This window comes from Streptomyces sp. NPDC096311, from assembly GCF_044763085.1.
Lineage (GTDB): Bacteria > Actinomycetota > Actinomycetes > Streptomycetales > Streptomycetaceae > Streptomyces.
In genome coordinates, this window is the sequence record NZ_JBIWFN010000001.1 from 1 (window position 1) to 57671 (window position 57671).

Annotated in this window: 54 protein-coding genes and 4 pseudogenes; 51 read left to right on the forward strand and 7 right to left on the reverse strand. The window is 66.6% G+C overall.

The window, feature by feature from the left end:
• Positions 1-93 precede the first annotated feature (93 nt).
• Positions 94-1067 (reverse strand): annotated as a pseudogene (locus ACIRA5_RS00005) (IS5 family transposase).
• A gap of 539 nt (positions 1068-1606) precedes the next feature.
• On the opposite strand from ACIRA5_RS00005, the gene ACIRA5_RS00010 reads away from it, so the two are divergent.
• From ACIRA5_RS00010 to ACIRA5_RS00105, 20 genes are all read left to right on the forward strand, one after another.
• A complete protein-coding gene (locus tag ACIRA5_RS00010) occupies positions 1607-3448 on the forward strand; it encodes a phage/plasmid primase, P4 family (RefSeq protein WP_403685802.1) in 1842 nt (613 codons plus the stop codon).
• A 7-nt stretch (positions 3449-3455) separates the two neighbouring features.
• Positions 3456-3689 carry a hypothetical protein gene (locus ACIRA5_RS00015; protein WP_261685349.1) on the forward strand — a complete coding sequence of 78 codons (234 nt, stop codon included), beginning with the start codon at positions 3456-3458 and terminating at the stop codon, positions 3687-3689.
• A gap of 66 nt (positions 3690-3755) precedes the next feature.
• The gene (locus ACIRA5_RS00020) at positions 3756-6929 is read left to right on the forward strand and encodes a hypothetical protein (protein ID WP_403685804.1); all 3174 of its coding nucleotides are present in this window, start codon (positions 3756-3758) and stop codon (positions 6927-6929) included.
• Between the two features lie 178 nt (positions 6930-7107).
• Positions 7108-7518 (forward strand): hypothetical protein, encoded by a 411-nt coding sequence (locus tag ACIRA5_RS00025; RefSeq protein WP_403685805.1) that lies wholly within the window; start codon positions 7108-7110, stop codon positions 7516-7518.
• Entirely contained in the window at positions 7515-7859 is a 345-nt protein-coding gene (locus ACIRA5_RS00030; protein ID WP_403685806.1) for a VRR-NUC domain-containing protein, read from the forward strand. Before ACIRA5_RS00025 ends, ACIRA5_RS00030 begins: the two co-directional genes overlap by 4 nt.
• 597 nt (positions 7860-8456) lie before the next feature.
• On the forward strand, positions 8457-10523 hold the full coding sequence (locus ACIRA5_RS00035; protein ID WP_403685807.1) for an SNF2-related protein: 2067 nt from the start codon (positions 8457-8459) through the stop codon (positions 10521-10523).
• 133 nt (positions 10524-10656) lie between these two features.
• Complete coding sequence (locus ACIRA5_RS00040; RefSeq protein ID WP_403685809.1) at positions 10657-11148, forward strand: hypothetical protein; 492 nt, start codon at positions 10657-10659, stop codon at positions 11146-11148.
• A gap of 190 nt (positions 11149-11338) precedes the next feature.
• Positions 11339-11584, forward strand: a complete 246-nt coding sequence (locus tag ACIRA5_RS00045) for a hypothetical protein (RefSeq protein ID WP_403685811.1) — start codon at positions 11339-11341, stop codon at positions 11582-11584.
• Positions 11581-11988, forward strand: coding sequence for a hypothetical protein (locus ACIRA5_RS00050; RefSeq protein WP_403685812.1), 408 nt, complete (start codon positions 11581-11583; stop codon positions 11986-11988). The genes ACIRA5_RS00045 and ACIRA5_RS00050 overlap by 4 nt, the downstream gene beginning before the upstream one ends.
• A 99-nt stretch (positions 11989-12087) precedes the next feature.
• On the forward strand, positions 12088-12300 hold the full coding sequence (locus tag ACIRA5_RS00055) for a hypothetical protein (protein ID WP_403685813.1): 213 nt from the start codon (positions 12088-12090) through the stop codon (positions 12298-12300).
• Positions 12301-12841: 541 nt separating this feature from the next.
• Positions 12842-13339 carry a hypothetical protein gene (locus ACIRA5_RS00060; RefSeq protein ID WP_403685815.1) on the forward strand — a complete coding sequence of 166 codons (498 nt, stop codon included), beginning with the start codon at positions 12842-12844 and terminating at the stop codon, positions 13337-13339.
• Between the two features lie 240 nt (positions 13340-13579).
• Positions 13580-13813: a hypothetical protein gene (locus ACIRA5_RS00065; RefSeq protein WP_403685816.1), complete on the forward strand. Its 234-nt coding sequence runs from the start codon at positions 13580-13582 to the stop codon at positions 13811-13813.
• A gap of 357 nt (positions 13814-14170) precedes the next feature.
• On the forward strand, positions 14171-14377 hold the full coding sequence (locus tag ACIRA5_RS00070) for a hypothetical protein (RefSeq protein WP_403685817.1): 207 nt from the start codon (positions 14171-14173) through the stop codon (positions 14375-14377).
• Positions 14378-14533: 156 nt separating this feature from the next.
• A complete protein-coding gene (locus tag ACIRA5_RS00075) occupies positions 14534-15130 on the forward strand; it encodes a hypothetical protein (protein WP_403685819.1) in 597 nt (198 codons plus the stop codon).
• A gap of 217 nt (positions 15131-15347) precedes the next feature.
• Positions 15348-15629, forward strand: coding sequence for a hypothetical protein (locus tag ACIRA5_RS00080; RefSeq protein WP_403685821.1), 282 nt, complete (start codon positions 15348-15350; stop codon positions 15627-15629).
• 199 nt (positions 15630-15828) lie between these two features.
• Complete coding sequence (locus ACIRA5_RS00085; protein ID WP_403685823.1) at positions 15829-16026, forward strand: hypothetical protein; 198 nt, start codon at positions 15829-15831, stop codon at positions 16024-16026.
• Positions 16027-16089: 63 nt separating this feature from the next.
• A complete protein-coding gene (locus tag ACIRA5_RS00090) occupies positions 16090-16398 on the forward strand; it encodes a hypothetical protein (RefSeq protein ID WP_403685824.1) in 309 nt (102 codons plus the stop codon).
• 241 nt (positions 16399-16639) lie between these two features.
• A complete protein-coding gene (locus ACIRA5_RS00095) occupies positions 16640-18895 on the forward strand; it encodes a Helicase associated domain protein (protein ID WP_403687163.1) in 2256 nt (751 codons plus the stop codon).
• A gap of 1167 nt (positions 18896-20062) precedes the next feature.
• Complete coding sequence (locus ACIRA5_RS00100; RefSeq protein ID WP_403685826.1) at positions 20063-20581, forward strand: hypothetical protein; 519 nt, start codon at positions 20063-20065, stop codon at positions 20579-20581.
• A 574-nt stretch (positions 20582-21155) separates the two neighbouring features.
• A complete protein-coding gene (locus ACIRA5_RS00105; protein WP_403685828.1) occupies positions 21156-21368 on the forward strand; it encodes a hypothetical protein in 213 nt (70 codons plus the stop codon).
• An 84-nt stretch (positions 21369-21452) separates the two neighbouring features.
• Here ACIRA5_RS00105 and ACIRA5_RS00110 read toward each other — a convergent pair whose 3' ends face one another.
• Complete coding sequence (locus ACIRA5_RS00110) at positions 21453-21923, reverse strand: LysM peptidoglycan-binding domain-containing protein (RefSeq protein ID WP_403685829.1); 471 nt, start codon at positions 21921-21923, stop codon at positions 21453-21455.
• 270 nt (positions 21924-22193) lie between these two features.
• Between ACIRA5_RS00110 and ACIRA5_RS00115 the strand changes: the two genes are divergently transcribed.
• The 23 genes and pseudogenes from ACIRA5_RS00115 to ACIRA5_RS00225 all read left to right on the forward strand — a co-directional run.
• Positions 22194-23126, forward strand: a complete 933-nt coding sequence (locus ACIRA5_RS00115; RefSeq protein WP_403685830.1) for a hypothetical protein — start codon at positions 22194-22196, stop codon at positions 23124-23126.
• 95 nt (positions 23127-23221) lie between these two features.
• Positions 23222-24280 (forward strand): hypothetical protein, encoded by a 1059-nt coding sequence (locus ACIRA5_RS00120; protein ID WP_403685832.1) that lies wholly within the window; start codon positions 23222-23224, stop codon positions 24278-24280.
• Between the two features lie 339 nt (positions 24281-24619).
• Positions 24620-25861 carry an AAA family ATPase gene (locus ACIRA5_RS00125; protein WP_403685833.1) on the forward strand — a complete coding sequence of 414 codons (1242 nt, stop codon included), beginning with the start codon at positions 24620-24622 and terminating at the stop codon, positions 25859-25861.
• A 109-nt stretch (positions 25862-25970) separates the two neighbouring features.
• Positions 25971-27656, forward strand: a complete 1686-nt coding sequence (locus ACIRA5_RS00130) for a hypothetical protein (RefSeq protein WP_403685835.1) — start codon at positions 25971-25973, stop codon at positions 27654-27656.
• A 176-nt stretch (positions 27657-27832) separates the two neighbouring features.
• Positions 27833-29740, forward strand: coding sequence for an AAA family ATPase (locus ACIRA5_RS00135; protein WP_403685836.1), 1908 nt, complete (start codon positions 27833-27835; stop codon positions 29738-29740).
• Between the two features lie 106 nt (positions 29741-29846).
• Positions 29847-30254 carry a hypothetical protein gene (locus ACIRA5_RS00140; protein ID WP_403685837.1) on the forward strand — a complete coding sequence of 136 codons (408 nt, stop codon included), beginning with the start codon at positions 29847-29849 and terminating at the stop codon, positions 30252-30254.
• Positions 30251-30460 carry a hypothetical protein gene (locus ACIRA5_RS00145; RefSeq protein ID WP_403685838.1) on the forward strand — a complete coding sequence of 70 codons (210 nt, stop codon included), beginning with the start codon at positions 30251-30253 and terminating at the stop codon, positions 30458-30460. The genes ACIRA5_RS00140 and ACIRA5_RS00145 overlap by 4 nt, the downstream gene beginning before the upstream one ends.
• Positions 30457-31200, forward strand: a complete 744-nt coding sequence (locus tag ACIRA5_RS00150) for a hypothetical protein (protein ID WP_403685839.1) — start codon at positions 30457-30459, stop codon at positions 31198-31200. Before ACIRA5_RS00145 ends, ACIRA5_RS00150 begins: the two co-directional genes overlap by 4 nt.
• A 625-nt stretch (positions 31201-31825) precedes the next feature.
• The gene (locus ACIRA5_RS00155; RefSeq protein WP_403685840.1) at positions 31826-34624 is read left to right on the forward strand and encodes a UvrD-helicase domain-containing protein; all 2799 of its coding nucleotides are present in this window, start codon (positions 31826-31828) and stop codon (positions 34622-34624) included.
• Positions 34625-34746: 122 nt separating this feature from the next.
• The gene (locus ACIRA5_RS00160; RefSeq protein ID WP_403685841.1) at positions 34747-34932 is read left to right on the forward strand and encodes a hypothetical protein; all 186 of its coding nucleotides are present in this window, start codon (positions 34747-34749) and stop codon (positions 34930-34932) included.
• An 82-nt stretch (positions 34933-35014) separates the two neighbouring features.
• Positions 35015-35428, forward strand: a complete 414-nt coding sequence (locus tag ACIRA5_RS00165; RefSeq protein WP_403685842.1) for an SsgA family sporulation/cell division regulator — start codon at positions 35015-35017, stop codon at positions 35426-35428.
• A gap of 102 nt (positions 35429-35530) precedes the next feature.
• Positions 35531-35647 (forward strand): annotated as a pseudogene (locus tag ACIRA5_RS00170) (VWA domain-containing protein); the annotation flags it as partial.
• Positions 35648-35861: 214 nt separating this feature from the next.
• Complete coding sequence (locus ACIRA5_RS00175) at positions 35862-36107, forward strand: hypothetical protein (protein WP_403685843.1); 246 nt, start codon at positions 35862-35864, stop codon at positions 36105-36107.
• A 4-nt stretch (positions 36108-36111) separates the two neighbouring features.
• A complete protein-coding gene (locus tag ACIRA5_RS00180) occupies positions 36112-36495 on the forward strand; it encodes a hypothetical protein (protein WP_403685844.1) in 384 nt (127 codons plus the stop codon).
• A gap of 353 nt (positions 36496-36848) precedes the next feature.
• A complete protein-coding gene (locus ACIRA5_RS00185; RefSeq protein ID WP_403685846.1) occupies positions 36849-37088 on the forward strand; it encodes a hypothetical protein in 240 nt (79 codons plus the stop codon).
• Positions 37089-37144: 56 nt separating this feature from the next.
• Positions 37145-37663 (forward strand): PH domain-containing protein, encoded by a 519-nt coding sequence (locus ACIRA5_RS00190; protein ID WP_403685847.1) that lies wholly within the window; start codon positions 37145-37147, stop codon positions 37661-37663.
• A gap of 56 nt (positions 37664-37719) precedes the next feature.
• The gene (locus tag ACIRA5_RS00195; RefSeq protein ID WP_403685848.1) at positions 37720-38940 is read left to right on the forward strand and encodes a PH domain-containing protein; all 1221 of its coding nucleotides are present in this window, start codon (positions 37720-37722) and stop codon (positions 38938-38940) included.
• A gap of 227 nt (positions 38941-39167) precedes the next feature.
• Complete coding sequence (locus tag ACIRA5_RS00200; protein ID WP_403685850.1) at positions 39168-40250, forward strand: AAA family ATPase; 1083 nt, start codon at positions 39168-39170, stop codon at positions 40248-40250.
• A 96-nt stretch (positions 40251-40346) separates the two neighbouring features.
• Complete coding sequence (locus ACIRA5_RS00205) at positions 40347-40517, forward strand: hypothetical protein (protein ID WP_403685852.1); 171 nt, start codon at positions 40347-40349, stop codon at positions 40515-40517.
• Positions 40518-40662: 145 nt separating this feature from the next.
• Positions 40663-40884, forward strand: coding sequence for an HNH endonuclease (locus ACIRA5_RS00210; protein ID WP_403687165.1), 222 nt, complete (start codon positions 40663-40665; stop codon positions 40882-40884).
• A gap of 288 nt (positions 40885-41172) precedes the next feature.
• The gene (locus tag ACIRA5_RS00215) at positions 41173-41511 is read left to right on the forward strand and encodes a hypothetical protein (RefSeq protein ID WP_403685853.1); all 339 of its coding nucleotides are present in this window, start codon (positions 41173-41175) and stop codon (positions 41509-41511) included.
• Positions 41508-42437 carry a hypothetical protein gene (locus tag ACIRA5_RS00220; protein WP_403685855.1) on the forward strand — a complete coding sequence of 310 codons (930 nt, stop codon included), beginning with the start codon at positions 41508-41510 and terminating at the stop codon, positions 42435-42437. The genes ACIRA5_RS00215 and ACIRA5_RS00220 overlap by 4 nt, the downstream gene beginning before the upstream one ends.
• 834 nt (positions 42438-43271) lie before the next feature.
• Positions 43272-43487: pseudogene (locus ACIRA5_RS00225) on the forward strand (helix-turn-helix transcriptional regulator); the annotation flags it as partial.
• Between the two features lie 128 nt (positions 43488-43615).
• Here the strand turns inward: ACIRA5_RS00225 and ACIRA5_RS00230 are convergent.
• Positions 43616-43768, reverse strand: coding sequence for a hypothetical protein (locus tag ACIRA5_RS00230; RefSeq protein ID WP_403685857.1), 153 nt, complete (start codon positions 43766-43768; stop codon positions 43616-43618).
• Positions 43769-43947: 179 nt separating this feature from the next.
• On the opposite strand from ACIRA5_RS00230, the gene ACIRA5_RS00235 reads away from it, so the two are divergent.
• The 8 genes and pseudogenes from ACIRA5_RS00235 (at position 43948) to ACIRA5_RS00270 (ending at position 49337) form a co-directional block, all read left to right on the forward strand.
• Positions 43948-44121: a hypothetical protein gene (locus tag ACIRA5_RS00235; protein ID WP_403685859.1), complete on the forward strand. Its 174-nt coding sequence runs from the start codon at positions 43948-43950 to the stop codon at positions 44119-44121.
• Between the two features lie 23 nt (positions 44122-44144).
• Positions 44145-44828, forward strand: coding sequence for a hypothetical protein (locus ACIRA5_RS00240; RefSeq protein WP_403685861.1), 684 nt, complete (start codon positions 44145-44147; stop codon positions 44826-44828).
• Positions 44829-45366: 538 nt separating this feature from the next.
• A complete protein-coding gene (locus ACIRA5_RS00245) occupies positions 45367-45657 on the forward strand; it encodes a hypothetical protein (RefSeq protein WP_403685862.1) in 291 nt (96 codons plus the stop codon).
• A gap of 61 nt (positions 45658-45718) precedes the next feature.
• Positions 45719-45946 carry a hypothetical protein gene (locus tag ACIRA5_RS00250; RefSeq protein ID WP_403685863.1) on the forward strand — a complete coding sequence of 76 codons (228 nt, stop codon included), beginning with the start codon at positions 45719-45721 and terminating at the stop codon, positions 45944-45946.
• A gap of 266 nt (positions 45947-46212) precedes the next feature.
• Positions 46213-47037 (forward strand): annotated as a pseudogene (locus ACIRA5_RS00255) (transposase family protein); the annotation flags it as partial.
• Positions 47038-47792: 755 nt separating this feature from the next.
• Positions 47793-48170 (forward strand): hypothetical protein, encoded by a 378-nt coding sequence (locus tag ACIRA5_RS00260; RefSeq protein WP_403685864.1) that lies wholly within the window; start codon positions 47793-47795, stop codon positions 48168-48170.
• Positions 48160-48669 (forward strand): hypothetical protein, encoded by a 510-nt coding sequence (locus tag ACIRA5_RS00265; RefSeq protein WP_403685866.1) that lies wholly within the window; start codon positions 48160-48162, stop codon positions 48667-48669. Before ACIRA5_RS00260 ends, ACIRA5_RS00265 begins: the two co-directional genes overlap by 11 nt.
• 227 nt (positions 48670-48896) lie before the next feature.
• On the forward strand, positions 48897-49337 hold the full coding sequence (locus tag ACIRA5_RS00270; RefSeq protein WP_403685868.1) for a hypothetical protein: 441 nt from the start codon (positions 48897-48899) through the stop codon (positions 49335-49337).
• Between the two features lie 90 nt (positions 49338-49427).
• On the opposite strand, the gene ACIRA5_RS00275 is transcribed toward ACIRA5_RS00270, so the two are convergent.
• The 4 genes from ACIRA5_RS00275 to ACIRA5_RS00290 all read right to left on the reverse strand — a co-directional run bounded on the left by ACIRA5_RS00275 (position 49428) and on the right by ACIRA5_RS00290 (position 57594).
• Positions 49428-49811, reverse strand: coding sequence for an HU family DNA-binding protein (locus ACIRA5_RS00275; protein ID WP_403685870.1), 384 nt, complete (start codon positions 49809-49811; stop codon positions 49428-49430).
• A 133-nt stretch (positions 49812-49944) separates the two neighbouring features.
• Positions 49945-50310: a hypothetical protein gene (locus ACIRA5_RS00280; RefSeq protein ID WP_403685871.1), complete on the reverse strand. Its 366-nt coding sequence runs from the start codon at positions 50308-50310 to the stop codon at positions 49945-49947.
• Positions 50311-50351: 41 nt separating this feature from the next.
• The gene (locus ACIRA5_RS00285; RefSeq protein ID WP_403685872.1) at positions 50352-52046 is read right to left on the reverse strand and encodes a hypothetical protein; all 1695 of its coding nucleotides are present in this window, start codon (positions 52044-52046) and stop codon (positions 50352-50354) included.
• Position 52047: 1 nt separating this feature from the next.
• The gene (locus ACIRA5_RS00290) at positions 52048-57594 is read right to left on the reverse strand and encodes a hypothetical protein (protein ID WP_403685874.1); all 5547 of its coding nucleotides are present in this window, start codon (positions 57592-57594) and stop codon (positions 52048-52050) included.
• Between the last annotated feature and the right edge of the window lie 77 nt (positions 57595-57671).

The following is a 57671-nucleotide window of genomic DNA, read 5'->3' on the forward strand; positions in this document are numbered from 1 at the left end:
GCCACTACAAACGACGCGGACACACCCCACCAGAAACTACCCAACCATCAGAACAAGCACCGTTGCAGTACTAGGACCTGTGTGGAGTTGTGATCAAGGCTGTGATCCGAGGTGTCGGATCCAGAGGAGGCCGGCACATAATTCGAGTCCGGCCTGGTAGCTTTCAGGCTTTTTGTCGTAGCGGACGGCGAGACCGCGCCAGTCCTTGATCTTGTTGATGGTGCGTTCGACGCTGTTGCGGAGCTTGTACAGCTGCTTGTCCCAGGTGACGGGCCGTCCGCCGCGTGAGCCGCGGTTCTTGCGGTGGGCGCCCTGATCCTTCTTCTCGGGGATGACCGCTTTGATCCCACGTTTGCGCAGGTGGGAACGGTTCTGGCGGGACGAGTACGCCTTATCGCCCGCGACTGCGCCGGGCCGGGTGCGGGGCCGGCCGACCGGGCCGGGGACGCGGATCTTGTTCAGGACGGGGATGAACTGCGGACTGTCTCCGGCTTGCCCCGCAGTGATCTTGAGGGAGAGGGGCAGGCATTGCGGCACACAGGACAGGTGCGTCTTGGTGGTCAGTCCGCCGCGGGAACGTCCCAGGTCAGCAGCGGCGAGTCGGGCCCTGCGGCGACGTCTCACGCGTCGTCGTTCTTCCCGCTCCGGGTCCGGTTGCCCGTCTTGGTCCTGGCTGGCGCCCCTTTTTCCGCGGCGGCCTTCTCCAACGCGTCCAGGATCTCGGGCTCCACGATCATCCCGGCAGCATCATGATGGGCCCGGACCGTGGTCGAGTCCACGCTGACCAGCGACAAGTCCACCAGGCCCCGCTTCGCCGCCTCGGCGATCGCGCCCTGGAACACCGCGGTGAACACCCCGGCATCCCGCCACTGCCGAAACCGGCCGTAAACGGTGGACCAGTGCCCGAATCGTTCGGGCAACTCCCGCCATTTCGCACCGTTCCTGAACCGCCACACGACGCCCTCGAAGTGCGCCCGCAGGTTCTCCGGGTACGGCCCGTACTCACCGACCGGCAGGAACGGGGAGATGAACTCCCACTCGGCATCCGAAAGTTGAGGTCGAGACACCCCACCGTTTTACTCCAAGGTCCCCGACCCTCCCGGGCCGGGGGCCCACGAGATCACAACTCCACACAGGTCCTAGTGGGCATACGGGCATGCGCCTCTCGGGATCCTCCTGGAGAGCGTCCAGCCGATGCCGTGGTGGCAGCTGGCTCGGCCGGTCAGAAGAACTCCTCCGAACCTTGACCGCAGGCCGGGCGGCTCACGCCGCCCGCGGGTGCGTGGTCGAGCACGAGAAGCCGGCGACTCCGTGGGGCATGCGCCCTACGGAGTCGCTGGCTTTCGCGTCCCACCCAGGATCGCGACGCGTGTGGCGTGGTCGTGGTGGTCGCGCGCCCTCTCCAGCCCCTGTTGTCGGCCCTTTCGGCCTTCCGTTGGTTGCCATCCAGTGCCTCAGTTGACCCTCTTGTTGACTGGTAGCTCAATCGTTGCAAAAGAGCACTTGGATGACGTAGGGTCAAGATCGCGTTCCATTCGATTACGAGTCCAATCGGCTTCCCACTTATTGCCGACAGGAACTCGATCACGATCGAGAAAGCAGTAACATGACGCCTCCTGATGCCCTCATATCCGTACCTGCCGCCGGTTCCAGCGCCGGACCGCGCACCAACCCCGTCGCCGACGTCCTGGCCAGCGTCATGGGGTACTTCTCGAACCGCGACGACATGGCTCCGCAGAACGAAATCGTCACCTACGTCACCGCCGCCTACCTCGACCAGATCGACCCGACCGATCCTCCGACGCCTCGCGTGCTGGAGAAGGAGCTGCTGGCGATCGTGGGCGGCGTCATCAAGGCCGAGAATTTCAAGGCGGCCGTGGCCGCCGAGAAGTACCCCCTGCCGAGATACCTGACGTACTGGCAGGTTGCGCAGATCCTCCTGCATCTGCACCACGTCATCCGGATCGCGCCCAACGCCAAGGACACCGACCGAGAGTACGACCTGCTGGCGATGTACCAGGCCGAGGGTCGCGCGCGTGGGACGTACACCACCAGCGAGGACGACATCCGCACCACGGCGCGCATGTACAACACCCAGCTGACCCTCAAGGAGTTCGCCGAGGTCCTGGCCGTTTTGCGTGAGGACAGCCCGCGCCGGCACCAGAGCACGAACCGCGACTTCATCGCCGCGCGCAACGGCATCGTCTTCTACGGCACCGAGCCGCTGGACGTCACGGTCTTCGGCAAGGACTTCCACTGCGAGCCCAAGCAGGTCCACCCCTTCGACCCCGCCATCGTGCTGCTGACCAAGAACGACGTCGACTATGTGGACGACGCCCCGCAGCAGGTCATCACGCACCCTGAGGACGGGGATTGGGAAGTCGTCGCCTGGATCGAAGAGCTCTTCGACCGGCCCGGTGACGAGGGCCTCGCCGACCTGATCTGGGAGATCATCGGCGCGATCGTCCGGCCGCACGTGCGCTGGGGCAAAACCGCCTGGTTCTACTCCGAGCAGGGCAACAACGGTAAGGGCACGCTCTGCGCGCTCATGCGCAACCTCGTCGGCAGCGGCGCGCACACCTCGATCCCGCTCTCGGACTTCGGCAAGGACTTCGCGCTCGAACCGCTGGTGCGCGCCAACGCGATCATCGTCGACGAGAACGATGTCGGCACCTTCATCGACAAGGCGGCCAACCTGAAGGCGATCGTGACCAACGACGTCATCCAGATCAACCGCAAGTACCGGATGCCGATCGCCTACCAGTTCTTCGGCTTCATGGTCCAGTGCCTGAACGAGTTCCCGCGTGTGAAGGACAAGTCCGAGTCGTTTTACCGCCGGCAGCTCTTCGTGCCCTTCACCAAGAGCTTTACCGGAGCCGAGAAGAAGTACATCAAGGACGACTACCTCCAGCGCCGCGAGGTCCTGGAGTACGTCTTCTGGTACGCGATCAACCGCGCCGGCGCGTCATCCCCGGGTGACTACTACCAGCTCTCCGAGCCGGTGGCCACCAAGGAAGTCCTGGCCGAGTACAAGGAGGCCAACGACCCCGTGCGCGCCTTCTGGGAAGAGTTCCGCGGGCGGCTGGTCTGGGACCTGGCGCCGTTCACTTTTCTCTACGACCTGTACAAGGCCTGGTTCGCCGACGTCTCGCCGTCGGGCTCGCCGGTGAGCAACAAGCAGTTCATCGCCGACCTCGTGGCGATCGTCCGGCCGGATGCCCTGTGGCACTGCCCGGACAAGAACCGCAAGATCCGGCCCGGCCAGATGATGCACACCCCCGAGGTGCTCATCGCCGAGTACGAGCTGAAGAAGTGGATGCACCCGAGCTACAGCGGCAGCGACCCGAAGAAGAAATCCCAGCCGACGCTGCAGGCCAACTACCGCGGACTGCTGCGGCAGACGGGCGCATCCGCCCCGACCGACGACACCACTGACGAACAGGACTGATGCACCCATGGGTAAAACTGCTGGCGCACTCGGCGAACTCACCCAGGCCGTACTCGAACTTGCCCGCGGCCAGGGCCGCCTGATCACGGCGATGTCCGACGTCGCGCGCGAGCAGCGGATCACTAACCTCATCGTCCGCTCGCAGATCACGGCAGACCCTGTGGAGAAGGCCCGGCTCATGAGTGAGGCGTCCCGGCGCATGGATGCCCCGCGCCGGCGCTCTCCTCACGACTCCCTCTGAGGCCACGCGCGCCTCCTTTTTAGACACCGGCCGTGATGGTCGGACCGACGAAAAGAGATCCCCATCATGACCACACAGCGGACACCCGTCTCGGCCTCGAAGGCGCGCTTCACCTTCTACGACATCGAGTCGTTGTCGGATGTCTTCACTCTGTGCGCCTACACCCCGCGGCCCGACAGAGCCATCGACGACCTGGAGGTCTTCTTCCTCGCCGACGACCAGCAGCTCTCCGACGCCGTGGACCCGCAGGCGCTCTATGAGGCCGTGGTGCGCTCCAACCCGGGCCTGCCCGCGGTGAGCGTCCAACTGTGGAACCTGCGCGGCGAGCGGGGCAACCTCCGCCTCGCCGAGCTGATGGGCCTCTCGAACGCGGACCAGGTCAACGACCGCAGCGAGGTCTCGTCCTATCCGGCGAGCCTGCGCCCGGTCTGCGACACGGATCCCGAGTACGACCCGCTGAAGCACCCGTTCCTGGCCGGGTACAACTCGTGGAACTACGACATGACCATGCTCGCGCTGTACCTGATGGAGACCTTCCCGGCTCTGCACTCCGGTCGTCTTGTCCAGCCGACCACGGCGCGCGAGATGCGCGAGCACAACGACAAGCTGTTCAACGAGCACACCGGATACATGCCCGGCTACCTCGGCTGGGACGGCCCGGCCGCCAAGATCCGCCGCGCCATGTTGCACTCGGGCCGGCACCTGGACGTCGCCCGTCTCAACGAGCTGCAGACCAAGGTGAGCCTCAAGCGCCTGCTCGGGATGCTCGGCCGCCAGATCAAGGAGTCCGAAAAGCTCAGCCACGACACCTCGATCGCCGCGATCGAGGATCTCTACGAGCTGCTGGCCTACAACGTCTCCGACTGCCTGGGCCTGGCCCAGCTCTTCCAGCACCCGGCCTACGCCAGCAACTTCGACCTCAAGGCCGGCCTGCTGGCGCAGTACTCCGAGACCGTCTACGCCAAGAACGGCTCGGTACGCCGGGACCGCCTGACCATCGACTCGTCCTCAGCGAAGTTCGTCGGCCGCATCCTCGCGCCGCACACCCCGCTGAACGACATCGAGACCGTCTCGTTCCTCTACCCGGCCAAGGAGGTTGCCGAGGAGCAGAGCTTCCCCCAGGTCAACGTGCTCGACGAGTGCGTGCGCTTCTTCGAGGACAACGTGGCCCCCGCCCCTGCCAAGGACCCAGCCGCGACGCCGGTACAGGCGAAGGCGCACCGCCAGTTCATGCAGGTCGTCAATTACTACCGCGCGATCGAGGGACAGAACTTCAACGACTCCGAGGAGTACCGCGACCTGTTCGACCTCCCGGCCAAGTCCTTGCGCGAGCTGCCGAAGACACCGAACAACGTGCCCTACTTCCACCGTGACGCCTCTCCGTCGTCGTGCTTTGCCACGTTCAGTACAGGCGGCATCCACGGAGCCGAGGCAGACATGACGGTCTTCGACGCCGACTCCTTCGAGCACAGAGAACAGGCAGCCATGATTGGCCTCGCCAAGCTCCTCTACCCGGACGCGAAGGACTTCGTCGCCGAGGCCAGGCGCCAGCACAACCTGCTCGCGCTGCCCGACGGCACGGCCGTCGACAAGCGGCTCGTGCTGCTGGGCTCGGACCCGAAAAAGGTGAAGTACCGCAAGCCGAAGAAGAACGACTCGGACCAGGCCGAGCAGCTCGCGCGTGCGCAGGCCCAAGTGCCGGATCCGGCCCAGCTTCTGGACACTCAGCGCCCGGACACCGAGGCGATGCACGTGCGCCTGGCCGACGGGACCGTGCTCGACGGCAAGGTTGTCCTGGCCGTCACCTCGGCGGTCAAGGCCGTCTATCGCGATGAGCCCGGGAGGAAGGCGCCCGAGCTGTTCACTGCGAAGGCCGACAAGTCCACCAAGCTGCACCCGAAGTTCGCACGGACCTCGGCAGGCCTCGTCATCCACGAGGACTTCACGAGCTACTACCCGAACCTGCTGCGCAACATGAGGGCGTTCTACAATCCCGAGCTGGGCGAGGACCGCTACACGACGATCTTCTTCGAGAAGGAGCGCCTGGGCTTCGAGATGAAGAAGCCGGGGATCTCCGCCGAGGAGAAGACCCGGCTCACGACCTTGCGCAACGGCACGAAGCTGATCCTCAACTCGGCCTCTGGAGCTGCTGACGCCGCGCACCGGACCCCAATCAGGATGAACAACCGCACCATCTCGATGCGGATCATCGGCCAGCTGTTCAGCTGGCGGATCGGGCAGGCCCAGACGCTGGCCGGCGCGCGGATCATCTCGACGAACACCGACGGCCTCTACTCCGTCGTCGGCGGCGAAAACGGCTTCGATGAGACGACCAACAACCGGGTGCTCGCCGAGCAGCAGGCCGCCATCGGCATCGACATCGAACCGGAGCTGATGTTCCTCATCAGCAAGGACTCGAACAACCGGCTCGAGCTTGAGTCGCCCAGTGAGGACCGGAGCGTCGCCGACAGCCCGATCATCACCGCCTCCGGCGGGACGCTGGCCTGCCACGCGGGTCCTACCCCGACGAAGTCGCTGGCCCACCCGGCCGTGATCGACTTCGCCCTGGCGCGCTACCTGCAGGCCGTCGCCAGCAGGGGAGAAGAGGCTCTTGCCGAGCGGTTCGATCCCGTGCTGGGCCGGAAGATGATCGAGGAGGCGATCGACCCGGCCGATCCCGTGCGGACGCTGCTGCTGTTCCAGAACGTCCTCGCCGCCTCGCGCGGATCAATCACCTACCCGTTCGCCGCCGACCCGGTCAGCGCCGAGCCCGACCGTGACGACAACGAGGACGCCGATGCGCAGCTGGTGAACCCGCGGGCCCTGCAGATGGTCAACCGGGTCTTTATCGTTCACGACGGCACCGATGGTGCCGTGAGCCTGCACAACGCCGGCGCATGGAAGGTGAACCCGGCCAGCCAGAGCAAGCGGCGCGAGTCCGGCAGCGCCGGGGTGCGACGTGACCCGATCGGGCTGGAGATCCTGCGCCACCACGGGTGGGCGAAGAACCGCAGCGAGGCCAGCACCTCCGACGGCCTCACGCTGCTGCCCGATGCCCAGGACGTCGTGATCCGCCGAATCAACGGCATCGACCCGCACTGGTCGGTGATCGTCGTCAACGACGACCTCCGTACGCTGCCGCCCTCCCGGGTCGAGCAGCTCATCAAGGCGCTCGACCTTGACATCTATACCCAGATGCTCAACGAGACGTTCACCAAGAACTGGAAGAACGCCGCCTGACCAGCTCCCCGCACCACCATCGGACCGCAGGGTGCCGAGCCGTGCCGACACGACGCTGCTCGGTGCCCGAGTCGAATGTGAGATGCAGGCAAATCAGGCTCGCCATGGCAAGAGAATCGAGAGACGTCATGTTCCAGACCACACTTCCCGTCCGCACCGTTGAGGGGGGCGACGAGCTGTGAGTGCCGCGACCGGCCAGCAGCACCAGGAGCAGCGCCGAACGAGCACCGAAGTTGGCTCGTTCCTGAAGAAATACGAGATCGCGTTCGATGCCGTGCCGACCGACACCTCCGCCGAAGACGACGACGCCCAGGCCCAGCAGGAGAAGAACACGACCCGCGAGGGCATCCTGGTCTGCCAGGGCCAGATCTGGGAGGACCTCGATACCCGGCAGAGCAAGCGCCGCGTCGTCATCGAGTCCGTTGCGGACGGGAAGGCCCAAGTCCGGGATCACTACGGCACGAAGCACTCCACCCTCAGCGTCTCCCGAATGTACAGGCACTCCACGGGCTTCCGGCTCGTCAAGCCCGGTGAGCTGAAGTACGGTGCGCCGACGGCCTCTTCGGAGGGGAAGCCTGAGAGCCGATGACGTCCCCGCGTGAGGGTGTCATCGAGGCTTACCTCCTTGCCCAGTGCCGGGCACACGGCTTCCTGTGTCTGAAGTTCGTCTCGCCGGCCCGCAGGGGAGTGCCCGACCGGATCGTCGTTGCCCTGGGCCGCATTGTGTTCGTCGAGGTCAAGCGCCCTGGCGGCCAGCTACAAAAGCTGCAGCAAATCATGCACGCCAAGCTGCGTCGCCACGGAGCTGAAGTCCACGTCGTTGACGACAAGCCGGGCGTCGACGCGTTCGTCGCGTACCTTCTGAAAGGCCTGCTGGCCGATAGCGAGCAGCGTCATGACCCACGACGAACTGGATCCGCACAAGACTGACCAACACGACCGCAGGGCCGTCGAGGACGAAGGCGCCGCAGGCGGCGACATCGGCGAGGACCAGGCAGCAATACAACGGCCCACCGCCCGGTAAGCGGTGGGCCGTTGCACCCGAAACTTCAGGCGTCCAGGCCCCGACATCCACGCTCTGCTGTCTCGCTGCGGCGGGGAAAGCGAGCGGCCAAGCAGCCGCATTCACAACGTGCAGGGAATCCGCCATGCGGTGCCCCACCGTACCCGAGCATTACCCCTACGACGCCCCCCAACTGTGGATCGGCAACGGCCCCGGCACCCAGACACGGTGCTGCCTCGCTGCGGCCTGGATGTCACCTGACAGCACCGCCCGGCCCTCCGGGGGTTGGACACACCCCGCCGAACCGCGCAGGGGCCAGAGGGACGGGCGACCCGCGCCCGGCATCAGTACGACAGCGCGTGTGTGAAGTCCTCAGAGCCAACCCGCGCGTCACGCGACTCGAACTCAGAGTTGTCGAACTGGAGACCGAGGTGGCGCAGCAAAACAGAGAGCCGACGAGGCCCATGCCCGACTGGCCCTCATTCAAGAGGCACTCCATGCCTGAACTCACTCGAAGAGAAGGGATGACCAGCGACATGACTACGGCTACTGCTCCGTCCCCGATCTCGCTGATGCCGCATCAGCAGCAGATCCACGACTTCCTCGTTGACCACCCCTTCGCCGGCGCGTGGCTCGGCGTCGGGGCCGGTAAGACGCTCACGACCCTCGGTGTCCTGCAGACGATCCGCCCGATGGGACACATCCTCGTCATAGCGCCCGTGGCGATCGCCCGCTCCACCTGGATCGACGAGATCGAGAAGTGGGGCTTCCCCATCCGGACGAAGTCGCTCATCGTCGATGAAAACGACAGGAAGCTCTCCAAGGACAAGCGCCTCCAACGTTTCCAGGAAGTCTTCACCGATTCGCCGACGATGTACTTCATCAACCAGGAACTGCTGACACAGCCGCCCCAGAGGGAGAAGCTGATCACGCCAGCAGCGGCTGGCCCAGCCGGTTCACCTGAGGCGGCTGAGGTCTTGGACTTGGTGCGAGCGCGGGGGCCACTGGGGCGAGACGAACTGATCGACGAGTACCGCGCTCTGGTCGCAGGCAACGCCAACAACCGGGTTCCCGCCAAGGACAAGATCCGCGCCTGGATTCAGGAGTTGCTCAAGTCGGCCCTGGTGACGTGGGAAGCCTATGACTGCCGGACCTGTTCCGGCGCAGGCTGCGCTCGGTGCCGCTTCGGTCTGGTCGACCAGATGCCGGTCCAGAACATCAAGGGCCAGAACACCATCACCTGGCCCTTCCAGACGGTCATCATCGACGAGTCCCAGGGCTTCAAGTCGCACGACTCGCAGCGCTTCCTGGCCCTGGCGATGGTGCGGCCAGCCATGAGCCGGCTTATCGAGCTGACGGGAACGCCCAGCCCTAACGGTCTCCACGACTTGTGGAGCCAGGTCTACCTGCTCGACCAGGGCCAGACGCTGGGGCAGAACATCACCGCGTTCCGCGACCGGTGGTTCACGCCGAAGATGGTGCCCGGTACGACGACGCCGGCGAAGTGGATCCCTACGGCGAACGCCGAGGCCGAGATCCATCAGGCCATCTCGCACCTGGTGATGAGCGCGCAGAACACGAGCCTGCAACTCCCGGCGCTCACTATCCAGGACGTCAACGTCACGCTCCCGCCGGACCTGCTCCAGGCCTACAAGGACTTCAAGCGCGACCTGGTCCTGGACATCGTGCAGAGCTACACCGACGACGACGGGAAGTTGACACACAGCGTCGAGTCGATCGTCGCCGCGAACCAGGCGGTGCTGACGAGCAAGCTGATGCAGTTCGCCTCGGGCACGCTCTACACCGCGGATCCTGACGACCCGGCCACGAAGGGCCGGTACGAGGTCATCCACGACAAGAAGATCGAGATGACCGAGTACCTGGTGCGGAACAACGGCGGCGAGCCCTTGCTCATCGCCTATCACTTCAAGTCCGACAAGGAGCAGCTGCTCACGCGGCTCCGGAAGGCCGGCATCGACGCACAGGCCTTCGACGGCTCGCGCGACATGGTCCGCCGGTGGAATGCCAAGCAGATCCCGGTGATGCTGCTCCACCCCGCCGCCGCGGGGCACGGCCTGAACCTGCAGCACGGCGGCTCGACGATGATCTGGTACACGCTGCCGTTCTCGCTCGAGCACTACCTGCAGACCAACGGCCGGCTCTTCCGCACGGGCCAGACGAAGCCGGTGACCATCCACCGGCTCATCGCCAAGGGCACGCAGGACGAGCGGATGCCCTCGGTGCTCGCCGGCAAGCAGCAGGTCCAGGACGATCTCATCCAGGCCGTGTCCGGGGACTTCAACGCCGAGCAGGCACTCCTCGCTGCCCTGGAAGAAGAGATCCGCGAGGACCTCAACGACCTGGGGCCTCCGAGCGGGTCTGACCTGCACTCAGTCAACGACGGCTCCGCTGGGATCCCACGGCCGGGCCGTCACCATCGCGCACGACCGGAGCCGATCACCGTGATCGTCTTCGCGCCCGCCCCCTTCGCCCGCGACGGTGACGAGATCACCGGGACCGAGAAACAGATGCTCGACGAGCTCCACCTGCGCAAGATCGTTGGGCCTTGGGGCAGGTCCCGATCTCGCTGACGAAGTGCTGGTCGTCGCCCCAGGCGGATACGTCGGGGAGTCGACAAGCCGCGAGGTCGCCTACGCCGAGGAGCGCGGCAAACCCGTGACATTCATCAGCAGGCGTGAACAGCGCTGACGGAAGGATCCCCGCATGTCGTTCGAGATCTACCACCCCAACCCGAACAAGGGCCGTCGTGCCAGGGGTCCCGCCAAGATCACCGTCACGCACGCCGAGAACGGGCGTTCGCAGATCGCACTGTCCGCCGCGGCACGCGACTGGTTGCGGCCGACCCCCGGTCGCAGCGAGGCACGGTGGCCCGCAAACCAGCCGACGATGAAGCTCGTCATCCTGATCGACCGCGACGCGAGGAAGATCAAGCTGCAGCGCACTGAGGACACCGATACCGGAGACCACGTCCACGATGTCAAGGGCCTGAGCCACACCAGCACCGCCTACATCACCGGTTGGCGACTTGATGAGCAGCTGGGCCTCGACGAAGGCCACTTCCTGGCCGAGCTACTGCCCGACCCGGACGACGACGCCGATACCGCAGTGCGCGCCATAGTCGTCGACGCCGCCGCCAGCACGCCGATCAAGAGGCGTCAGCCGACTGCAAAGACTGATTCAGTGACGCGGCCCTGATCCCGACGCCCGTAACCGCCGACGGGCAAGCCCGCATCGAAGAGATGCGCCAGATGATCGATGAGAGCGTCACCGTCGTCGAGCCATGAGCCCCTCTTAGGCATCGACATCGCGGGATGGCTCCCATCCCGCGCGCAGGAGCAGTACCTGCGTCGCTTCACCGAACTGACTCAGGATACGAGGCCGTCGCATGACCAGCACCACCAACAACGACACTGCCGCCGTCGTCACCAGCGCCGCCCCTGCACCCCTGCCTCGGTCCGGCGGTGCCTGGGCCCGTGACCTGGGCGATCAGTACAGCAAGATCGCCCGGACCTCGACGAACCCGCAACAGGCTGAAGCCAATGCCGCCGCGGCGCGCACGTACTACGACATCGCGGATCGTGTGGACCGCGCCATATCCGACGGCCAGCCCAGAGAGGAGGACAAGCCATGACCGCCACCAACCACAAGAAGTACCGCCCGCCGGTCGAGGAACGCTGGACCGACGGCATGCGCACTGAGCCCGTCCGGATCGCCGCACGCACCGAGTGGCTGTACAGCGAGTACGACCCCAGAGTGATCGTCCCGGAGGGACGCACGCTCCACGCGTTCTCGCGCAGCGCCAAGGTCACCGCGTCCGATGTGCCCAGCCCTTACGAGTCCATGCAGGACCTGGCCAGTCATCTGCACCGCGCTGTCGCCGCCTTCGGCGACGACAAGGACCTGGTCATCGAGGTTCGGCTCGCCGATGACGACAACACCCGGGTCCTCGAAGAGTTCTTCTCGCAGGAGCTCCCCATCAGCTTCGATCCGACGCGAAGCGTCACTCAGCAGGGGGAGGAGCGGACCGATTGCTGAGAACACTCCTGCTCCCGCCGCAGAGCCGCCCAGCTCGGAGATCATCCCTCGGGGTACCGCATCCTGCCGATCGGCTACCGCGAGTCCTCCGTGTTCGGCATGGAGCACTTTGAGCCTCGGGTCTCCTGGCGCGGGATGGACCCCGAGAGCGGCGAAGACCTCTGGGCCGTGGTGCACATAGGCGCGTGCCTGGCTGCCGGCGGCGCCTGGGAGTACGAGCCGCCGCCGTCATTGCGGAAGGACAACTGGCTGGCGCGCTGCCTGTTCAGCCGCAAGGAGGATCTGCGCCGAGCAGCCGTGGCCGTCAACTAGATCAAGTTCAACAGCCGGACGTTCGCCCGGTGGAACAAGGACTATGCGTCGCGCTCAGCGTGACCCTCTCGGCTTCGCGCCCTACAGACGCTGGCCTCGGGGGTCTGGGTCGGCATGGCCGACCCGGGGGCGGGATCGATACCGGAACAGGCCGGTTGTTCGTGCACCCGGCCCGTTCCCCGTTGATCCGTCGGCGTCTCATCAGGGGCATCCCCGGGTTCCGGTGGTGTCCCTGACGAGACGCTTTGCTGCCACCAGCCGGACGCGAAAACGGCGCTGATCGCCGAAGCCCCGAGCAAGGCACCGATGAGACCCGTCAATGCACCAGCCGGGACACGCATCGGCCTCCAACCAGACCCCTAGCGGCCTCTCACGAGCGCGCCCCGACGACGGGTCTGGCCATGGATCCGAAGGAATAGAGGCCTCCATCCTCTGCGTCACGGGCAGCGCCTTCCTCTACGTCATGCGGGGGAGGCCAACTGGGGCGGGACGGCCCTGTCCCGGTTCCCGAGCAGGACCCGATCTTCAAGGACCAGAAGTGATGAAGTACAAGACCACAGAGATCGTCGACGCCACGATCCAGCTGTTCGCCGAACTCGACGAGATGGTGGGCCTGATTTCACGCGTGCTCGCGAAGTTCCCCGCCGAGACCGTGCCCCAGCGGCTCAAGCCGTTCCTCGGCTCACCGAGAGTCGCGTTCGCGCGGCCGTCCATGAAAGGCGACGGCGAGATCGCGTTCCAGCTCGAAAAGCACAGCATGATGCCCAAGGTCCAGGCCCGGATCCCCGGTGAGTGGCTGATGATGCACCAATCGGAACTGACGGCCGCCGTGCGCGAGATCTACTGGGGCGACAGAGAGCAAAACCTCCGCCGCGAGCTCACCCGACTTGAGAAGTCGATCGGGGACCACAACAGACAGGCTGAGTATCACCGTGTCAGGGCGAGCGAGGCACGTCGAGAGTATGACCGCCTCGCCGCCAGCATCCGCCGGCGCTCGGCCCGCAAGAGCCGCGCCGCCGAGGGACACACCGATAGCTGACTCGACGGCCCCCGCAAGATGTCCCAGCGGGAGCTGGAGGAGTACCTCGACGCCCTGGTCCACGCAGAGAAAGAGGACTCTCCCGAGTTCCGGCGCGCCTTCAGGGTCTGGGAAAAGAGCCAGTATCCGTCGGCCACCTGAAGAAGAAACTCCCGTGTCATCGACGACGTGCTCGCGCTGGACCAGGTCGTGCCGCACGACATCCAACCCACATCACGCCCTTCGAGTAGGGACTGACGCATGGCCCGCATGCAAAAGATCACGCAATACCAGGTCAACCACTGGAAGATTGCGCTGGAACAGCTTCTGGAAGAGGGCGACTTCAGGCAGGACGGCCGGCCCCTGAGCCCCGCGGGCATCGCGGAGCGCAAGCGTGAAATCGCGATGCTGCGCGGACTGAACACCCTTCGAGTGGGCCAGAGCGTCGATCTGGACACTGTTCAGCCGATTGACGAACACCACAAGGAGGGTTGACCGCAACCCCGGGAGCCGATGAGGAACGGCGCGCCGTTGGCTCGCCATCTTCCACCCCGAGAAGAAGTACGCGGCGGTCGTCATCCAGACGATCCGCGGCTGCTCGCAAGGTGGCTGGCTCGACATATTCGCCGCAGTCCTCGACGACCACGGGACGCCAGAGCCCTGCATCGGCCAGGTCCGCACGTGAGCCGTCGGCGACGTCTAGACCGTCATCCCCGACCACGCGGAGCCTCCGGCATCTGCGCCGACGACGCTGGCACAGCGCTCGCGCACTTCCGCGAGAACTTCGAGGACGACGAAGAGTCTGTGCCCGAAGGGCTCGATCCGACAACAGCGCGCGACACCACGTGGTGCGTGAGCTGGGAGATCGACGCTGAAGGAAGTACAGCTCTCGGGGCCCCTCGCCAGGTCTGGGCAGATCAGTACAGCCGCGACGGTGCCATCGGCGAGGACGCCTGCGTCTTCACCGTCACCGACAGCGCGACGGGCCAATCAGTGGTGATCGACCTCAGCGACCACGAGGGCCGCGACGCCAAGAGTCAGGTCGCCGACCCCCTCTGAAGCGCAAGCGTTGGGCCGGCGCAGCCGGCTCGGGAGCCAAAGAAGCACCCGTCTGCCGGTGGGGCCGTGCTGGAACGACCAGCCCAGCTCCACCGGCAGTTTCGTTGCTGGCCCCAGCCAGCTGCGTACCCAACAAGATCAAGGAGCAGCGCTCACATGGCCGATCACGATCGGGACAACCCCATCACCCGCGAGTTCGCCGGCGCGCAGCCACCCGAACACCCGAACGGGGAAAACAGCGTGTCCAGTACCGCGATTCCCGAGAAGCTCATACGCGCTGTCACCGACGCCTACCTGATAGCCCTCAGACAGGGGGATCTTCACGCAGCGCTCGGACTCACGACGCAACTGGCCAACACGTACGGCCTGGTAGCCGTCCGCGGCCTCGCCGCCGAGCTCGCCATGAACCTTCACACCCACTGCCCTTCACGCTTCCGTACTGCCTTCGGCGGCGCGAACCTCTCCGCTCTCGCCCCCGCGGCGAACGACGACGCGCTCACCACCCTCGATGTCGCCTCCAAGACCAACCGCCTCATGGGGCGCGGGCAGGTCACAGCTGCCGACTTGGAGGCCACCGAAGTCCAGATGCGCGTCACGGAAACCGTCCGCCACGCCGTTCAGGCGGCACTCAATGCCGCTGCTGGGCAGAGCAGTTCGGCTGTGGCCTCTCAGATGGACGCGCTGACCACGCCCCGTGAGTTGTCTGCGGCCGTGGCCCTGCTCACCAACGGGCTTCGCGCCGTACTGCCGTAGGCGCACGCCATGAGCCCCCGTGTCTGCCGCAAGGGCCGTAGCCGACCGATCCCGTTCGACGTTCACCTTCCTCGCCGATGAGGCGCCCGCCATCGAGGTGCTTCGCGAGACGTACGCCTGACGGCCCGCTCGGGCGGGAGCGTGACCTAGCCGCTCCCGCCCGGCGCCATCCCGCCTACCACGCACAGCAGCACGCAACGCCCCGAACGGAGCCCCGGTGTCCTCCACCCCTGCCGCCATCGAGATGACCCCCACCGACTTGCACACGCACCCCGCCGTAGACGAGATGGCCCGTGACCTGCTGAAGGCGACGCCCGCCATGCTCGCCACCCTCATCCGTCCCGACGACTCCCCGTCGGTCTGGTTCATGGGCCTGGCCAACGAGCGGTTCCGGGAGCGCGCAGGGACGTCCGGCGGCCCGTTCCTGGACAGCGTCGCCCGCGCGGTGGTCACCCGCCTCGCCGAACTGCGCGCCGAACAGGGTCGGGCCTCCGACTGATCCCCTCACCCGCCGCGCCCCGGCGCCCCGCAGCCGGCTCGGGGCGCGGCCACCCTACAAACCGCAAGGACTCCCAACTCCCACGACCAGCATCGTTGAACTGCCCACCATCGCCGTTGTCGACCTGCTGCGGGACTACTGGACGCTTACCGATTAGCAGAGGAAGACCCTCAGCCGGTACCGCGACGCCGACGGGGACGTGAAGGCCAACGACCTCACTGACTACGACGACAGTCGCACCACAGCAGCAATTGAGGCGTCGGACTTCCTCGACGCAGCCATGGAACGGCTCGCTGCGCTGGCGCAGCTCCCCGACGGCATCATCGTCACCGTGCCCGGCCGGTACGAGGAACAGTTCCTCGTCACCACGGGGCGACTGGACGACGCCGCGCGATAGGCGTTCGCCAACGGCCAGTGCCACGCCCTGGCCCGCGCTCTGACCGCCGAGACCGGTTGACCCATGGCCGTTCTGGTCAAGCCGGAGTGCTGCTTTGACCCCGACCTGTGCAGCGACGGCGCCGTGGTGGCAGACGTGTGCTCCTGCCAACTGGCTCACCTGGTCGTGGTTCGGCCGGACGGCTCCCTCATCGACATCGGCGGCGCGCACGGTCCCGGGGCCGTGCTGGGCGCGGAAGGGCTCGTTGCCGTGGAGGCCGACGAGGAGCTGTGGGAGTTCATCTGCAACTCCCCGCACTGGCGGCGCCCCGCGCTCGCAGTCGCCCGGACCTTCGTGAAGCCGCTGCTCGACACGCTCTCTCCCGTCGCCTGATCCACCCACCCCCGCCGCTCGGCCGCGCGTCGGGCGGCCCTCCGAAGGGCCATCACGTCACGTGGACGACCGGCTGTAGTACCGGTTCGAGTATCGCGGCGCTTCGAAATTCGCGGCAGTACGTCCCTTGCACCGGGCCTCACACATCATCGGCCCCCTCAACTTCCCCATCACCATCACCGACGGAGCCGACGTGAATGACCGCAGCACGCCAGTGCATGGCCGCAAGAGTGCTTCTCGAATGATCCCGCGCCCGCATCAGGAAGAGGCACTGCGGGCCATTCGTGAGACCTCCGAAGGCCGGGCACTTGTCGTTATGGCCTGTGGGACAGGAAAGTCCCTTGTAGCGCGTGAAACGGCCAGTGCGCGCACAGCAAGTACGGTCCTGGTGACCGTGCCGACCCTCGCTCTTGCCGAACAGATCTACCGGGGCTGGGCCTCGCGCTTTCCCGACGGCCTGGATGCCCTGATCGTCTGCTCGGATTCCGCTGTGGGGGGCGCAGCTGCCCCGGTCACGGTTGAGCCTGGTCGGATCGCCGACTTCCTTGCCCCGCGCCAGTCCACGCGGATGCGCCTTCTGATCTCCACTTACCATTCGGTGGGGCGAATAGCTGAGGCGTATACGCTGCACGCGTTGCCGCCGCTTGATCTCGTCGTACTGGATGAGGCCCACCACACTGCCGGGCGTGCAGGCAAGGCCTATTCCGCTGTTCTCGACAATGCGCGGATCCCTGCGGTTTTCCGCCTTTCGCTGACTGCGACCAGCCGTATCCACGAGGGCTCCGACGGCACGACGGACATCGTGTCGATGGACGACGAAGAGCTGTACGGGAAGCGCGTTTACGAGCTCTCCTTCGGCAGTGCCATCCAGCGGAAACTGCTTGCCGACTACGAAGTTGCCATCGTGCTGGTTTCGGATCAGGACGTCCACGCGACCCTGCTCGCCCAGGACGGCGGCTCACACGCAAGCTCCAGGTCCAGCGACGCGGCGACGGTGGCCGCCCAGATCGCGCTGTCGCAGGCCATGCACGAGCACGACCTGCGGCAGGTCATCGCCTTCCACAGCCGTGTAGCCCGCTCGAAGGCCTTCTCGGCGACCCTCGGGACGATCGGCGCGACGTCGGCCAAGGTGCGGATCACTTCCCTGCACATGGACGGCAGGACCCCGGCGGCCACCCGGAACTCCCAGCTGGAGATGCTCGCCAGCCCCGCGCGCGGCCGCCGAGTCGTCCTGAACAACGTCCGTACGCTGAACGAGGGCGTGGACGTCAGCAGCGTCGACGGGATCTGCCTGGTAGACCCGAAGTCGTCGCAGACCGACATCGTGCAGGCCGTCGGACGTGCTCTGCGCCTCCACCCCGATCACGATCGCCCGGCGCTGATCCTCCTCCCTGTCTACGTCGCACCCGGCGAGAGCCCGCAGGCCGTCCTGGAAGCCAGCTCCTTCCGACACGTGTGGCGGGTCCTGGCGACCCTCCGCGACCAGGACGAGCGCATGGACGCCGCGTTGACCACCGCGCGGCGGCGCCTCAGCAGTGACATGGCCGAGAACGCGGGCATCGCTCAGGCCGTGTTGCCGGAGAAGGTGAGGATCTACGGCAGCACGAACATCGATGCCAGGTTCGTGGCGGCTCTGGGCGTACACGTCCTGGAGAACACAACCGAGGACTGGTATCACTTCTACGGGCTGCTGGAGCGGTACGCGGCCACGCACGGCCACACGGCTGTGCCCACCTCTACCGATTCCGGAACCCTGGAGAGCTGGGCGGCTCGTCAGCGCGGTCTGTACGCCGTCGGCAAGCTCCCGCCGAAGCGCGCGGCGCTGTTGGAGGCGCAGCCCGGATGGACGTGGCGGCTTGCCGAGTTCAAGCGCGAGCTCGGCCGGTCCGAGCTCGAGCGATTCGTTGCTGAGCGCGGCCACGCCCGGGTGCCGCGCGGCTACACCGTGCCGGATACCGGATACCGGCTGGACAACTTCGTCACCCTGGCGCGCAATCGGCACAAGGCGGGCCGGATGGATACCGAGGAGATTGCCTACTACGAGGCGCTTCCGGGCTGGATGTGGCACGCGCACGACGCGAAGTTCGAGGCGTTCCTCCAGCATCTCGACGCGTTTATCGCCGAGCACGATCACGCCCGGGTTCCGCAGGCGTACAAGGTGGAGAAGGACGGCATCGTCTTCGCTTTCGGTCACACCGTCACCAGGAAGCGCGCCGATTACCGCAAGGGCACTTTGCCCCCCGCGCAGGCAGAGGCCCTGGAGGAACGTCCTGAGTGGGTTTGGGACGGCATCGCCGCTCAGTGGGAAGCGAGTTTTGACGTTCTTGCGTCCTGGGCGGCCGAGTACGGCGATATCAAGGTGCCCTTTGACCGGTCGATCAACGGCGTCGTCATCTACCGGTGGATGCTCCAGCAGAAGAAGCTGATCCGGGAGGGGAAGCAGTCCGAGGACCGCCGCCGTCGTCTGGAGGCTCTACCAGGCTGGTCCACGAGCTGACCAGAGAGGCACCGGACGGTGCCGCTGCACGCTGGCCGGACGGGCGTGAGGGGAATCTCCGTCGTACGGCCGATCGGCTACCTCGGTTCGATCGGCGGGCCATAGCCGTTCAAACGTCTCGACGGGTGTCGCCAGCATCGGCTCGGCGGGAAGCTCGATCACATCGGAGGGGGTACCACAAACCCCTCACCGGCCCAAGGAGGACGCGAGGAAGGTGGCTCGTCGAGAGGGGGTAAACTCACCCCGCCAAGATCACAAAGGTCCACCGGCGAAATGGCGCTTTGTCGGCCAACTGGCCAGTCGAGGCGTGGTGTTGTGTATGTGGTGCAAAGTTTTCCAAGTGCCGGATGAGTCATGCCGGGAACCGGGATGTGTGCACCCTCGACACGACCGTCATGAGGAAGGTGCACTTCCGCGCTGGCACGCGGCCGACTGGTGCAATGCCAACAGGCGTCAATGGTCAGTTTGTGCACCGGGGAAATGGCATCGCCCGCAGCATATGCCTAGCGTTGCCGATGCAAGCCCGGACCCACCACCGAACGAGTCAAGCACAAGCCGAACTTGCCCGCGGCGGAACCGAACAGGCCAGCGGCAAGCTGGCCCGGTGAGCGGCAACGAACGTGCCGCATGCACCAGAAGGCGGGCACCAGAGGGTGGCTCCAACCACCGTCCCGGCACCCGCTCTCGCCAGCACAAAACCAGGCCCCTGCCAGGGCCTGTACATAACGACTCTCAGCGGAGTCGCCACCAGCAGATCTGAGGAACCGCTGGGGCCTTCCACCGGCCTGTTCGACCACGTCGGTGGCGCTCAGAATAGACCAGGCGGCGTGAGATCAGTGCGGCTGCTGGACTTTCATGAGAGAAGGCCCCCGAGCCAGACGGGGCAAACCGCATGACCTCCAAGCACGCGACGGGCCGGGCGGCACCGTGCACCACCGTGTCGGCTCACCGCCGATGCTCCTGGGCCCAGCCGGCCCTTCCGCCCGGGGAAGATCTGCTTCCCCGGGCGAGCGGCGTGCAGCAGGAGCGAGGCAAGCTCCCAGCAGCTGCTCCTGCCGCGCTGCAGAGAAGAACGATTGAGGCTCGCTGCTTCGAGGCATGTGTCGTAACCGATACGCCCCCTGGCATCGCAAACCTCCCGGATCTCGCATGTGAAGGAGCGCACCGATGATCCACCCCCACCCAGAAGCGTCCAACTCTGACGAGTTCAAAGGCTTCAACGAAGCCCGGCGCATCATGTGGTGCCATGACGCTCGTGCCCGCGTGTACGAGCGGTTCGAGCAGACGAGCTTCATCGGTGACACGAACGTTGCAGCGGTCCACGTCAACAACACCACCAGGGCAGACCGCGTGTTCCTCGTGGCATTCGACAAGGCCGGCCAGCAGGTCGGCTTCGACACGCTCTACATCGACGAGCCGAATCAACACCTCGGCATCGCGCCCGAGTTCGACCACGACTTCACCGGCATGGACGTCGTGCCGGACTCTCAGCTTGACCAGGCCATCTCTCGCGAGAACGGCTGGGTCGTCAACCTGAGGGTACTGCGCGAGTACGAGCCCTTGGCCGATCGCCGGGCCACGCAGCGCGCGGCGTTCCTGGCGCATCTGCAGGACATGATGAAGAACGGTGACGTCCGCGGATTCCTGTTTGGTCGGGGTGAGTCCGATGGCACTGATGCGGCGTGAGAGACCACGACCTCGTACCTCAGACGACCCCGTCGGCCAGGCTGCCGGCGGGGTCGTCTGATCTCTGACGCTGTTACAGTGCTGCGTTTTCGCAACAGGAGAGGGGATCAGCACAGCTGATCCGGGCGTCGAACCCGGGCCGAGCGCTTTGCGGGGAGACATGCCATGGACCGGCTCACGCCGGTCCCGGGTGACGCCTCGCGGTGAGCCCTACGAGGCCCCGCAGTTCGTCTTCGGCACCTTCGACGTCCAGGAGCAGCAACCACGAGCAAACCGCTGAGCATGGAGGACCTCACGGTCAAGTTCCACACAGCAACCGCGCCGGCGTCTACCGCGGCGAGACCACGCTCTGGCGGGCCCCGGAGGGAAGTCTCCACCGCGTCGTCCAGCGTCTGGACCCAGCCCAGTGCGAGATCGCGCCCCTCTTCCCCACCGGGTGGATCACGCTTCTGACCCTGCACAAAGAAGCAGACGGCGTCGCCGACCAGGATGAAGCGATGAACCGCTGGCTGGACATCCAGAACCTTCCCCCGACCTCGAGCAGCGACTGGGTGGCAGCGCCCAGGGCCGAAGCATGACCGCCTCCGCCGATTCCGGGCTCACGCTGGACGGCGTCCTCGATCTGAGCACAGCGCTCGGATCTCGGCGATGCGAAGAGCTCGAATACCCGCAGGACTACGCGCCGGATGACATCCGGTCCATGAACAACGAGGTCGAGCAGCTGCACCAGCTGCGCACGCGACTGATGGTCCTGCAGGTCCGCTGGGAAGCAGAGTCCTCCGCCTGAGAAGACGACGATGCCCTGACCGGCTCACGGCGATCAGGGCATCGAATCAGGCCCGGTACGCGGCAGTGCCGCCCTGCCGGGTCGTCACACCGGCGGGATGAGCAGCGAAGCCCCCGCGTAGATGAGATCCGGATTCTGGATCTTGTTCGTCTCGACCAGGATGCCGATCGGCACCCCCGTCGTCCCCGAGATCGCGGTGAGCGTATCGCCTGACTTGATGGTGTATGGCTTTGCCTTGGGCGCGGGCTTCGCCTCGGCCGGTGCACCCAATCGGCTGGGCTTGTCCTCGTCGCCGCGACCCGGCGTCGGATCCTGACTCGCCCCGTTCTCGTCCTGCTTCCCCGTGTCGCCCCCACTCGGCTGCTGGGCGCTGCCGCCTCCGGCGTTCTTCTCGCCGGGATTCCCCGGTGCCTCGACCGGGGCGTGATTACCCTGCAGCGCCTGGATGAAGCCGCCGTCGGACATCGCGAGCTGCGTCAGGCCCCATCCGGCGAAGAGCGCCGCCCCGCCCACCATGACGCTGGCGGCGATGACGGGTCCGTTGCCGAAGCCCATCGGGCCGGCGTAACTCCCCGCAGACGCTCTCGTCTGCGCCGACGGCTTCAACGCCGTCCCCACTGGCCTCTGAATCGTTCCTGTCATCCCTATCTTGGCTCCTTTCGGATAGCGCGCACAGTCATTCATGTCCGACATCGACATTCTACTCATAGTCGAACGGAAGTTGATACAATAAGGGATTGGATGGCAGTCAGCATTCTGTCCGATAGCCCCCCAATGGACCCCTGAGTCACCGACCGCCAGACCGAACGAAGGAACCGCATCACCATGGCCAACTACTCCATCTCCGCCAGCGAGATCACCGAGGGCAAGAACGTCTTCATCCGCGGGAAGCTCGGCTTCGCCGTACTCGCCCGCCTCATCGAGGGCGCGGAGCTCGCCGCCAGCGACCAGCGCAGGACGAAGAACGGCATGAACCCCGTCGGCAAGCCGCACACCACCGCGACGATCATTCACGCCGAGGTCCAGTTCGCCGATCCGAACAACCCCACCCTCGAAGAGCAGTTCGTCTCCGAGCGCCGCTACGACTCCCCGAAGCGGCCCGAAACCGGACCCAACTACGCCATCGACTCCAAGGGCAGCACCCTGCCGGTCATCGTGATCCCTTCCTCGAAGGGCGACGGCACCTACGACCAGGACGAGTCCGGCCGGGAGCTGGCGCAGGGCCTCGACGTCACGCTTGTGCTGCGCACCTACAAGCCGCAGAACTTCAACAACCGCGGCCTGGCCCTCGAACAGGTGATCGTCCACGAGGCGCCGCGCTACTACAATGCCGGCGGCATCGACCAGGCTGAGCTGGCTGCGCGTGGCATCGTGCTCAACGGCACGCCGCGCCCCGTTCAGGCCACTCCTGCCAGTGCTGCCCCTGTCGCCGCCGTCCCGGTGGCGACCGAGGTGGAGGACGGCCTGTCCTTCCCGGCCCCGCAGCCGGCGTCCGCACCTGTGGCCGTGGCCGCGCAGGCTCCGGTTCAGACCGCCCAGGCGACTGTCGCTGTTGCTCCCGCTCCGGTTGCTGTTCCGGCCGCAGCTCCCGCTCCGGCTCCTGCCCGGCAGGAGACCCTGGAGGAGAAGCTCGCGCGTCTTGAGGCCGAGAACGCCTCCCTCAAGGACGCCGGTTCGGCGGTGGGCTCGCCCGTGGCCACCGGCCCCTGGAACGGCTCCGGCCCGGCCCAGCAGGCGGGGATCACCTACCAGGGCTGATCCACGCTGACCATCGATGAGACCCCCGTACTCGCATTCGTGCAGTACGGGGGTCGTGTCTTTCTCTTCCCCTCCTGACGCCTCCGATCGAAAGCGTGCGTCCCACGATGACTCCAGCCGACCCCCATGCCAGGTTCCCGCAGTTCTACGGCAACCCCGCGATCCGCACTCTCGCCAGTGCCTGTCGGTGGACCATCTCTGGGCAGATCGGGGAAAAGCCCCCCGACGATCCCGCCGAGCCGCCGAAGCACAAGGCCCCGATCGACGTACGGCACCTGCTCGCCGGCTGCACGTCCAGCTGCAAGCACACCGGCCCACTACGCGGAGCCTTCGCCCTGGACGAGACCTGCCTGCTCACCCTCGACGAACTCACCGCGGCGATACCGAACGCCGCGAACACCGCCTTCTACCTCCAGGCCCAGACTGACGGGCTGCTCGTCCTCGACATCGAGGCCGACTGCCCGCCAGGTGTGGCCGCAGACCTGCTGCGGCTGCCCGGCATCCTTTACTCGGAGCTGTCGATGTCCGGCCGGGGCTTCCATCTCGTCATGCTGCTGCCGAAGAACTTCCACGACTTCCCCGTGGCTGCCGGCAAGCGCGTCCTGCGTGAGGAACACGGCTGGTACGAGCTGCTCTTGGACCACTGGTCGACCTTCACCCGCCAACCGGTGCCCGATCGCATCGTCGCTCACGTCAACGCAGCAACAGACGCGCCGACCTTCGCCTCCATCGAGGAGCTCTACGCGCAGATGGCCGTGAACGCCAGCGAGAGCTCCGGTGCTTCAGCATCTGCTGTCGACACCGCCGAGGACATGCCCGACATCCCGTACTCACAGGCGATTGTCGAGCAGACCCTGGCCAGTGCACGCCATCAGCTCCGGAATCCCGGCGACTTCAACCACGACATGTCCCGCTGGGAGTTCTCGGTTCTCGCCTCGCTCTACGGCTGGATGCGGACGCAACTGCGCGCGTACAGCGCCCTCGGCGTCGAGTACTCGACGGGCGACACCGCGTGGTTGCTCTACAAGGCTGCGGTCGATGTCATCCCTGCGCGCCCCAAGCACAGCGAGCGGCGCAACGGCCGGCCCTTCCTCCTCGACCGGGCGGCTGCGCTCGTGGCCGACCGCGAGGCCCGTTTCTCGTCGACCAACTGACTGACGCTCTGTGCCTGTTCCTGCTGCTGCTTCTGCTCCTGGTTCATCTGCTGCCTCCGACAGCGGATGGAGTGGGTGGCGGGTGCTGTGGCAGGGCCGAGCACAGGTAGGGGACAGGGCTGGATCGCGCGGAGCGCGATCGGGTGGCGATGTGCAGCGGGGCTCCATCGCCACCAATGGCGGGTGTGCAGGTCTCCGCCAGGCTCCGACGGCGTGGCCCGCGCCACAGGACCATTCACGGCCTATGCAGCCTCGGCGACGCCGAGAGCAGCAGCGCCGTCCTCCGACATCTCTTGTCTTTTTCTCTCTTCCTCGCCCACGCACAGAAAAGACATCGATATGAAGTTCAATGACACCCTGACGACCCTCATCAAGCAGTCGCTTGAGGTCGGCGCGACGCCCGCTCTCATGGGCGAACCCGGCATCGGCAAGTCCAGCTTCGTCGAGGACCTGGCCTACGCCATGGGCACGCAGGCTTTCACGCTGCCGTGCAACCAGCTCGCCGACAAGGCTGACCTCACCGGTGCACGCCTGGTGCTGTACACCAAGGACGACGGCACGCAGAGCTATAAGCAGGTCTTCTACCCGCACCAGGTGATCCAGGAGTGCATCGACTACGCCGAGAAGAACCCGCGTGAGTGGCCGATCCTCTTCCTCGACGAGATCAACCGCACCACCTCCGACGTCACCTCCGGCGCGCTGACCCTGGTCACGCTGCGCCGCATGGGGTACGTCGAGCTGCCCAAGAACGTCCGCATCGTCGTGGCCGGCAACGACAGGGGCAACGTCACCTCGCTCGACGAGGCAAGTCTGTCCCGCTTCGCGATCTTCCACGTCGAGCCCGACGCCGCCACCCTCATGTCCGTCCTCGGCGACAACATGAACCCCTGGGTGAAGACGGTGCTCACGCAGTACCCCGGGCTCATCTTCCAGAAGTCGACGCCCGAGGCCATCGTCGCCGACGGCCAGGACGACGACGACAACGGCAACGTCACGATGGCCGATCTGTTCGACGGCGGCGAGGAGATGAACCAGCTCACCACGCCGCGCACCATCGACAACCTGTCGAAGTGGCTCAACGCGGCCGAACCGCAGCAGCTGGCGCAGTACCTGGCCACCCCGATCCAGATCGGCGACCGCGAGACCTCGCTGTTGAACGAGGCCATCGAGGCCTACGTCGGGGACACCATGTTCACCACGCAGCTCGTGGCCACCATCGCCCAGGACCTGGCGAGCAACGCCGGCAGCGTGCAGCAGAACCGGGTGAACGTCCCGAAGCCGAACTGCTACCAGAGCCTGAAGGCCGCAGCGACCATGACCGACATGGCCGCGGTCATCGCGACGCTGACCGACAACGAAAAGTCCGGGTCGCTGCTGTACGCGCTCAAGGAGAGCAAGGACAACGCGCGCCTCATCGAGCAGCTGGCCCAGGCCATCACCCAGATCGAGCCGGAGCACACCCGCACGCTCATCGAGATGGTGACCAGCCAGCAGATCGACCGCCAGAACCTGGAGGCCTTCATGGAGATCGACGCTCCGATCGTCAACCAGGCCAAGCCGGTCCTCTCGGCCTTCCTCTGATCGCTCGCTCACTGGTGGTGGGGGACTGCTGCGGTGCAGCCCTTGCTGCAACTCCCCACCACCGGCGGCGTTCTGCCGCTGCCTTGTCCTCAGAAGGAGACCACGACCCATGACGATCACCGTCACGAACCAGAAGCCGGCCGTACTCGACGCACTGCACACCATCTCGTGCACCGGTGATTACGACCCGATGCCGGCGATCCGGCAGACCCTCATCGACCCGCTGCTGGAGCCGTTGAATCCCAACGCCCCGGCGAGCATCACCGACGCCCAGGGCGCTGACCTGACGGGGGACATTCCGGATCTGGTCCTGAGCTGCCTCGGCGAAACGCTGAACGTGGCCAGCGAGCAGACCGTCAAGGAGCTGCTCGGGCAGACCCTGATCAACTTCGACCAGGGCACACCGCTGCCGGTCGCCGAGCTCTTCGCCGTCCAGGCCGGGCAGCAGAACAAGATGCCCGCGCCCTCCCCGCGGGTGCTCTACACCGCGCAGGCTGATGTCCTCCCGGCCGCGAAGGCTCTGCTGGCGGGGACCGGCGACGAGAGCGCCTTCTTCGCCTCGATCGCCTACACCTTCCACCCCGACATCCTCGGGTTCTGGTTCCAGTCCTCCGCCGCCTTCGACGACTTCAAGATCTGGCTGTCCCAGCAGACACAGACGATGGCCAGTGCGTTGCCGCCGGCCACCACCAAGTTGCTCAACGACTTCACGGCCCTGTCCCTGCAGGGGCTCGCCGAGTCGCTGCTGGTGCGCAAGGACGACTCTGACGCCAACGATGAGCACTCCTTCGCCCGCGTGCTCGTGCACATGCTCATGAACTACGTCGAGCAGCAGCGGGCCCAGGCCAGCCAGCAGAACACCGCCCTGGGCACCGGCGTCCTGCCGTTCACGATCGGGGAGCTGTTCTGCCCGCGCTCCCTCGTCCTGGTCAACGTCGAGGCCCATGCCCGGGCCACCGCGGCGAAGATCACGGGGGAGTGGAACCTCATTAACCAGTCGCTGGCTTCGCCGGTGAAGGTCGTCTCGAACACGTCGCTGTCCAAGCTCACATCGCTGCCACGGGCCGCCGCCCGGGCCGCCGCCCTGGGAGCCAAGCAGCAACCGGGCCAGCCTGGCAGCCGTAGCGCCCAGGTGGCGTTCCGCAAGCAGCCACCGAGCAAGCTCGACCTGCTCAAGGACATCACCCGTGTGCTGCGCCGGATGGGCAAGGTCAACAAGTCGCAGAACATCTTCCGCACGACGAAGGCGACCTTCCTCAAGGCCAACCGCCGGAACCCGGACGACTTCAACAAGCCCGGCCGGATCACCTCGGTGCAGTACATGCCCGACCTGCACATCTACATCGACACCTCCGGTTCGATCTCCGAGGAGAACTATCAGGAGGCGGTCATGATGCTCATCCGGATCGCCCAGAAGCTCAACATCAACCTTTACTTCAACTCGTTCAGCCACTTCCTGTCCCAGGAGGTGATGCTGCGCACGGAGAACAAGTCGACGGCTCAGATCTGGAAGGAGTTCCGCAGGATCCCGAAGGTGTCGGGCGGAACGGAGTACACGCAGATCTGGCAGTACATCAACGCCAGCCGCGTGCGCCAGCGCAGGCTCTCGCTCATGGTCACCGACTTCGACTGGCTGCCGCCGTCCACGCGTCAGGACCACCCGAAGAACCTGTACTACGCACCGTGCTCCGCCATGGACTGGTCGTCCATGGTCGACCTGGCAAAACGCTACGCCGACTCGATGCAGCACATCGATCCGAGCATCCGGCAGAGGCTCCTCGGCATGGTCGTCTGACCCTGCTGCCCCAAGAACCGCCAAGAGCGGTGCCGTGCAACCAACTCCCCTGGCCGGCACCGCTCTTGGCGACCCCTGACTTTCCCTCTCACCCATCCGTATCCCTGCTCGGTACACCGTGGCGCATCCATCCAGCGCGCCACCACGCCGAGCGACCCGCACCGAAGGAGGACCCGGTGGGTCTCAGCAACTTCACACCCGGCGGCTCCGACGACGACAAGGGCAACGGCGGTGGCGGCAGCTTCCCTCCGCAGTTCCCGCCCGTGGGACTGCCGTCCAGCGGTGGCAGCGCCGACGACGTCAAGGAGCTCCTCGTCGACTACAACGAGAAGTTCAAGAACGCCGATCCGACCATGTTCCGTGACACGCTCATCGGGCAGGTCCTCTCGGTCGTCATCAGCAAGACCAAGCCCAACGCTCTGCTGGTCGGTTCCGCCGGCGTCGGCAAGACGAAGATCGTCGAGGACATCGCACGGCGCATCGCGCTCGGTGACACCCTCATCCCGGACCAGCTCAAGGACCACACGATCTACGAGCTGCCCATCACCAACATCATCGCCGGGACCGGCGTCGTCGGCTCGTTGGAGGAGAAGGTCAAGGCGATCGTCGAGTTCGCCTCGGATCCCAAGAACAAGGCCATCCTGTTCATGGACGAGATCCACCAGATCACCGGAGGGTCCGGCAGCCATGGCGACGCCGTCGGCCGCAAGATCTCGCAAATCCTCAAGCCGGCCCTAGCCCGCGGCCACATGTCCGTCATCGGCGCGACCACCAGCACCGAGTCTCGGGCCTTCGACGAGGACCCGGCCTTCGCCCGCCGCTTCACCCGGCTCATCGTCGACGAGCTGAGCGTGGAACAGACGCTGGCCGTGATGACCAAGGTCCGGCCCGGCCTGATGGCGCACTATCGTCACCAGATCGGGGTCTCCGACGACGTCCTGGCCTCGGTGGTGCAGATCGCCGAAGCAAACTCCCGGGCCGGCCAGCACCGGCCGGACAACGCCATCACCCTGCTCGACCGCGCGATGGCTGACCGGGTCCTGGAGCAGAAGAAGCTCATCGTCCAGGCCGAGAACGACGGCGACACGGCACTCGCGCAGACCTTGCGGTCCATCCCGCAGGTGCCGCTGACGAACACCCGTGTGCTCGATGTGGCCAAGCGCCTGATGACCGGAAACGCCCAGCGCAAGGACCTCGACGTCGCCGCGCTGAGCGCCACGCTCACCAGCCGCCTGCAGGGCCAGGACGAGGTGCTCGCCAGGCTCACGGACCGTCTGGCCCGCGAAGAGCTCGACCTGTTCCCGACGAAGACGCCCACGACGTGGCTCTTCGCAGGGGCCTCGGGCGTGGGTAAGACCGAGGCAGTCAAGATCATCGCTGAGGAGACAACCGGCACCGAGCCGATCATCCTCAACATGACCGAATTCCACAGCGAATGGTCGACGTCGAAGATCATCGGCTCACCTCCCGGCTACGTCGGATCGGACTCCAACCAGGAGCTCCCGTTCGACACGCTGGAGTCCAACCCCCACCGGGTGATCCTGCTCGACGAGTTCGAGAAGGCTGACAAGGCCGTGCAGCGCCTGTTCCTCTCGGCGTTCGACGAAGGCTACATCCGCAACGCCCATGGCAAGATGCTGGACTTCTCCAAGGCCCTGGTCATCTGCACGACCAACGCCGCCCGTGATTCGCTCGACGGCAAGATGATCGGCTTCGGCAACAACCCGAAGACCATCTCGAACCAGAGCCTCAACAGGACACTGGGGCAGTTCTTCGACGCCGAGCTGCTGGGCCGGTTCTCACTGGTCGTGGGGTTCAACCCCATCGACCGGCAGACCTACCGGCAGATCATGGCAGCCGACTACGAGCGGCAGCGTGAGCGGATCGTCGAGGCCAAGCCGCGGCTGGCCCAGGCGCTGCCCGCGTCGATGCCCGACGACGAACTGCGCGCCATCGAAGAGACCACCTACGTGGACTCCCAGGGTGCGCGACCGGCGCGCAAGGCGGTCCGTACCTGGATCGAGGACTACCTGCTCGCTGCCCCCACCGGCGGCACAGCCTCGGCATCCCCGTCGGACGGCTGAGCAGCCGTCCACATCGCGCCGAGCGCTCCTGTTCCGGAACATCTGGAACAGGAGCGCTCGGCGTACCTCACCCCCACGCCCTCATTGATCAGAAGGGGGGACAGCCGTGTCCACCATGCTCCCCGAACCTCTGCGCCCCGCCGGTCTCGACGCCCTGCCCGACCACGTCGCCACCGTGGGCACGGCCGAGGAGCAGCCGACGACGGATTGGATCGACGACGTTCGGTCGGCCCTCGCGTTCAACGAGGGCGCGCAGCACCCGACCGTGATGACGCTGCGCGACGTGCTGCTCGACGATACCGAGCGCACCCCCGAGCCGGCCCTCGCCGCCGCCCGCGTCCTACTTGCCGCGCACACGCGCGAGCTGTCCGCCCTCGCCCGCCGCGACACCAACGCGTACCGCGACGAACACGGCGTGAACCGCAACACGCGCGGCCTGCTGACCGGCATGCAGCACACGCGGAGGCTGCTCGACGACCACGCGCTCACCCTCGACGGCCAGCACGCCCAGTGACGGGCGCAGCGTGGGCGATCGTCCTCGCCCTGGTCGTCGCGTCCGGCGTGCCCCTCGGCCTGTGGGCATGCCGACGCAACCCCGGCCCCCTCGCCCGCAACGCCGACCGCGCCCTGTTGCGCCTCGCCAAGAGCGAGGGCCGATGCCCCTGCGGCTGCACCTCGTGCCGAGTGCTCACCGAACGCGCCCAGGAGAACCCGAGATGACCACCAACCGCACGCGCTATCACGTCGGTATGAACGTGATCGGCCTCGACTCCGAGTACCGGATCGAATGCCTCGGCGACCTCGACGGCGCCCGCGCGTGGCTTGAGGCCGACATCGAGAACACGGCCAAGGACGCCGAGGACCGCAGCGAGTTCGACGACTGCCTCGTAAAGCTCGCCACCATCCCCGACGCCGAGATCGTCGGCGAGCACCGCATCGACGCGTACCTGTTCTGGGTGCGCGCTGTCGAGGACTGCGGCTGCCCGGAGAGCCTGCGTGACGACCGGTCGTACGCCATCCAATGGGGCACGGATGACGGGCAGTGGCACGGCAGCATCGTCTCCTCGGCGATGTCCGGCCGGGACGAGGTCGACGCGTACGTCGCTGACGTGCAGGCCCTCGCCGCCCCCGGCGTCACGGTCCGGGCGGTGGAGATCCGGCTGACGCACACCGTCCTCCCGGCGCCCACCAAGGCGAAGCCGGCCGATGTCGACCACGGGCCCGTCGCCGCCCGCACGCTGCGCTCCGGGTGCCGCATCAACCTGTTCGACACCGACCGCCTGATCTACCGGGTCGCGTACCTGCACGCCGGCAACTACCTGCGGCTCCACACCGTCCCGCCGGACGGCGAGCACCCGGGCTACTTCGTCTTCACCAAGTCGCCCCACGACCTGGTCGAACTGATCTCCCGCGGCCCGGCAGTCGACATCACCGGCAAGCCCGTCGTCGACGCCAGCTGACCCCGGCACGGGCCGCTCGACCCGGTCCGTGCCCCTCACCCTCGGCCGACCGCACACCGCAGCCGGACGGCCGAGACCCGGTGCCAGGCGTGCCAGACCGACCACCACCACGAGGGCTACGGCACGCCGGCCACGGACACCCGCTGACCGTAACCCGCCCCGCACCGCCCCGGCGTCGACCAGTCGGGGCGGTCGCATGTTTCTCCACGAACGGGCTTGTGTGTAGCTACACACATGGGTCCCCCGGATCTCGATGCCAGCGATGCTGCCGTCGATGGTTCCGGCCGGCGCTCGGACTCGACCTCGAAGTGAGGTGAGCTGCCGCTGATGAACGACCGCGCGCCTGGGTAGCGCGCGGTGTCCGGGGTGTGGCTTCGCCACAAACCCCGGACTCAGGGGCCTAACGGCCCCTGACGGGTGGGTTGAGAGGAACACGGGCGGGGCTCGTCGGCTGACGAGAGCCCCGCCCTGTTCGTACCTGCGCCCATGACCCAGCCCCGTCGCTGCGCATTTCGCTCGCCTTCGAGTATTCGACTGACTATTCACTTCTTGTTGGAATTGCCGTGCGGCGTAATTCGGGCTTTGTCTCAATCCGCCTCTCGATCCACTGAAGAAAGGCAACGACATGCCTGTCGTGCTTGATGACCTCGATCTCTCGGCCAATGCCGTTGCTCAGAAGGCCGTCGACCCGAAGTTCTTCTCCTCGAAGCTCACCGGCAACGGCAAGAAGATCGGCCTGCTCAACGAGTCCCTGCTGCCGATCAACACTGCCACCAACACCGCCTACGCCATGGCCGCCGATATCGAGGTCAAGCAGAGCTCGACGCAGCACGACATCACCACGACGTCGATCCCGCTCGCGCCGATCATGCGCCGTGCCCTGAACGCAGGCGGGTCCTTCACCCTGCCGAGCCCGCACGCCGACGACCGCTTCGCTGTGGACACTTCGTCCAGCCAGTTCGACGACTGGGACGTCGTCTTCGACATGACCCCGCAGGCGCTCGTGTTCTACGAGGACAAGTCCGGCGGCAAGTCCACGCGCGACCTTGTCATCCAGTACCGGATGGAGCTGTACTTCTTCAAGAAGGGGCTGCTCGAGCCGGAGTATGCGACCGCCGTCTCGCGCTCGGCCGGCTACGGCAACCACGACGCCGCCGTCTTCCTGCAGTGGGACACCAGCCCCCTGGAGAACGCCCGTGACTACGTCCAGGACGTGCTCACATCCGCCGGCCTGACGGCCTCCAACCTCGGCGATGAGTTCGACGAGTGGATGCGCCAGTACTCGATCTACGAGCGCATCACGCGCCTGGCCCAGATCTGGGACTCCGAGGCGATAGCCGACGAGGTCTGCCGCTACATCCAGGACATGCCCGCGGGCCCGACGGAGCAGCAGCTGAACATGCTCGCCGTCCAGCTGCGCTACCTGGAGAACTACAACGTCCCGCTGGAGGCCTACCGCCAGATCCACAATCAGGTGGATGCGACCTTCTCCGACCGGATCGCCACGAAGCTGTCGAAGCAGAACCTCAGCCTGCTGATGAACCACACGCTCGACCATCTGGAGCAGATGAAGCCTCAGTTGATCGTGCCTGCGCAGCCGGCCACGCCTGCGAATCTGCCGCCCTACCTGTCCAAGCAACAGCTCGACGCGCTCACCACGCACGAGCCGCTGGTGATGACGCAGGCGGGAGCCGGCACCGGCAAGTCGACCGTGATCCTCGAACGGATCAAGTATCTCGAAGCCTGCGGCGTCCCCGCCTCGGACATCACGGTGCTCTCGTTCACCAACGCCGCTGCCGACAACATCACGGAGAAGAACCCGGACGTCGGCTCGATGACGATCGCCAAGATGATCATTGACATCTACTCGATGAACCACCCGAGGCACAAGGTCTCGGCGATCGACACGATCATCAACTCGATCGACATCTTCTACCCGAACAGCCAGTTCGCGGCGACGTTCCGCCACCGCTTGCTGGAGGTCGACCAGAACAGGACCGGCGCGTTCACGGCCCTGAACACCTTCGTCGAGAGCCACTTCGACGAGGTGATCGCCCTGCTCGACCGTATCGAGCAGACGTCGCTGGAGCTGCAGATCATCATCTGCTACCAGAAGATCGACGACATGGCCGAGCCGGCCCACGTGCAGTCGCAGTACCTCATCATCGACGAGGTGCAGGACAACAGCGTGTTCGAGTTCATCTACGTGCTGAAGTACATCACCAAGCACGCTCAGTCCCTGTTCATCGTCGGCGATGCCTCGCAGACGCTGTACGAGTTCCGCTCGGCGAACCCGCGCGCGCTCAACACACTTGAGGGCTCAGGGGTCTTCGCGACCTTCAAGCTCACGACGAACTACCGGAGCAACCAGGAGATCCTGGACTTCGCGAACGTCGTGCTCGGCGGACTGGAGACCAACCAGTTCGCCAACATCCAGCTGCAGGCGAACTCGCTCGCCATGCCCACGGTCGACTCGTTCCAGGAGAAGGTCACCCTGGAGTACCGCGAGGTGGCCAGACTCACCGGGTTCGTCACCCAGGACCTGCAGGCGATCGTGCGCAACACGGTCATCCCCGACTACGTGGACAAGTGCCTGGACCGGGGCGAGCAGGTGGCCTTCCTGGCCTACTCACGCCGCGAGGTGTCCTTGATCCAGGATGTGCTCGAAAAGCGCTACCCGGCCCGCCACGTCGCCTCTCTGGTCAGCGATCGGGTCTACGCCACGGACATCTTCTCGAAGTACATCAAGCTCTTCTGGAACGACGTCCTGCAGGCACCGCCGGCCAACGCCGCGTTCGTGGTCTCCCAGGGGATCAAGGACAACATGGACAAGCTGACGAAGAACGCTGCCAACGCCAGCGTTGAGAAAGCGATCCTGCGCACGATCTCCGAGTGGTGGATCGAGAACAGCGCGACCATCAACGGCTGGGTCACGCTCTGCCACCAGGGCACGCTCACGCACGTGGCGTTCTTCGATCGGCTGCGCGACAACCTGCTCTCCTTCGAGATTCGGCGGAACCAGCAGAAGCTGAACATCAACAAGCAGAAGAACCAGGAGCGCAAGCGGAAGAACCTCGAGTCCAAGGCCGACCTGGTCGTTTCGACGATCCACGGTGCCAAGGGTCTCGAATTCGACAACGCTGTCGTCCTCTACAGGGAGGACACGAAGATGACCCAGGACGTCAAGCGGATGTTCTACGTCGCCTTCACTCGTGCCATGAAGAGCCAGTACGTACTCGGCTACGGCACCGTGAAGAACCCGCCGATCCAGAGCAGTTACGAGCAGATCGTGACGGCTCTGACCGAGCGCGACAAGAGGAACGCCGCTCGCGCCCTCGGCATCGATCCGGACCTCCTGGACGACAACGGCAGCGCTGCTCCCGGCAACACCGACGATCGCTCTGCGATCACCGCGGCCGTCTGACCAACCGCCGCCACCCGATGCCGCAGGGGCGGGTGTTCTCGAAGAGAGGCACCTGCCCTTGCGGTCTTCCACACGTCACACCCCTGAATGACCCAGCCCCCAAGGTCACACCATGACCGTGTTTGGCACACAGGGCACCCGGCACGAAGGCGTACGACGGACCGCTCTCCGAGAGCCACGCCGAAGCCTGGCACTACCTCGACCAATGGACCATCCACGGCGAGGTCCTCTTCGCCGTCACCGCCCTGGCAGAACGCCAGGCGCAGCAAGCCGCACCCGTCATGTCCCCTTCCCGCACAGAGACCTAGGCGGGACGGCGGTGTTTGAGCAGCGCCGGGCCTTGCCTCCCGCCGCCACCACGCCTTCCCGCCGAAGAACAGGAATCCACCCATGGACTTTCCCAGCCTGGAACTGAAGATCCGCATGACGCTCGTGGCCGGCCCGGACCTGAGCGTCTTCGTCCCCGTGCGGCTGTACTACAAGGACACCGACCCCTACGCGGTGCAGTTCTCCTTTGACGTCACGCCCGACAAGGTGGTCCAGTGGACGTTCGCCCGGGAACTGCTCGCCCAGGGCCTCACCGCACCCGCTGGCATCGGCGACGTGAAGATCATTCCGATCGGCCCTCACCAGAGCCGCTGCCTCAGCATCGAACTGGAATCCCCCGACGGATGCGCCCGCCTTGAAGGACCGGCAGCTTCCGTCAAGGCATGGCTCGCCAAGACCTTCGAGGTCGTCCCCGCAGGCCGGGAGTCTGAATCCGTCGACATCGACAGCTTCCTCGACGAGCTTCTGACCGACTGAGCCAAGCACCGCCCCGCGCAAGAAGATCCGCGCCGCCATGTCACAGGAGCGGCGCGCAGCAGCCTCCGCAAAGGCGACGGCCTTGGCGACCGCGCCACCGTCTACCTCGTGATCGACCGCTCCTACTTGATGAAGCACTACTTCACCGACGGCACCGTCCAGCGGTTGAGCGACCGGATCCTCAGCCTGTCGGCACACCTCGACGACGACGGCAAGGTCCTGGTCGGCACGGCTTCTTCTCCGGCGGAATGCACACGCTCGCGCGAGGCGGCCTGTTCCGCCGCTCCCAGAGCTTCGTCGACGTCGCACTCGGCGCCCCCCCAGGGCCGCATCGCCGAGCTGCACAACTCCCTGGGGTACCCCCAGTACCCCGTGTTCCCCGGGGACGCCGCCCGAGCAGCAGAACTTTGCGTACGACGTCGCGCGCGCCGCGGTGGAACTGCTGGGCGACCAGTGGGGTGCCGAGCCCGGCACCGCCCCCAATACGGTCCTCCTGAACAACGCCGACCCCGTGTACTTCACCATCGCGCCCGACGAGGAGGTGGAGGGCGTGCTCCGCATCCGCAACATCGACAAGGCGTACACGCAGTACGGGGACACCGACACCAGGCTCCTGCCGTCAGGCACTGCGGCCGTCATCGCGCAGTACATCTTTGACGTGATCGGCGAGATCTTCTGACCCAGTGCGCGGCACGCTGCGCCCGGCGGGTACACACGCGCTGAACATCGAGAGGAGGTCAGCGCTCGTCCGCCGTCACCTGCGAGCACTCGGCTCGTCCTGCCCCACGGCCCCGGCATTGGTTACCGGCCTGGTCCCCCGAACTTTTTCCGCGTCCGACCTTGGAGCTGTTGTGGCGTACCTGTATGTCCGTGTGAATGGCGTTTTCGGCGTCAGTCAGGCCGATCAGCAAACCGCGGATCCCCTTTCTGAGAAAGACATCCGCAGCGCGTACGCGGAGCAGCCGGTCTACATCGACAGCGACGACACGAGCGTCACCGTGACCTTCGACGACGCGGGTCCGGTCATCACGTACTTCGCACAGCGCCCGGCTGACTGGAGCGACTAGCCAGACCGGCTGCCGCTGAACCCGTGAGCAGCCTCCACGCTCGCGCAGCATGCCACCGAGACCACCCGGACCGCGCCAGGCTCACGCCTACTTACCGCACTTGCGCCGGGCCCCGGTTGCCACCTGGCCCCGGCGCGAGTGGCCTGCCCAGCTCCGGCGGGAGCGACTCCCGACGGCAATGCTCACCACGCCGAAGGCCGCACCCGCCACCTGCGCCCCGACCGGCGACTTCGCAGACACCAGCGGCACTCCTGACCGCGACATCAACGACGACGCCGAATCTGAGCAGCCGGGCTGCAAGCCATCGAGGCCAAGGCCCTGAACTGCTCAGCCTGAACTGGAGGTTGTCCATCATGCCGTTCCCCAAGCGGGAGCGAACCATCCGTGCCGTGGCCGGCAAGTTCGCCGCGTGGCGCCCGTCCGGCTGGCGTCGCCAGGCCGATGAGGGCGGCGGAGGCGTCGGCTTCCCCGGCCACCCGATCGGCAGCTTCGACCATTGCTGGTGCGGCGCCGAACGCAACCATGACTGGGCTGGCAAGAACAGCGGCGTTCCGCACCCGCAGCTTCCGAGCGAGACGGAGAATCCGTCGTGACGCGCCAGGTGCGCCTCAGGCGGTCCATAAAGCCAGGAAGGGAGAAGAAGGTCCTCGTGACCGATCACCTCTATCAGGACGGGCTTTTCCAGCCGGACGACGTCGAATTCACCAAGCTGCCGCGCAAGGTCATCACCCTGTGGCGGATCAAGATCGTCACCTCGGCGGTCATCCTCACCGCCATCGTCGCGACCTTCCTCGGCTTGCTCATGCCCTGGTGGCTCGGCTGGAATCCACTCTGGGCCCTGACGACGGCCGTCTTCCCACTGCAAGCCGCATGGTCTTGGTCCCGGCTTCAGACGCGGTGGCAGTTCACCGGCTACCGCCTCGACGAGGAGGAAGTTCAGGTGCGGCACGGTCTGCTGGAACGCTCCCTGGAGGGTTTCCCCTACGGCCGCATCCAACTGGTCGAGGTCTCCTCCGGCTTCTGGGCCCGCCGCCTCGGACTGGCACACGTCAGCATCTCCATCGGAGTGCACGAGCACTCCAGCATCGGCCCCGTCACCACCGACGAAAGCGCCCGGCTGCGCAGTGAACTGATGGAACTCACCCGGCACAGGGCGGTCGAGCTGTGAGCGATGTGATCGAGTCTGGCCGCCTGCACCCGATCACGGCCGTACGCAGGGCGTGGGTGCCAATCAGTGTCATCGGATGGTTCGTCTTTGACCACCGTGACATCTTTGCCAAGGTCGCGGACGAGTACGGACTCTGGGGGCCCGGAGCCCTGGCGGCCGTCATGACGACGGTCTTCATCGCGCTCGTGTTCGCCTCCTGGCGCAACACGGCCTTCACTCTGACTGCCGATCACCTGGACTACCGCTGCGGCCTGGTGTGGCAGGTGCAGCGTCGCATCCAGCTCAGCCAGATCCGTACCGTGGACATCGAGCATCCGCTGTTCGGCCGCCCCATCGGCGTCCGGGCCATGACGTTCAGCACGGCGAATGGTCCGACGAAGCTGGCCTACCTGGGGTCGCGTGCCGCAAACCGGCTGTTGGACGCAGTGGTGGTCCGGACCGGAGCCTCGTCGGCGAAGCGGAGCGACGAGGGTGTCGTCGCCCGGGTCAGCGCCACGGATCTGGCGCTCTCGATCCTGCTGGACGCCGAGGTGATCATCGGTCTCTGCGTCGGCGGAGCCACGAGCTTCATCCCCTTCATCACCTCCGGGCACGCCCTCACGCTCGGTCTGGCCCTGCCCTGGCTGCGGTCGGCCTGGCGCGCCACCGGCAAGCGATTCCCGCAGTACCACGGGTGGATCGTCCGAGAGGTAGAGGCGGGCTACCGAACCGAAAGCGGGCTGTTCAACAAGAGGCAGTACACCTGGCAGCGTGACCGGATCTCCTCGATCACCGTGCACCAGCCCTTGCTCTGGCGCTCACGGAACTGGGTGAAGGTCACCGGCGGCATCGTGGGCCACAAGGATCTTCTCCTTGTCCCGGTGACCACCCGGGCCCAGGCCGAGAAGATGCTCGTACGCATCTACGGGCCCGAGGTACTGAAGCTGCTGGACAACCCGGTGCGGGTTGCCCCACGGGCCCGCTGGTGCACTCTGTGGTGGCGCGGCTGCGCCGTCAGCTCCACGCAGGACTTCGCGGCCGGCTGGCGAGGGCTGTTCCTGAAGCAGACCGTCACCCTTGCCAGGATCACCCGGGTACTGGGTGTCCACATCACCCAGGGGCCCTGGCAGCGGCTCCACAACGTCGCCCACGTAACCCTGGAACTTCCCGGCGGATCGCACGTGAGGGCGATCAACCGGAACACGGAAGAGGCCACGCAGATCGCCCGCACCGTACGCAGTTCTGCCGTTCGAACCGCTCTGGCTGGCGTCCCGATCGCCCGCCGAGCGGCGCGCTGAGCGGGTAAGGGAAAGCGGCGCACCGTTCGCGGGCCGATACGTACCGAATGGTCACAGCGCGCGGCCTGCAGGGTGGTTGACCGCATCGAGCACCGCGCGGCTCGTCGAAGCGGCCAGCAGGGGTGCGCCGCCGTTACCCCCGACAACAGCGGGCTTCCGATCCGCTGAGTGCCGCTGCCCCGCCGCCATCTTCACCCACTCAACTCCTGCGAAAGCGAGAAGCCTTCATGCCCGCATCCACGATCGTCGCTTCCAGCGGGGAGTTCCGCCTCTACGGGGACTCCGTGCAGACCTTCGCCGATCTGCCCGTGGCCACCTACACGATCTCCTTCTCCCAGGTGGCTGGCTACAGCCTGCGCCAGACGGAGCCGCTGGCATCCGCCGAGGAGACCGTCTACGGCAGCCACGCCTCCCGTGTACAGCGGATCGTCACCGGCTACTCCGCCATGGACCGCTCGCTCGGCGTCATCCTCTCCGGCGACAAGGGCATGGGTAAGAGCCTCATGCTCCGCCTGCTCGCCGAGCGGATGCGCAAGGAACACCACCTGCCCACCGTGCTCGTACAGCACGACATGCCGGGGCTCGCCGCCTTCCTCGACGAGCTGGGCGAAGTCGTCGTCGTCTTCGACGAGTTCGAGAAAATCTTCTCCAACGAGGACGACGAGTCGCAGAACCAGTTCCTGAGCCTGTTCGACGGGCTGAGCACGACGAAGCGCCTCTATGTCCTGTCGGTCAACGAGCTGCACCGCGTCAACGACTACATGCTCAACCGCCCCGGCCGCTTCCACTACCACATGCGCTTCGCCTACCCCGAGCCCGAGACGGTGGCCACCTACCTGCGCGACCAGGTGCCCGGAGTGACCGAGAAGCAGGTCGCCGAGATCGTCGACTTCTCCCGGAAGTACGACATCAACTTCGACCACCTGCGGGCGATCGCCTTCGAGCTGCGCCTGGGCGAGTCGTTCGCTGAGGTGATCGGTGACCTGAACATCAAGCGCAGCGAGCACGCCGGCTCGCGGATCGAGGCCCACATCACCTGGAAGAACGGCGACACCGACGTTTTCGACGGTCGTGTCGATCTGTTCAACAGCGACAGCCTGCAGACCATCAACGACTGGGACGCCGGCACCGGGCTGCAGTTCCGCATGCGCGACGCCGTCCCGTCCGAGGACGGCTACCAGCTCCCGGATGGTGCCTTCACACTCACCGACCTCCGTGACAAGGACGACAAGTCGCCCGACGACGAGAAGGACCTGCGTGCCGCCGCGGTGATCCTGCGCCGTCCCCCGAAGTACTCCATCGACTTCTGAGGACGCCCCCATCCGAACCGCCGAGGAGCCACTCCGGTCTCCTCGGCGGTTCGCTGTCCGGCTCACGCGTTCCTGTACAGAAAGCAGCCTTCGACCATGCCCAAGTACCGCATCGTCTCCGAGCCCGACCCCGGCGCAGAGCATCGTGAGCCCCGAAGGGCCAACCTTTGCCTCGGCAAGGCCCGTCTCGTCACGGTCATCGACTCCGAGGACCTGTTCTGGGCGACCAGGCGTGAGCTGATCTCCTTCGGCAACGACCTGCACTGAGCGCCATGCAGCCAGATCCGACTGTGCTGCTCGCCTGCCTGGCCGTCGCTGCGCTCGGCATCCTGTGCCTGGCCATCGGCGTTGGCCGTAAGCGGCGCTGGGGGACCCCATCCGGCTTTTCAGCTGGTCCCAGAAGCAGCAGCTCATCCGGCAGGCCAACGGTCGGTGCGAGCACAAGCCGCCCCTCTGGTTCCGGTGCCCGGCACCGGGGACCGAGGCCGATCACATACACCCCTGGAGCCGTGGCGGGCCGACTGAACTGTGGAACGGCCAGTTGCTCTGCCGTCGGCACAACCGGCAGAAGTCCAACCGCGTGCCGAGCCCCCTCTACCGCTGGCGTCTCGCGCGCCGGCGCAAGAAGTACTGACCACCCCGACACGCATCAGGACCAGCGTGCCAGGTTGTCCGGCACAAGGACTGGTCGGCTCGGAGATACACCCGCAGACGGGAGTCCCCGCCCGGCTTCAGCAGCTGCAGCATTGTCGGCGAGCGAATGGCCATCTGGCCGTACCCATCCAGATTCGCCTGGAATACAGCCCGATCGACCCCAGCCGTACGTTCAGCACGGCAGCCGGAACCGGAGCGGAGCAAATGCTCCTCAACTTCCAAGGAGGACCAGCCGCCCCTCCGAAGGTGGCGTCCCCTGCTACACCATGTGCAGCCTCGCCCGCCTCTACCACAACCACCCCGACTACCTGCCCGGCTGGAACGACCACATCGACGCCCCGACGCCCGCAGCGGCACCTACGACGAGTACCGACACCGCTCCACCATCTACACCCGCCGCGAAGCCGAACTCACCTCCTTCTACGACCGGTTCGACCTTCACCACGACGCGGCCGGCGAGTACTGGCAGTGCAAGACCTGCCAGGCCCGCGGGGAGAGCTGGCGGCCGCTGTCCGGCTCCTACGACTACCCGTTCGCGATCGGTGAGGCCCCACTCCAGCACCCCACCTGCACGCCCGCCCTCCAGAACAAGGAGCCCACCACGTGAGTCCGAAGAGGGAGGTCCGAGAGCGCCTCCTGGACCTGATCAGCAAGGCCGAAGCAGCGAACTGCGGCACCACACCCGAGGCCGTCGTCGACGAGGCCATCCACGAGGCGCTCCTCAACCAGCCCGTCCTGCACACCTGCCTGTTCCCCGGCTGCATCCGCCAGCACGACGCCCGCGCCAGCCTCGCTGGCGAACCCGCGTCCCGGCCGTCCTGGTCCAGCGCAGGCTGGCGGAAGGTCACCCGCGGCCCGGGACACGGCGACATCTGCCCCGACCACGCCCCCGTCGTCACCAAGCACCTCCCGAACCGTCTCAAGCTCCCCAACGGGCGATGGGGAATCACCTGCGCCTGCGAATGGATCACACCTCCGCAACGCCACCACCCCGTCCTCCGCGCCCTGTGGGAGCAGCACCTCCTCGAGGTCACCGGCGCCCTGCCCGCAGCACCCCCGGTCACCGACTCCGAACACCGCATCCCGCTCGCCGAGCACACCGACGCCACCCTCACCGAGCTGTACGACCGGCTGTGGAACGCCGAGGACGCCTACCAGGAATACCGCGACGTCGCCCGCGCCTGCATGGTCGCCTACACGATCGCCGTGCCCGCCCTCCTCGGCGCCAAGACCGCCCTCGAAGCCCTCCGCACCCGCATCACCCTCGACTCCCGCGACTGGGCCCACGACAAGCTGGACGCCCTCCTCTACGCCGTCATCATCGGCTGGAACTGCGAGAACACCGACCCCGACCACCAGCACAACCCCATCGACTGCCCCAGCGACCAAGGCTTGTGGGACATCGCCCGCAAGCACGACATCCCCACCGACCAGACCATCCAGGCCGGAAACCACCGCTGGTGGATCGCCAACGCCATCAAGGCCGCACAGCAGATCGAGGAACAGGCGGCGAAGCAGCAGGAGGTGAACTGAGGTGGGAGCAGCGGCCCTTGACTTGAACAGGCCCCAGGCGTCGCATCGCTGGCACGAGTCGGGGAGTGGTGGTGCACCTTTGTGGCAGCGGCGGCACAGTCCGGCTGTGTAGTAATCCGGCGAGCCGCAGCGGCGGCACGGTGGTGGCGTGTGCGAGCCGCGCGTGCGGCAGTTGGAAGCGCCGCCGACGTTCGAGCGGCAGCCGCGCACAGTCGACGACCCCGGCACCTCGGTCAACGACCGCGGAGTGGACGAGGTGCTGTGGTGAGCGACGTCCCCGACTACGTCCGCGGCCCCGGCCTCCAGCGGCCCCGCCGCCCGCAGAGCACCACTTCGGCTGGCTGGGCCCCGTGCCCGTGGGCCGAGTGCAGGTGCACGCACGAGCCTCCGTGGGTGGCGGGCTGGATCGACTCCGACGAGCAGGAGCCCGAGCGGGGCGCCGACGGCCGACCCCGTACCCGGGACGGCCAGCCCGTCACCCACCAGACGACGCGCCCGTGTCCCAACTGCCGCCCCGTGACGGCCCAAGCCCTGGCCGACCCGATGCTCCGCGCGGCCGGCAATTCTCGAAGATCCGTAAGCGCAAGGAGCGCTGACATGTCCTCAACTCCAACCACCAAGACGCGTCCCCGTACGCGGTACGAGGAGCTGATCCACGACCTGGGCGACGCCGCCGACCGGACGCGGGAAGGGTGGCTGACGAAGCGCAGCGTCGTCGCAACCTTCCTGGAAACCGTCAAGCCTCACTTGGAGGCGGCTTTCCGCCGCGGCAGGCTCGGCCGCCTGCGCGACCAGTGCCTCACGGTCCCCAGCCTGAAAGCCCCCCTCTCCGAGCGCGAAAAGCAGGTCGGCGTCCGGATGGCGCGCGGCCTGTCCAACGCGGCCATCGGCCTGGAGCTGTTCATCTCTGAGGACACGGTCAAGACCCACGCGCGCCGCCTCTTCAAGAAGATCGGCGCTCACGACCGGGCCCACGCGGTCGCCCTCCTGCTCATTCGGGGCGACATCACGGCGGCCGACGTCCTGGAACCCCTGGACGACGACCGTTGACGCCCCTCTCCCGCACCTGGCGCCCGCAGACAGCACCGGGCGCCCGGTCCACCTCGTCGAAATCCGGCGACGCGACGACGAGTACCCCAGCTGCTGCGCTGGCGGGCATGATGCGGCGGCTGTCAGTTTCACAGCGCCACTGTGAACGTCTGGCTCCCGGACGGCTCGTATCCCATCGAGGCGACCACGCTCACCGACACCGCGGAGTTCCAGGACTTCTCCGGGGGCCACGGGTACGAGCGCGAGATGCCGCTCAACACCCCCGCGGAGGAAGTGGTCAACGCCGTCCTCGCCACGCTCTTGGGCCAGGAGAAGCCCAGCGTGCCGGTCAGCTGCCCCCCCCCCGTACGACAAGCCGGGGTCTCCGTTCAACGGAGGCCCCGGCTTCGTCATGCCGTTGTGCTCGCCCCATATCCGCAACATCGCCCCCGCACGTCAGAGAAAGCGCAGTACACCCGCCATGACCAAACCGACCAACCCCTACGCCCAGGCCTACCAGGCTCAGCAGGCTGCCCTACCGGAGTCCACGCGCCTCAGCAGCCGCGTCTTCGGCTTCCTGGTGCGCGGCTTCCGCGCGCTCGGCCGTCCGCGACGGCGGATCAGCCACCCGACGACCGAGGCGGTGCAGTCATGAGCCGCCGTCCTGTCCAGGCCCCAGTGATTGACGCAGCGCAGGGCGATGAGATCCACCCCGCCTTCGGCGTCGCGGTCGTGACGCGCAGTCATGGATCAGGCCGTTCGCTGTTCCAGTCCGACCTGCTCCACAACGAGACCATCTCACTCTCCGTCCACGAGGCCACGCGCAAGCGCGACCTCAACCACGACTGGGTCCATCCGGGCCGAGAGCTCGTGGAGATCGAGATGAGCCTCGCCCAGTGGGGCTCGCTCGTGTCTTCCATGGGGCTCGGCAGCGGCGTGCCGGTGACCATCCGGCGTTCCGAGCACGACCCTTTCGTGCGCGAGATCCCTCATCAGCCTCGTACGGCCGAAAGCCTGCGAGAGGTTCGCGAGGTCACCGACCGGATGTACGCCCGCGTCAAGGCCGCCACGGCGGCACTGCACGAGGCGATCCACGAGAAGAAGGGCGTGAGGGCCACCAAGGAAGCACTCAACGCACTGGAGAACGCCGTCGCCGTTGCGGGCAGCAACGCCCAGTTCACCGTCGACTCACTCGTGGAGGCCGGCGAGCAGGTCGTCGCCCAGGCCCGCGCCGACATCGAGGCCCACGTCCTGGAGGTCGTCCGGCTGACGGGTACCGAGCCCTCCATCGAAGCCTCGTCATTCGATGCCCCGGCGCTGCCGGGGGCCACTACCAGCCGAGAGGAGCCCACCGATGCCTGAACTCACCGTGCCCGACGAGCTGTTCGACGCCGACTTCGTCGCCTCCGACGAGCACAGCCTGGCCGACCGCTCCGACTGGATCATCCAGGACCGCCAGATCGTCCACGCTCCCGTCGTCGGCTGGACCTGGGCGTGCCCCAAGTGCGGCGAGTCCGGAACCCTGCCGAAGGACCCTGGGCGCTCTTCCACAGTGCCTCCCCGCACGGAACACAGCACGCAGCTGGCCCGTTCGACACCCTCGTGCCGCTCCTGGTCTCCGTCGTGCGCGAGTTCCCCGGCTTTGCTCCGGGAGCCGACTGAAGCACCAGCCTCGACACGGAGGGACACCAGCCATGAACGCACTCACGACCACCGGGACGCCGTACACGGCCTGAGCTGCGCGCAGAGACCCCGCCCCCGCCGCACCGGGCTCGTCCCTGCCCGGCCGCGGGGGCAGGGAGCCGGCGGTGCGCGGCTGGCCCCCCGTAGGGGTTCTGCCCGCCGACCACGCCACCCTGCTCGACCTGCTGCGCGCCGCCCTGGGACTGAGGAGAGTTGGATGCCCACCGCGTACCCCGTGACCCTGCCGCCCGTTCCCGTCGACCCGGAGACCGCCTGGCACGCCCAGCGCATCAGCGACACGGTCTTCGAGCGGCCGGACGAGGGGTGGCCCTCCGCCACGACCCTGTTCGCGATCGAGGCCTCCAGCCCGGCCGAGGCGGAATTGCGTGTGCTGGCGTGGATCAACCACAGCTACGAGGACGACCTCCGCCAGGCGACCGCCACCGCCGAGCACCAGGCCGGCCCCCACCAGTGGCACGTCAGCCTGCGCATTCTCGGCGAGTTCTGAGCCCAAGCCAGGTGTGCCATGCACCGCCCCGCACGCCCACTGACCAGAGAGAGGAGCCACCGTGACCACCCCCGAGCCGAAGACCCCTGTCGACCGGAACACCCGCGTGGGCAGGGCCGTCATCGCGCTGCACCAGCAGCTGACCGATCTAGAGGGGCGCACGGACGAGTGGCCCGGCGCGGACGTCGTTGCCATCCTCAGCGACTGGCTGGAGCAGTTCGACTTCACCGCCCTGGCACCGGCAGTCGCGCGCATTCCGCCGCGTCCGCCGGGGCAAGCCTGTGAATGACTGGGCTTAGGACCATCGTTTGCGGGTGCCTCACCTGTGAATCAAACATCGTGAGACAGGAGTTGTGGCGTGAACCGTCGGCCGAGCGAGCATTTCAACCTCACCATCGAGGACGACGGCCACTGAGGTCTTCTCGGCAACCTGACGTTGCGTTGAGTAACGAGCCTGCAGGGCCTGGGCGGTGCCCTAACGTCAGACATGCGTGAAGCCCCTGGTAGGAACAACTCTGCGAAGATCACGTTCCGTACAGCAACCAGAGGCTCCACGTGCCCTCCAGTATCACCTACACCGCTGTCCTCGATGTCAGCAGAGCGACCGCCGAGCACCTCGCCCGGCTCCTGCAGGAGCACCGCGAGCGCGTCGGAACCCGCAAGGCCACCCGGGCTCTGGGCGCCTTCCGCCAGGCGGTCCTGGTCCTGCGGTGGTTCATCGACGGCACCCGCATGTCCCAACTCGCCCGCGACAACGCCATATCGCTGCCCACGTCCTACCGCTACCTGCACGAGGGACTGACCGTGCTCGCCGACCACGCCCCGGATCTGTCCACCGCGCTGGAACGGGCGGCGGCCGTCGGCTACACCCATCTCAACCTGGACGGCACCGTCATCCGTACTGACCGCGTCGCCGCCCCCGGCCCCAACGGCGCCGATCTCTGGTGGTCCGGGAAGCACAAGCACCACGGTGGCAACGTCCAGGTCGTCTCCGCCCCGGACGGCTGGCCGCTCTGGGTCTCCCCGGTCCGGCCCGGCCGCGAGCACGACACCACCTGCGCCCGCACCCACGGGCTCATCGACGCGCTCAACCGGCTCGCCACCGCCCTGGACATGCCCACCCTGACCGACCTGGGCTACGAGAACGCCGGCCCTGGCTTCCGCCACCCGGTCAAGAAACCCCAGGGTGGCGAACTCGCCGAGCACCAGCAGGCGTTCAACAAGGTGATCCGCAGCATCCACGGCGTCGCCGAGCGCGCCAACGCCCTGCTCAAGGTTACCTTCAAGGCCCTGCGCCGGGTCAGCCTGGACCCCGCCGCCATCACCCGCATCGCCCGCGCCGCCCTCGCCTTGCTCCAGATCGAGCACGGACGCACCACCCGAACGAAGATCACGAACCGTCACCAGACGTTACCGAGACGGGTTCACTACGCCGAGCGTCTCGTGTTCACCAACGGTCGGGAAGGCCGGACGCGCGTCTACCTGGGCCGGGCGGTGCGCGACCGGATCGACCAGATGACCTACACCGACTACGGCGAGGACTGGGCCTACACGTCCGTCGCCCAAGACCCCGACACGGGGGTCGTCACCGGAGTAACGACCACCAGCCCGGACAAGTATGCCCACCACACGGCTACCTGGGTGGCGATCTCCACCGCCGAGAGGGACGCGTTCCTTCAGGCCCAAGAGGAGAAGTGGCGGGAGTTCTGGCGGGTCGTGGCCTCGGTCGGCGCATGAGGCGGACTGACGCGCCCGGCCCCCGCCTGTGTCCCAGCGAGAACCGAAACCCGAGGAACGGAGATCACCATGTGAACGAGTGTCAACACCCACATCCGTGACGTCTACGACGTCCACCTGCCCCTGGACGACCGCGACCGGGTGGTGGCCCCGTGGCGCTCGCTCGGCATCGTCTGCCTGCAGGTCGACGAGGGGGGACTTCTGACGTCGCGACCGTCCGTCAGGGCCCGTGCCCCGGCTCCGCCCTGTGCGGAACGGGGCGCGGGTCTCTTCTTTCTCTTCGCCCGTCCTGCCTCTCAGAAACAGAGCGATCCACCATTCGACGCCCTTATCGATTCGACAAGCAGCTTCGTATGCGAGTCGATGACAAGCCATTCCTGACTGGTTAGGCTAAAGCTATGACTCACGACAACCACACTCCCGACGTCGAGCTCCCGAAGTTCGCCGTCAACGTCGTCCCGACGAACCAGCTCAAGTGCGAGGACCTCCGCACGATGCTGAACCTCTACCGCCGCGGCGAGATCACTCCGCTGATCTTCGGCGACGACAACAAGCCCGAAGTGGCCGTCATCCCCTTCGCCGCCTTCGTGCGCCTCATGAAGTACGACCACGCGGCCCACGCGCACGAGGAGAACGCCTTCCAGGCCGAGCTCTCTCGTCGTATCCAGGCCTCGGATGCTTCTGGCGATCCTGGCATGACCCTCGAAGAGCTCGGTGACGAACTCGGAGGGCCTGCGCAGGCCATGATCCGCAAGGTGCTCGGCGATGACGAATAGCCTGCGCATCAAGGTCCATCTGAGCCCCGGCGCTCGCGCCGACCTCCAACAGCTCAACCAGCGAGCCCTCAAGCATCCGCACGGGAAGGAAGAGGCCCTGCTGGAGGCGGCCATCGTGATGCTGCACCGGCTGAACGGGCGTCGCCATCCGACGAAGCCGCTCGACTGCAACCCGCACTTCGCCGATCTCTCCGACTGCGACACGACCTACGTCGGAGCCGACCCCTACGAGAAGCCCCCGCTGCGGATCGTCTCCCGGGACATCCGGCCGAGCCGCTCCGACGGGATCACCCGCCGCGAGATCGTCGCGATCGGCGCTCGGCAGGACAGCAAGGTGTACCGAGTCGCCGGCCAGCGCTTAGGCCGACCCGTGGGCGTCACCCTCGCCGAGCTGGCCGCGCAGCGTGAATCGACCACAGATCCCTCGCGATCCCGCCAGCGCTCGGTCAACAGCTTCGACTCCCCGTCCGCGGATGAGCCTGACCTCCTCTTCGAGTGACTTGTAGTCGACATTCTGTTCATCATTGATGGCTTCTCAATGAATGGGCACAATGGCGATTCGATAAGAGCGAGTTGATGACGATGTACGACTACGAGCCGGTGGCCCGGGCTGGTGCCCCTGATGCCGATTTCCAGTCCGATGCGACCATGGGCCACCGCTGACGGATCAGCCCTCGCGCTGCCCTCCTCGTGCGACGCGGCATCGGATTGGCCATTGCGCTCAGCATGGCCTACGAAATCTTCCACGTCATCTTCCGCACTGGTGTGGTCGCTCCTGTGCTGGCCTACGTCGGACCCGTCGAGGACTTCATCGGCTGGGTGGTCGAGGACCCGGGCGAGCCTGGATCGCACTGGCAGCCCTCGTTATCCCGCACATCGGGTTGTACTGCCTGCTCTTTGAGGACCGGAAGTAGGGCGGGGCGCCATCTTCAAGAGCGCCCGCATCATCATCGCCCTCGGTCTGATCGGCGGCGTCGGCCTGGCAGTCATCATCGGAAGGGTCACTGGCTCTTCGCCTCGATCGCAGGCACCGTCGCTGGCCTGTGGAACGACTTCATGGGCTGGATCAACTCGCCGCTGGGGTGGGAGCACCTTCTCGCCGGGGCCAGCGTGCTCTTCGTCCCGGTCATCGTGCTCATTCTGATCTTCGCCATCGCCGACGGCTGAGCCTCTCGGCTGGGCTCGTCCCACCAACGAAAGAACCCCGTGATGCTGGTGCATCACGGGGGTTCTCTTTTTCTGCCGGCTGCTCGTTGCCTACGCTGCGGCTCGCAGTTCACGATCCTCAATGGCGTTCTCGAACTCGTCGGCTTCCTCGATCATCCCGTAGGTCTCCTGTGGGATCTCGTCCTCGTCGCCCCCGAGCCGGCGGTTGAAGCTGCTCGACGCGGAGAACTTCAGCACCACGTAGTCGTCGACATTGCTCTTGCCGAAGCGCACCTTGTGGCCCTTGTGGTCCTGTCGGTAGAAGCGGCCGAAGCTCGTGAGCACGACCGTCTCTCCGCAGCTGACCGCACCCGTGAGTTCGCCGAGCAACGACTCGTACACCTTGTTCACCGTCCGGACTGGCAACCTGCTGCGAGTCGCGACCCGAGAGATGAACTTGCGCTTACTGACACGCGGATTCGTCGTCGTCTCCATGCCCACACCCTGTCCTGTCGTCCGTCATGCCGCGGTTTCACTTAGAAACCAGTCTATCGAAGATAGTCACGAGTCTAGAAGGAGGGTCGGGCTTATCGAGTGCCGCTCGCTTCGCTTATCGTTCCCCATTCGGCTAGAGCTCCACATCCGGCTCGATCTCCTCCCGGTCGTCCCTGGCCTCGTAGTCGACCGACTCGATGATGTTCCGCGTGTTCGGATCGCGGCGCTGGTTCACGACCTTGTCGTGGGACTCCTCGAACCGCCGCTGCGCCGCCACACGGTGGGCCGCATCGAGCTTCGCGCCGATGTTGCGCTCCCCAAATTCCATCATCGAGCCCAGCATTGACTTCGTGCCCTGCTTGGTCGCGCTGACGTTGGGCTTGTTCTGGGCCCGCTGCTGCTCCCATCGGCTCCAGTCCTCCGGCGTGACGTAGCCGAACATCCGCGCGAAACGCGAGCCGAACCTGGTCTGCTGTCCCTCATTCTGTTCCTGGCTCATGGCCCTTCCTCCTGCCCCTTGTTCGTGTCCTCGGATCACCCTCAGGCGGGCTGGTAGTCCTCGGCATCGGCCTCAGCGTTCGGGCCGTCGTTCTGCGGGCCGGCCTCTCGCTCGGACGACGGGTCCGTAGGGCGCGACCGCGGCTTGAGCCGCTGCTTCTCGAAGAAGCCGCCCGGGTCGTCGACCGCCGTCTGCAGCGTCTGCTGCCAGTTCTCCCCGAGGCTCCGCTTCAACTCGGCCTCAAGTTCCGGGTACTTCTCGTTCACTGCCTCCAACGCGTCGACGTAAGCGTTGGAGTAGACCCGCTGCTGTTCCTCGGGCGAAAGACCGTCGATGTCCATGCTCGCGATCATCACCTCGGACTGGTCCAGGCGGTGCTGGAGCATGTCGGGCAGCCCGCTGGTGTCCAGGCCCTGCTTCTGCGCCGCGAAGCCGACCAGGTAGCCCAGCATGTTGCCCCCGTAGCCCTCCTGGTCGCCGCGGCCCAGCGCGTCGAGCATCGAGGTCTTCATCGTCTCGGCGAGCTGGACCTGCTGGGCGTCCACGTCCATGGGCCGGCGCAGCGTGAACATCCCGTCCTCGGGCAGACGCCGGCCCAGCTGGTCGTCAAACTCCCCGCGCCAGACCGTGCGGACTCTGTCCGAGCCCGCGATCCGCTCCTCGTGCGCAGGGGCCTTGACGATCCGGCCGTGGGCCACGCCATTGAACATCGTGCGCAGCTCGGGCTCGTACTCCATCCGCTCGCCGATGATCATCCGCGCGCGCTGGACGACCTCCTGGCGTTCCAGGCCGTCTTCGCTCATCTGCTCGTGCAGCCGCTTGCGCATCGCCCGGTAGCTGTCGCGGATCAGGCCGGCATCCGCGCCTGGCTCACGCATCTTCCAGAAGGCGTTCTCCATGAGCGCGACCTCGGTCATGGCCGCCGAGTCCGGAGTGAACATCTCCCGGTGACCGCGTTCGCGGTGCTGCATGGCGTCGAAGCGCTTGCGCCACTTCTTCGGCAGGTGATCACGCGGATCGGTGCTGCCGATGAGGCGCTCGCGCCGGGCGTCGCTCGGCACATCCTTGAAGATCCTCTGCCGGTGCGCGATGCCGCTCTCGGCAGAGGCGACCATGCCGCGGGTCCTGGTGTCGATGCGCTCCTGGATCTTGTCCTTGAAGGGCTGGAGGTAACTGTCCATCTCCTTCTTGAAGTCCGGGGCAAGCATCCGCATCGCCATCACCATGCCGACGGCCTGGACGACCGAGTTGGCATTCACCCCTCGCGAGAGCGGCTTGAGGCACGACTGCATCATCATCTGCATGTAAACGTGGTGCATGACGCCGAGCTCCTGCGTCCGCTCCTCGTCGTTGAAGCCGGGCACCAGCAGCTTCGAGTCCCGCAGCGAGGCCATGTACTTCTCGCCGGCCAGCCGCGTCTCCGCCCGGAGCTTGAGCAGCTGCTCGCGCTGATCCAGGCCCTCGCTCTCGTCCTCGGCCCGGTCGACGTCGATCCAGTGCATGCGCTCGCGGGCGGCCATCTGCTCCCGGGTCTTCGCGCCGAAGCACCCGCGGGCACGGTCCCGGAGCCGCTCGCGCCAGGCGCGCGAACCGTCTGCGTCCTCCGGTCCGGGCTCGTCGATCACCTCGGCATCGATCGGCTCGTCCGCCTGCTGCCGATCGTCGTCAACCGGAAGCTCCTTGGCCGCGCGCGGGCGGCCCGCAGGGCCCGTTCCCAGTTCCTTGCGCGGTGCCATCTCAGTACCCCATCCCGCAGTCGTCGTCGCTCTGCGGCTGATCGATCTCGATGCTCGGCGTGTAGAGCGGGCGCGACGCGCCCACGCCCACGGCATGCGCAGAGCGGCGGTGCGAGCCACGGGTGCGGGAGGCCCCCGCGTCCTGAGTGATCACGTCGCGCTTGACCACCGAGTCATCGACGGCGATCGCAGCGCTGTCCAGGCTGTGCGCTTCAGCGGAGCTCAGCTGATCGAGCTGCCGGGACATCTCGGCCCGGGCCTTCCGGGTCCCCGAGGACGCGAACTGCTCGTTCTTCTCGCCGTCGTAGACGCTCTCGCGGTTCTTGGCCGCCTGCACGAGCGCCTCGAAGCCACCGCCGTAGGCCATCTGGTCCATCACGGCGCCCCGCAGCGACGGGTCCTCTTCGAGGTTGCGGATGAGCCCGGTCTTCGGGTCCTCCAGCGCACTGACCACGCGGGCCACGTAGTCCGGGTTGACCGTGACGCCGAAGCCCTCTTTGGACTCGTAGAACTCGATGAACTGCTTCTCCCACTCCTCGGCCGTGGCCTGGACCGGCTCACCGTCGAGGAACGCCGTGCGCCACTGGCCCGGGCCGACGTGTTCGATGCTGCGGCCCCTCCAGAGCTCGCGGCCGGGGCCCTGGAGCATCGCGTACTTGTGCCGGGCCTCGGCGGCGTCGTGCTTGGCCTGCAGGATCGACTGAGTCACCGGGTAGGTGACCTCCAGGACGGCCTTGAGGTCTTCGCCGCGCAGCGCGCGCACGGCGCGCTGGCTGAACGAGCCGCCCAGGCCGGTGCCGTGGGCCTTGATCGCCGTGGCGAACATCGAGGCTTCCTGGTCGGCCTGCGTGATGCCGGGCGTACCCTGCGCATCACCCAGGTTCCGGGCGTAGTCGGCGAGCTTCTTCTCGCTGCCCTTGGCACCCGTCTCGACACAGACCTCGCGCACGCTCCGCAGGTGCGCCTCGCGATCCGAGAACGTCAGTGCCGCGCCGAACTCGCCACGCTGCGCCTGGCGGTACAGCCCGCTCAGCTCCTCCGTCACAACCTGCTGGCCGAGCTTGATGTCCTCCGGCGACTCTGCGCCCATGAGCGCCTGCAGCCTGAGCCGGTTCGCCTCGCTCCGCGAGCCCTCCAGCTCCTCAGCCAGTCCGGCGTCCTTGGAGAGCGCGACCTGGGTGTCCAGCGAGACCTGCATGGCCAGCGGGTGTGAACCATCGCTCTTGACCACGCCGGTGTCCAGCAGGTTGGCCGGCACCGAGAGCTTCGCCAGGGCTTCCCCCTTGGCAGCCTCGCTGTGCAGCTTCACCACGGCGACCGCGTCGCCGTCGAAGTCGCCGTCGAAGCAGGCGTCCATCACGGGGTTGATCGCGGCACCGGTGAGCCGGTCGTCGATCGCTACCCGCATGTAACGCACGCCGGCGTCGCGGAGCACCGGGTCACGCCACACCAGCGCGTGGTCGCCCTCGGCCAGCCCCAGCTGCTCGGCCTTGACCGAGCTGAGCGCAACCTGGTCGACGCCCAGCCGCGGGTCCGCGGTCCACACCATCGTCGCCGAGTCGGTCAGCCGCGAGGCCATCAGCCCCGTCTTGAAGATGTTGTTCTTGCCCGTGAGCACCCGGTTCTGCACGTCGGTCGTGATCGCGTCGAAGGCGCGCTGAGCGCGCGAGACCGATTCGCTCATGCCGCGACGCACCTCGGCGCGCTTCTCCGCGGACAGACCCTGGCCGTCCAGCTGCTCGGCCATGTAGCAGTAGCGGCAGGCCTCGACGAAGACGTCCTGGTAGCTGCGGGTGTAGTCGTGCGTGACGGAGGACCCATCCTCGAACTCCTGGCCACTGCGCAGATGCGAGGACATCACCGGCAGCTTCCACGAGCTCGCGCTCACCGTCTCGGTCTGCTCACCGGTCGGATACGTGAGCGGGAACGGGATCTCCATGTCGCCGCCGCGGTCGCCGATGAGACCGCCGAAGGACTTGCGCATCGCCGTGGTGTTCAGTCCCGGGAGCTGGCCCTCCTTGCGCGGCCGAGTGCGCAGCAGCTCGGGCATCGGGATGAACCGGCGCTCGGGGCGCTCGTCGAGGCCCTCGGCCTGGCCGACCACCCGCAGCGTGCCGTCAGCCTCCATGTCCATGCCGGTCACCAGCAGGTACTCGCGCAGGTTCGACTCGGCCCCGCTGTTGTGGCCGTAGAACTCGAGCATGATCGCCGGGCAGTCCTGAGACTGCAGCGCCCAGGCCAGCTGCGAGGAGGCCTTACGGCCCTTGCCAGCACGCACCTGCTCGTCGTCGTAGATCTTCGTCTTCTCGTCGACGGCCATGTGGGTGACCACGAAGCGCATCTCGCCCAGGGCACTCGGCCGCAGTTCTCCGTTGGGGGAGCGCAGGTCGGAGACGTTCCCGCTCATCAGCTCGCGCGCCGAGCCCGCGTTGCGCCGGGAGATCAGGCTGAACGGGCTCATCACCACGTCCAGGCCCGGGTTGGCCCGGAACCAGTTGACCTCGTCGACGACATCCTGCTCCTGCGCGTCCTGCAGCGGCATGTCCCGGTCGACGATCAGCGAGATCACGCCCTTGTTGCCGTGCAGATCCGAGATCTTGTCGCCCACGACGAGATCGCGCTCCTGGCCGCCGGCCCCGCGGATGCGGTGGCGCTCGGCGAACTCCTTCGACACCACGATCGGGTCATCAGCCGTCCAGCCGCCGAAGGTCATCAGCGCCGTCTTCGCCGGCGCGGTGACCTCAGAAGACTGCATGATCGTCGAGGCCGTCATCTGCTGGCGGTCGAACGGGTCGTACCGCAGCGTCTCGAGCTCGGGGAGAGCCATGAGCGGCGCACGCTGTCCGGCCACGCTCTCGTCGCCCGGCACGATCCGGCCGTCGGCGTCGACCTGGGCCTGAGTGGTCAGGTACCGCACGATGCCCTGGTTGGTCGCGCCTCCGGTCATCACCGGGTCGAAGTAGCCGCTGGGCGCAGCGACGTTGTTCCGGTCCTTGCCGGTGAGCACTGTCATGTTCCGCCCGCCGGTGAGCCGCCAGGCGTCGAAGCGGTTGTCGTCAGCCGGGTCAGTCCGGTCGCGCTGGGCCCGGTACTCGGCGTAGATCGTCGAGCCGGCCTTGATTTCGTTGGAGTAGCGCACACGGCGCGCCTCGGTCTGCAGGATCGCGGCCGTCCACTCGTCCAGGTGCTCCTTGATCTCGCCAGTGGACTCGTCGAGCTGGTACGTGGTGGCGCGCTCGATGAAGTCGATCGGGTGCTTCGTGCCGTACAGCTGCGAGTAGACCGCGTTGAGCGAGGAGGGCTCGCCGGTCTCGCTGCGCCCGGCGATGAGGTCGTCGGCGATCTGATACTGGATGCGCTCGTGCATGAGCTGCTCGTAGCCGCGAAGGCGCGTGCGTTCCTCGACCGAGGTCGGAGCCTCGCCCGGAGTCTGGGCCGTGATCGTGGCCCAGTAGCCCGGCACGACCAGGGCGTTCTCCCCGCTCGCGAAGGCGGTGGTGATCTCGCCGTAGTCGCCGACATCGAAGACCTGGCCGATCTCACCCGAGATCGGAGTCCCCTTGCCGTCACGGCGTAGCTTCTCGCCGCTCCAGCGGATGACGCCTTGCTCGTCGACCAGGATCTCGGAGACCGTCGCCGCGTTGCGCTCGATGCTCTCGCGCACGGTGGCCCCGATGCGCCGCATGAACGCAGATTCGTGATCGGCGATCGGCATGGAGCGCTCGGAGTTGAAGCGGACGAGCCGGTCCTTGAACCGGGTCGTCTGGAAGGTCGAGCCCATCATCGCGTCGGGGGAGATCCCGCAACGACGCAGCGCCGAGGCGAGGTTGTCGAGGTTCGACCACTGCCCGGTGGGGCTGGTCATGTACCGCGCCACCCGGTCCGGGCTGAAGCGCTGATCGACCCACTCGCCGTCGACGTCGTGGGGCTCCGCCTCCCAGGTCCCGATGATTTCGAAGGGGACGTCCTCGGCGTGCTGCAGGACCTTCTCGACGGTGGTGCCGCCGTAGACGAGGTTGCCCGTCTCGGGCACCTCCTCGGCCTGCAACTCGCCGATCTCCTGGAGCCGTTCGTGGTACATCTCTTCGGTCGCACCCGGGCGCAGCAGATCGCTGTGTGCGCCGATGAGCACGTCCCAGTAGGAGCGCTGGATCGCAGCGACCTCAGAGTCAGCCGAGTACTCCGGCGGCTCGATCGCATCCAGTTGGCCGCCCGTTCGCTCCAACTCGGCCTCAGCACGAGCGATCAGGTCTTCGACGCCAAGAGCTGCCTGCAGATTCTCCCGCGCGCTCTCGACGGCGGCCTTCGCGTAGGCCTCAGCGGGCTGGGCGTCGACGAAGAAGGTCGGCAGGGAGCGGTTCTTCGCGTCCCGGCGCAGCATCACCTTCGACCCGGGCCGGGGACCGGACTCGCCCGGGGCCACATAGTCGCCGACCACGAACATCGACTCCCGGTCGACGTGGTAGCTGTCGGGTACATCCACTACCGTGCGGCCACGGCCGCGCTCCTGGTGCGTCGTGCCCATCTCGCCGGCGGCGTGCCCCGGAAGATCCGTGCGCTCGACGCGGTGGCCCTGGGCGAAGCGCAGCAGTTGAACGGCTTCCGCCGGCGAGGGGGAGTAGACCGCCATGCCGCCGGGGACCCGGTAGTTCGTCGAGTAGCGCAGCACGGTGCCGTTGTCGTAGATCCGGGCTCCGGCGTACTCCTCCTGGCGCGTGTCGGTGAGGCGGATCTCCATGCCGGTCCGGGCGATCTTCGCCTTGATCTGACCGGGCTCGCGGTCGCGCATCACCTCGTAGGACACGCCCTGGGCCTTCAACTCTTCGAGCAGTGCTGCCGAGCGCGCCACGGCGCGCCGGGACATGAAGCGGTTGCGATCGACACGGTTCGTCTGCGGATCCCGGCCGCCGTCGATGACCCACTCGCGGACCTGGTCGTACTCCTGCTGGCTCATCTTGTCCATCAGCGCGGTGAGTCCAGCCGCGTCGTCGTTCGTCATCGCGCGCCCGGCCTCGAACGGCTTGCCATCGTCGTCGATGCGCCAGAGCACCATGTTCCCGCGCCGGGGATCGGCCAGGGTCTCCACCTCGCCGCCGGCCACACGTCCGATCGTCTCGTCCGGCAGGTACACCAGCGCGGTCCCGGCGCGCTTCACGGTCGCGCGTTCGGACCAGTCGGGGGCGTAGGGGCTGATCGGCAGCCGGGCCGACTTCGGGTCGGCCTGCGCACCGACGCCGGTGGCACGGGTGAACTCCCGCTGCGACTGCTGGTAGCGCTCGTTCTGCGGGGAATGGTCACCGAACTGCGGCTCGTAGTCGGACACCTTCTCCGCGAACGCCTGGTCGATGGCGGTGAGGCAGTCCGTGACGCCCAGCCGCGGGTCGGCCAGCGCGGTGCCCCGCTGGCCGAGGATCTCGTCGACCCGGGCGCGGATCGCCTTGGCCTGGGAGACCGGAATGACCTGTCCGGTCTGCTCCCGGGCCTGCTCGACTGCCTTGTAGTAGACGTACTCGTAGAAGTACCTGCGCAGTCCGTGCGCCTTCTTCATGGCTAATCAGCCTCCTGTGGATGCTCGGGGTTACACAAGTATGTATAGAACATACCCCGCTTATCGAAAGGAGGTTG

Bases quoted from the DNA above. Each gene is read 5' to 3' on its own strand.
- ACIRA5_RS00245 (WP_403685862.1), top strand. From the start codon at position 45,367: ATGCCCACCGCGTACCCCGTGACCCTGCCGCCCGTTCCCGTCGACCCG.
- ACIRA5_RS00015 (WP_261685349.1), top strand. From the start codon at position 3,456: ATGGGTAAAACTGCTGGCGCACTCGGCGAACTCACCCAGGCCGTACTC.
- ACIRA5_RS00045 (WP_403685811.1), top strand. From the start codon at position 11,339: ATGACCAGCACCACCAACAACGACACTGCCGCCGTCGTCACCAGCGCC.
- ACIRA5_RS00285 (WP_403685872.1), bottom strand. From the start codon at position 52,046: ATGGCACCGCGCAAGGAACTGGGAACGGGCCCTGCGGGCCGCCCGCGC.
- ACIRA5_RS00060 (WP_403685815.1), top strand. From the start codon at position 12,842: ATGAAGTACAAGACCACAGAGATCGTCGACGCCACGATCCAGCTGTTC.
- ACIRA5_RS00030 (WP_403685806.1), top strand. From the start codon at position 7,515: ATGACGTCCCCGCGTGAGGGTGTCATCGAGGCTTACCTCCTTGCCCAG.
- ACIRA5_RS00165 (WP_403685842.1), top strand. From the start codon at position 35,015: ATGGACTTTCCCAGCCTGGAACTGAAGATCCGCATGACGCTCGTGGCC.
- ACIRA5_RS00100 (WP_403685826.1), top strand. From the start codon at position 20,063: ATGATCCACCCCCACCCAGAAGCGTCCAACTCTGACGAGTTCAAAGGC.
- ACIRA5_RS00010 (WP_403685802.1), top strand. From the start codon at position 1,607: ATGACGCCTCCTGATGCCCTCATATCCGTACCTGCCGCCGGTTCCAGC.
- ACIRA5_RS00035 (WP_403685807.1), top strand. From the start codon at position 8,457: ATGACCAGCGACATGACTACGGCTACTGCTCCGTCCCCGATCTCGCTG.
- ACIRA5_RS00055 (WP_403685813.1), top strand. From the start codon at position 12,088: ATGGAGCACTTTGAGCCTCGGGTCTCCTGGCGCGGGATGGACCCCGAG.
- ACIRA5_RS00235 (WP_403685859.1), top strand. From the start codon at position 43,948: ATGACCAAACCGACCAACCCCTACGCCCAGGCCTACCAGGCTCAGCAG.
- ACIRA5_RS00205 (WP_403685852.1), top strand. From the start codon at position 40,347: ATGCCCAAGTACCGCATCGTCTCCGAGCCCGACCCCGGCGCAGAGCAT.
- ACIRA5_RS00105 (WP_403685828.1), top strand. From the start codon at position 21,156: ATGACCGCCTCCGCCGATTCCGGGCTCACGCTGGACGGCGTCCTCGAT.
- ACIRA5_RS00185 (WP_403685846.1), top strand. From the start codon at position 36,849: ATGCCGTTCCCCAAGCGGGAGCGAACCATCCGTGCCGTGGCCGGCAAG.
- ACIRA5_RS00275 (WP_403685870.1), bottom strand. From the start codon at position 49,811: ATGGAGACGACGACGAATCCGCGTGTCAGTAAGCGCAAGTTCATCTCT.
- ACIRA5_RS00130 (WP_403685835.1), top strand. From the start codon at position 25,971: ATGACGATCACCGTCACGAACCAGAAGCCGGCCGTACTCGACGCACTG.
- ACIRA5_RS00065 (WP_403685816.1), top strand. From the start codon at position 13,580: ATGGCCCGCATGCAAAAGATCACGCAATACCAGGTCAACCACTGGAAG.
- ACIRA5_RS00075 (WP_403685819.1), top strand. From the start codon at position 14,534: ATGGCCGATCACGATCGGGACAACCCCATCACCCGCGAGTTCGCCGGC.
- ACIRA5_RS00020 (WP_403685804.1), top strand. From the start codon at position 3,756: ATGACCACACAGCGGACACCCGTCTCGGCCTCGAAGGCGCGCTTCACC.
- ACIRA5_RS00095 (WP_403687163.1), top strand. From the start codon at position 16,640: ATGATCCCGCGCCCGCATCAGGAAGAGGCACTGCGGGCCATTCGTGAG.
- ACIRA5_RS00200 (WP_403685850.1), top strand. From the start codon at position 39,168: ATGCCCGCATCCACGATCGTCGCTTCCAGCGGGGAGTTCCGCCTCTAC.
- ACIRA5_RS00115 (WP_403685830.1), top strand. From the start codon at position 22,194: ATGGCCAACTACTCCATCTCCGCCAGCGAGATCACCGAGGGCAAGAAC.
- ACIRA5_RS00090 (WP_403685824.1), top strand. From the start codon at position 16,090: ATGGCCGTTCTGGTCAAGCCGGAGTGCTGCTTTGACCCCGACCTGTGC.
- ACIRA5_RS00050 (WP_403685812.1), top strand. From the start codon at position 11,581: ATGACCGCCACCAACCACAAGAAGTACCGCCCGCCGGTCGAGGAACGC.
- ACIRA5_RS00150 (WP_403685839.1), top strand. From the start codon at position 30,457: ATGACCACCAACCGCACGCGCTATCACGTCGGTATGAACGTGATCGGC.
- ACIRA5_RS00125 (WP_403685833.1), top strand. From the start codon at position 24,620: ATGAAGTTCAATGACACCCTGACGACCCTCATCAAGCAGTCGCTTGAG.
- ACIRA5_RS00110 (WP_403685829.1), bottom strand. From the start codon at position 21,923: ATGGGCTTCGGCAACGGACCCGTCATCGCCGCCAGCGTCATGGTGGGC.
- ACIRA5_RS00155 (WP_403685840.1), top strand. From the start codon at position 31,826: ATGCCTGTCGTGCTTGATGACCTCGATCTCTCGGCCAATGCCGTTGCT.
- ACIRA5_RS00040 (WP_403685809.1), top strand. From the start codon at position 10,657: ATGTCGTTCGAGATCTACCACCCCAACCCGAACAAGGGCCGTCGTGCC.
- ACIRA5_RS00265 (WP_403685866.1), top strand. From the start codon at position 48,160: ATGACGAATAGCCTGCGCATCAAGGTCCATCTGAGCCCCGGCGCTCGC.
- ACIRA5_RS00290 (WP_403685874.1), bottom strand. From the start codon at position 57,594: ATGAAGAAGGCGCACGGACTGCGCAGGTACTTCTACGAGTACGTCTAC.
- ACIRA5_RS00260 (WP_403685864.1), top strand. From the start codon at position 47,793: ATGACTCACGACAACCACACTCCCGACGTCGAGCTCCCGAAGTTCGCC.
- ACIRA5_RS00270 (WP_403685868.1), top strand. From the start codon at position 48,897: ATGGCCTACGAAATCTTCCACGTCATCTTCCGCACTGGTGTGGTCGCT.
- ACIRA5_RS00280 (WP_403685871.1), bottom strand. From the start codon at position 50,310: ATGAGCCAGGAACAGAATGAGGGACAGCAGACCAGGTTCGGCTCGCGT.